The sequence below is a fragment of the Rahnella sp. EDr1-12 genome, assembly GCF_049206505.1.
GTDB lineage: Bacteria > Pseudomonadota > Gammaproteobacteria > Enterobacterales > Enterobacteriaceae > Rahnella > Rahnella rivi.
In genome coordinates, this window is the sequence record NZ_JBLZNY010000003.1 from 460,504 (window position 1) to 518,174 (window position 57,671).

Annotated in this window: 41 protein-coding genes (2 of these 41 only partly in view); 17 read left to right on the forward strand and 24 right to left on the reverse strand. The window is 54.4% G+C overall.

Annotated features, from left to right (window positions below):
• The 9 genes from ACO0U8_RS15865 to ACO0U8_RS15905 all read right to left on the reverse strand — a co-directional run.
• Positions 1-1,388 carry the 5' portion of a hypothetical protein gene (locus ACO0U8_RS15865; protein ID WP_421671198.1) on the reverse strand. 28 nt of this gene lie to the left of the window's left edge, so 1,388 of the gene's 1,416 nt are visible here — the first part of the coding sequence; its start codon is at positions 1,386-1,388; its stop codon lies off the left edge, out of view.
• A complete protein-coding gene (locus ACO0U8_RS15870) occupies positions 1,385-1,639 on the reverse strand; it encodes a PAAR domain-containing protein (protein ID WP_421671199.1) in 255 nt (84 codons plus the stop codon). Before ACO0U8_RS15870 ends, ACO0U8_RS15865 begins: the two co-directional genes overlap by 4 nt.
• Before the next feature lie 17 nt (positions 1,640-1,656).
• Positions 1,657-2,634: a YceK/YidQ family lipoprotein gene (locus tag ACO0U8_RS15875; protein WP_421671200.1), complete on the reverse strand. Its 978-nt coding sequence runs from the start codon at positions 2,632-2,634 to the stop codon at positions 1,657-1,659.
• Positions 2,634-3,122 carry a hypothetical protein gene (locus ACO0U8_RS15880; RefSeq protein ID WP_421671201.1) on the reverse strand — a complete coding sequence of 163 codons (489 nt, stop codon included), beginning with the start codon at positions 3,120-3,122 and terminating at the stop codon, positions 2,634-2,636. The genes ACO0U8_RS15875 and ACO0U8_RS15880 overlap by 1 nt, the downstream gene beginning before the upstream one ends.
• Before the next feature lie 133 nt (positions 3,123-3,255).
• On the reverse strand, positions 3,256-3,996 hold the full coding sequence (locus ACO0U8_RS15885) for a T6SS immunity protein Tli3 family protein (RefSeq protein WP_421671202.1): 741 nt from the start codon (positions 3,994-3,996) through the stop codon (positions 3,256-3,258).
• Positions 3,993-4,739 carry a T6SS immunity protein Tli3 family protein gene (locus ACO0U8_RS15890; RefSeq protein WP_421671203.1) on the reverse strand — a complete coding sequence of 249 codons (747 nt, stop codon included), beginning with the start codon at positions 4,737-4,739 and terminating at the stop codon, positions 3,993-3,995. The genes ACO0U8_RS15885 and ACO0U8_RS15890 overlap by 4 nt, the downstream gene beginning before the upstream one ends.
• A 12-nt stretch (positions 4,740-4,751) precedes the next feature.
• Complete coding sequence (locus ACO0U8_RS15895) at positions 4,752-6,860, reverse strand: T6SS effector phospholipase Tle3 domain-containing protein (protein ID WP_421671204.1); 2,109 nt, start codon at positions 6,858-6,860, stop codon at positions 4,752-4,754.
• On the reverse strand, positions 6,860-9,370 hold the full coding sequence (locus tag ACO0U8_RS15900; RefSeq protein ID WP_421671205.1) for a DUF2345 domain-containing protein: 2,511 nt from the start codon (positions 9,368-9,370) through the stop codon (positions 6,860-6,862). Before ACO0U8_RS15900 ends, ACO0U8_RS15895 begins: the two co-directional genes overlap by 1 nt.
• Positions 9,371-9,609: 239 nt before the next feature.
• A complete protein-coding gene (locus ACO0U8_RS15905) occupies positions 9,610-11,067 on the reverse strand; it encodes a sugar porter family MFS transporter (protein ID WP_421671206.1) in 1,458 nt (485 codons plus the stop codon).
• Positions 11,068-11,415: 348 nt separating this feature from the next.
• Here ACO0U8_RS15905 and ACO0U8_RS15910 point away from each other — a divergent pair, with 348 nt between their 5' ends.
• The 5 genes from ACO0U8_RS15910 (at position 11,416) to fabV (ending at position 17,531) form a co-directional block, all read left to right on the forward strand.
• Positions 11,416-13,797, forward strand: coding sequence for a DMSO/selenate family reductase complex A subunit (locus tag ACO0U8_RS15910; protein WP_217204397.1), 2,382 nt, complete (start codon positions 11,416-11,418; stop codon positions 13,795-13,797).
• Positions 13,794-14,414 (forward strand): DMSO/selenate family reductase complex B subunit, encoded by a 621-nt coding sequence (locus tag ACO0U8_RS15915; protein ID WP_421671207.1) that lies wholly within the window; start codon positions 13,794-13,796, stop codon positions 14,412-14,414. Before ACO0U8_RS15910 ends, ACO0U8_RS15915 begins: the two co-directional genes overlap by 4 nt.
• 2 nt (positions 14,415-14,416) lie before the next feature.
• On the forward strand, positions 14,417-15,262 hold the full coding sequence (locus ACO0U8_RS15920; protein ID WP_421671208.1) for a dimethyl sulfoxide reductase anchor subunit family protein: 846 nt from the start codon (positions 14,417-14,419) through the stop codon (positions 15,260-15,262).
• The gene (locus tag ACO0U8_RS15925; protein ID WP_421671209.1) at positions 15,262-16,137 is read left to right on the forward strand and encodes a 4Fe-4S binding protein; all 876 of its coding nucleotides are present in this window, start codon (positions 15,262-15,264) and stop codon (positions 16,135-16,137) included. Before ACO0U8_RS15920 ends, ACO0U8_RS15925 begins: the two co-directional genes overlap by 1 nt.
• Before the next feature lie 197 nt (positions 16,138-16,334).
• Positions 16,335-17,531 carry an enoyl-ACP reductase FabV gene (gene fabV / locus ACO0U8_RS15930; protein WP_056779756.1) on the forward strand — a complete coding sequence of 399 codons (1,197 nt, stop codon included), beginning with the start codon at positions 16,335-16,337 and terminating at the stop codon, positions 17,529-17,531.
• A 149-nt stretch (positions 17,532-17,680) separates the two neighbouring features.
• Here fabV and ACO0U8_RS15935 read toward each other — a convergent pair whose 3' ends face one another.
• The 3 genes from ACO0U8_RS15935 to ACO0U8_RS15945 all read right to left on the reverse strand — a co-directional run bounded on the left by ACO0U8_RS15935 (position 17,681) and on the right by ACO0U8_RS15945 (position 20,033).
• The gene (locus ACO0U8_RS15935) at positions 17,681-17,986 is read right to left on the reverse strand and encodes a DUF1471 domain-containing protein (protein WP_056779759.1); all 306 of its coding nucleotides are present in this window, start codon (positions 17,984-17,986) and stop codon (positions 17,681-17,683) included.
• Positions 17,987-18,332: 346 nt separating this feature from the next.
• Positions 18,333-19,253 (reverse strand): nucleotidyl transferase AbiEii/AbiGii toxin family protein, encoded by a 921-nt coding sequence (locus ACO0U8_RS15940; protein WP_421671210.1) that lies wholly within the window; start codon positions 19,251-19,253, stop codon positions 18,333-18,335.
• 6 nt (positions 19,254-19,259) lie between these two features.
• Positions 19,260-20,033, reverse strand: a complete 774-nt coding sequence (locus ACO0U8_RS15945) for a type IV toxin-antitoxin system AbiEi family antitoxin domain-containing protein (protein WP_421671211.1) — start codon at positions 20,031-20,033, stop codon at positions 19,260-19,262.
• Between the two features lie 565 nt (positions 20,034-20,598).
• Between ACO0U8_RS15945 and ACO0U8_RS15950 the strand changes: the two genes are divergently transcribed.
• Positions 20,599-21,876 carry a PTS ascorbate transporter subunit IIC gene (locus tag ACO0U8_RS15950; protein ID WP_056779768.1) on the forward strand — a complete coding sequence of 426 codons (1,278 nt, stop codon included), beginning with the start codon at positions 20,599-20,601 and terminating at the stop codon, positions 21,874-21,876.
• Between the two features lie 87 nt (positions 21,877-21,963).
• Here ACO0U8_RS15950 and ACO0U8_RS15955 read toward each other — a convergent pair whose 3' ends face one another.
• Both ACO0U8_RS15955 and ACO0U8_RS15960 read right to left on the reverse strand, forming a co-directional pair.
• A complete protein-coding gene (locus tag ACO0U8_RS15955; protein WP_421671287.1) occupies positions 21,964-23,229 on the reverse strand; it encodes a glycoside hydrolase family 10 protein in 1,266 nt (421 codons plus the stop codon).
• Between the two features lie 176 nt (positions 23,230-23,405).
• Positions 23,406-23,621: a hypothetical protein gene (locus tag ACO0U8_RS15960; protein WP_421671212.1), complete on the reverse strand. Its 216-nt coding sequence runs from the start codon at positions 23,619-23,621 to the stop codon at positions 23,406-23,408.
• A gap of 242 nt (positions 23,622-23,863) precedes the next feature.
• On the opposite strand from ACO0U8_RS15960, the gene ACO0U8_RS15965 reads away from it, so the two are divergent.
• Positions 23,864-24,199: a hypothetical protein gene (locus ACO0U8_RS15965; RefSeq protein WP_056779774.1), complete on the forward strand. Its 336-nt coding sequence runs from the start codon at positions 23,864-23,866 to the stop codon at positions 24,197-24,199.
• A 238-nt stretch (positions 24,200-24,437) separates the two neighbouring features.
• Here ACO0U8_RS15965 and ACO0U8_RS15970 read toward each other — a convergent pair whose 3' ends face one another.
• Positions 24,438-25,829, reverse strand: a complete 1,392-nt coding sequence (locus tag ACO0U8_RS15970; protein WP_421671213.1) for an aldehyde dehydrogenase family protein — start codon at positions 25,827-25,829, stop codon at positions 24,438-24,440.
• 101 nt (positions 25,830-25,930) lie between these two features.
• Between ACO0U8_RS15970 and ptrR the strand changes: the two genes are divergently transcribed.
• On the forward strand, positions 25,931-26,809 hold the full coding sequence (gene ptrR / locus ACO0U8_RS15975; protein WP_421671214.1) for a putrescine utilization regulator PtrR: 879 nt from the start codon (positions 25,931-25,933) through the stop codon (positions 26,807-26,809).
• A gap of 449 nt (positions 26,810-27,258) precedes the next feature.
• A complete protein-coding gene (locus tag ACO0U8_RS15980; protein WP_122096830.1) occupies positions 27,259-27,672 on the forward strand; it encodes an H-NS family nucleoid-associated regulatory protein in 414 nt (137 codons plus the stop codon).
• Between the two features lie 395 nt (positions 27,673-28,067).
• Here the strand turns inward: ACO0U8_RS15980 and panE are convergent, their stop codons facing one another.
• The 5 genes from panE to rhaS (ACO0U8_RS16005) form a co-directional block, all read right to left on the reverse strand.
• Positions 28,068-28,991 carry a 2-dehydropantoate 2-reductase gene (panE, locus tag ACO0U8_RS15985; protein ID WP_421671215.1) on the reverse strand — a complete coding sequence of 308 codons (924 nt, stop codon included), beginning with the start codon at positions 28,989-28,991 and terminating at the stop codon, positions 28,068-28,070.
• Positions 28,992-29,157: 166 nt separating this feature from the next.
• The gene (locus ACO0U8_RS15990; protein ID WP_421671216.1) at positions 29,158-30,180 is read right to left on the reverse strand and encodes an ABC transporter permease; all 1,023 of its coding nucleotides are present in this window, start codon (positions 30,178-30,180) and stop codon (positions 29,158-29,160) included.
• On the reverse strand, positions 30,177-31,190 hold the full coding sequence (locus tag ACO0U8_RS15995) for an ABC transporter permease (RefSeq protein ID WP_122096827.1): 1,014 nt from the start codon (positions 31,188-31,190) through the stop codon (positions 30,177-30,179). Before ACO0U8_RS15995 ends, ACO0U8_RS15990 begins: the two co-directional genes overlap by 4 nt.
• Entirely contained in the window at positions 31,187-32,698 is a 1,512-nt protein-coding gene (locus ACO0U8_RS16000) for a sugar ABC transporter ATP-binding protein (RefSeq protein ID WP_414072306.1), read from the reverse strand. The genes ACO0U8_RS15995 and ACO0U8_RS16000 overlap by 4 nt, the downstream gene beginning before the upstream one ends.
• 62 nt (positions 32,699-32,760) lie before the next feature.
• Positions 32,761-33,753 carry a rhamnose ABC transporter substrate-binding protein gene (gene rhaS / locus ACO0U8_RS16005; protein WP_056779797.1) on the reverse strand — a complete coding sequence of 331 codons (993 nt, stop codon included), beginning with the start codon at positions 33,751-33,753 and terminating at the stop codon, positions 32,761-32,763.
• 391 nt (positions 33,754-34,144) lie between these two features.
• On the opposite strand from rhaS (ACO0U8_RS16005), the gene rhaS (ACO0U8_RS16010) reads away from it, so the two are divergent.
• From rhaS (ACO0U8_RS16010) to ACO0U8_RS16025, 4 genes are all read left to right on the forward strand, one after another.
• On the forward strand, positions 34,145-34,963 hold the full coding sequence (gene rhaS / locus ACO0U8_RS16010; protein ID WP_056779799.1) for an HTH-type transcriptional activator RhaS: 819 nt from the start codon (positions 34,145-34,147) through the stop codon (positions 34,961-34,963).
• 202 nt (positions 34,964-35,165) lie between these two features.
• A complete protein-coding gene (aldA, locus tag ACO0U8_RS16015) occupies positions 35,166-36,605 on the forward strand; it encodes an aldehyde dehydrogenase (protein WP_421671217.1) in 1,440 nt (479 codons plus the stop codon).
• A 75-nt stretch (positions 36,606-36,680) separates the two neighbouring features.
• Positions 36,681-37,262 (forward strand): LUD domain-containing protein, encoded by a 582-nt coding sequence (locus ACO0U8_RS16020; protein WP_421671218.1) that lies wholly within the window; start codon positions 36,681-36,683, stop codon positions 37,260-37,262.
• Between the two features lie 140 nt (positions 37,263-37,402).
• Entirely contained in the window at positions 37,403-38,479 is a 1,077-nt protein-coding gene (locus ACO0U8_RS16025) for a hypothetical protein (RefSeq protein ID WP_421671219.1), read from the forward strand.
• A 13-nt stretch (positions 38,480-38,492) separates the two neighbouring features.
• Here ACO0U8_RS16025 and ACO0U8_RS16030 read toward each other — a convergent pair whose 3' ends face one another.
• Complete coding sequence (locus ACO0U8_RS16030; protein WP_421671220.1) at positions 38,493-39,248, reverse strand: alpha/beta hydrolase; 756 nt, start codon at positions 39,246-39,248, stop codon at positions 38,493-38,495.
• 373 nt (positions 39,249-39,621) lie between these two features.
• On the opposite strand from ACO0U8_RS16030, the gene pqqU reads away from it, so the two are divergent.
• From pqqU to ACO0U8_RS16045, 3 genes are all read left to right on the forward strand, one after another.
• Positions 39,622-41,775: a TonB-dependent receptor PqqU gene (gene pqqU / locus ACO0U8_RS16035; protein WP_421671221.1), complete on the forward strand. Its 2,154-nt coding sequence runs from the start codon at positions 39,622-39,624 to the stop codon at positions 41,773-41,775.
• A 157-nt stretch (positions 41,776-41,932) separates the two neighbouring features.
• Positions 41,933-44,332: a glucose/quinate/shikimate family membrane-bound PQQ-dependent dehydrogenase gene (locus ACO0U8_RS16040; protein WP_421671222.1), complete on the forward strand. Its 2,400-nt coding sequence runs from the start codon at positions 41,933-41,935 to the stop codon at positions 44,330-44,332.
• A 587-nt stretch (positions 44,333-44,919) separates the two neighbouring features.
• Positions 44,920-55,308, forward strand: a complete 10,389-nt coding sequence (locus ACO0U8_RS16045; protein ID WP_421671223.1) for an autotransporter outer membrane beta-barrel domain-containing protein — start codon at positions 44,920-44,922, stop codon at positions 55,306-55,308.
• A gap of 61 nt (positions 55,309-55,369) precedes the next feature.
• Here the strand turns inward: ACO0U8_RS16045 and ACO0U8_RS16050 are convergent, their stop codons facing one another.
• Positions 55,370-56,014: a hypothetical protein gene (locus ACO0U8_RS16050; RefSeq protein ID WP_421671224.1), complete on the reverse strand. Its 645-nt coding sequence runs from the start codon at positions 56,012-56,014 to the stop codon at positions 55,370-55,372.
• Between the two features lie 180 nt (positions 56,015-56,194).
• On the opposite strand from ACO0U8_RS16050, the gene ACO0U8_RS16055 reads away from it, so the two are divergent.
• Positions 56,195-56,380 (forward strand): hypothetical protein, encoded by a 186-nt coding sequence (locus tag ACO0U8_RS16055; RefSeq protein WP_056779822.1) that lies wholly within the window; start codon positions 56,195-56,197, stop codon positions 56,378-56,380.
• A gap of 75 nt (positions 56,381-56,455) precedes the next feature.
• Here the strand turns inward: ACO0U8_RS16055 and ACO0U8_RS16060 are convergent, their stop codons facing one another.
• Both ACO0U8_RS16060 and ACO0U8_RS16065 read right to left on the reverse strand, forming a co-directional pair.
• Entirely contained in the window at positions 56,456-56,695 is a 240-nt protein-coding gene (locus ACO0U8_RS16060; RefSeq protein ID WP_421671225.1) for a DUF1272 domain-containing protein, read from the reverse strand.
• Between the two features lie 29 nt (positions 56,696-56,724).
• Positions 56,725-57,671: the 3' portion of an MFS transporter gene (locus tag ACO0U8_RS16065; protein WP_421671226.1), read on the reverse strand. 475 nt of this gene lie beyond the right edge of the window; the window shows 947 of its 1,422 coding nt (coding positions 476-1,422); its start codon lies off the right edge, out of view — the gene reads right to left on this strand; it ends in the stop codon at positions 56,725-56,727.

Genomic DNA, 57,671 nt, shown 5'->3' on the forward strand with positions numbered 1-57,671 from the left:
TGCCATTCCACATCGAGCCGCTTACGCCATAAGCGCAGTGCCAGAGGGACAGAGAAACTCAGTAAGGCCGCAACCACCATCAGCCCGCCGCCCAGCCAGGGCAGCATGCCCATCTGCGTATCACGGTCGGCGGGGAGTAATATCAGGGCCAGCATCACAGCCACAATTCCCGCCAGATAGGCCAGCGGATAGCGTGAAATCGTATCGACAGGCATTTCCACGGGAGCAGCAGGCTGGGTGCTGAGCTGAACCAGGCTGATGGACTCCCCGGACTGTTCGGCGACCAGCTGGCCGCGCTGGCCTAAATCGCATCCCTGCGCCGCGAGGCACAGGGCAAGCCAGAAGGAGGCCGGGCTCGCAGGGCCTAGTAACAGGGACAGATCGTGACGCCCCTGGGCCGGCAGCATCACGTCGTGTTCATCCAGTAAGGCCAGCAGGGCGCCGCGCTCCCGGCTGTGCAACCCGGCATCCCACAAATGGCTCAGACGTTTGGCCTCGGTTTGACCGGCGGCAAGAAATCGCGGGAAGTCCGCATCGAGGTCGTGCGACTGTGTCACCAGCGGGCGGAACAGGTATACCGGGCGGAAAGGCGGGGCTTTTATCACCGGCCCGGAAGACCTCTGGAAGAGCAGGGCGGAGCTGCTGGCACTGGCCAGACTTTTGCCGTCAAGCAAATGCAGGGCAATCACCAGACGCGGGATGGAAATGTCTTCATCACACCAGTTGTCTAGCAAAGCGGCGTCCGGGGCAATGCTCTGCCAGTGGATGTTCTCAGTGGGCAGGCGTTTTTTTAATTTGGCAGACCAGTACTGTTCGACCGCGCTCCTGGCCTGTTCTTCCGGCGTATTTGCATACAACCATATTTCGATAGAGGACTGCGTGCGCAAAGTCTCTGACAGTGGTTCGAGCGTCTGGGAGAGAATATCTTTCAATGGGGATTCGCCCAACTGCAAGGGTTGAACGGGGATGATTTCTGCCGGTTTCGCCGGGGCCTGCGGCGGCTGACCCTCCAGACCCAGTTCCCGGCTGGCGATATCCGGTTCCGGCGTCAGGCAGTGAAATGCTACCAGCCGCAGACACCGGCGTCCCCAGTGCTGCCAGTGGGCATATTTGCGGTCAATAAACAGATGTCGCCAGTCAGTCTCACGCCGGACCTGTAAAGCCGCACTGAGCACAAAGGCCATCACTGCGCTGGAAACCAACACCGGCAACAGTAACAGCCAGAACCAGAACCGCAGGTTGGTAAATCCACGCTGAACCGGCCAGGTGAAAAACAACGCGATAGCAGCGAGTGCGACACATGCTGACGGTATCGCCAGCCACCACCACCAGGCAGGAAGTTTGGACAGGGTTTTGCGGTCCATATCCGGGAGGCTCCAGTTCATCATTGTGCTCCGGCGTTCGGCAGAGTTGTTTTGAGAATGCAACCACACTGCGCAACACAACCGTCAACAATCACAGCTTTGCCGTTCATTTTCCAGGTCGGATGCCCCTGATTCACAGGCACGGTGCCATGTTGAGAACAGCTGACGGTATCACCGGCTAACATCACCGGTTTACCCTCAAAGATGGCACCTGACGCTGAGCTGACTTTGCCACCGTGCGTATGGGGATCGCCTAAGCGAATGACACCTTTCATAAGACAGTCCTTTATCTTTAATAAAGATCGGATTCAATCTGGGAATCAGTAAATATGGAACCTAAGTAAGCCAGTCCATATTTAGCTGCTAATTTATTAGCCGTAAGTTTTGCCTCTATCAGATCGTCATGTGAAAGCTCTTTTCTGACTTTCTCTTTCTGAGGAACTCTTTTTACATTCAAGTAATTCGCCAAAGAATACCAGGCATACGCAGTTTTACTGTCCTTTGCCACTCCGGTACCATTGTAATAAATGTCACCTAAGGAAATTCTGGCCTGCAATGCACTATCACAATAGGTAAAGCTATGACCATCTTGATGACGACACTTTGAGGCTTTCAGATACCAATCTATGGCTTTTACGTCATCTTTCTTCACATACAAACCGTTGTAATACATATTTCCGAGATTTAGATTCGAGGGGGACGGGTCATCGTTGTCAATGGAGTTTGCTGATTTCAGATACCAGTTATAGGCAGCCTCATAATTGATTGGTGTGCCACGGCCAAGATAATTAGCATTCCCGAGATTAAATTGCGCAGCTGCGTCGTTAAACTTGGCCGCCTGCTCGTAAAGTTCGAATGCCTTTGCGTAATTGGGAGATGTGATGGTGTAAAAATCATTACCTTGTTTTACATGGGATGCACCATCCGATTTAAAATTTTGGCTCTCCATATTTGTTAAGTACATGTCGCCTGTTTTTGATTGTTTTTCTTTTAATACACTTTCCTGAGGCGCATTTGAACTGCGTTTAGCTGAATGGTAAATATCAACTGGAAGCATAAGAGTATCAGCGACAAAAGAAAGAGGCAGATCAATCAGCGCTAAAGGAAAAAGTGGGGAAGGTATGACAGCAATGTCGTAAGCAGCTCCAGGATAGACTGCAGGCGGCGTTGCTCCAAGGTTAGTATTGCGTGCGATAACAGATGCACAACCGTTTATTAGCAGTGAATTTAACGCTACAAAAATTAGTAATGCTAACTTAGAACGATTCATTAATATTTATCCCGGTTAGCGTAGGTGGTAGTTACCGTCTGCGGGAGATTATTGGATATTTTCTCTACACCAAAAACAGCGGACTGGAATCCTGCCATGTATAGAATGACCAATGGGGTATCAATTTTTTGTTCTGTCATATAATTTTGTGTGCCAGCACTGACACTGTACTTAGCATCTTTGTTTGAAGGCATAAGAAGTCCGAGGCCTTTTATCATGACTGTACACTCAGAATAATTCTCATCTTTAAGCGCTTGCCTGGACGGGACTACCACTGGCAAAAACTCAGGGGACTGCTGTTCTGACATCATTAACGCCAGATACTCGCCACTGGTCTGTTTCTGAATGTAGAAATCTGCCACATTTTCAAACTTATAACTCCCCTGAATATCAGGACAGGCTTGTATAGATTGCAAGGATGAGGCATTACAACCCGCCAAAAGTAATCCTATCAAAGGTAGCGCACACTTCCATTTTGCGAAATTCATTTAGTTCCCTCTTATACGACTCTAAAAATGTTATTTTTTGCCTAACGCTTCGATGACTTTCGCGGGAAGCGAGGTTCATGTTTTATTCACACCCATCACGTCATCTGGCGAATCTTGATTTCATTTATAGCTTTCATTCCGTTGTAATTCCTAAATTCGGGTCACAGCGCATATGATCCCAGCCGGTATAGTTTTTGACTTCGGGGACTTTATTAGGAATATTCTGCCAGTTAGGTTTAAAGGCATCGATAACCCAGGGTTTAGGGCTATTCACTGAATTCCAGGATAAATACTCTCTGCCCCAATCTAACCCAGAATTACCTGGCATTAACCGGTCTTGTTTTAAGTTCCCGCGGTGATCAAGAAAAGTATATGCAATCCCGCTTCCGCCAGGTGAGAGACGTGGGTCATCAAAGGGCTTAGAGCTCATGTAGATATCACCGGCTTTTGTGAGCATAAAGCCCTGATCGTTGACGACGGTGAATGATTCAACTTCGTCTTTAGTTGGACCGGAAGAACCGTATCTTTTCGCACCCCCGCCAGGAGAAAACCGGGCCCTGTCCCAAGTTTCCCCATAGTCTTTTGAGATTAAAAAACCCGAAATATCGTTGTAAGCTACAACTATGTAACGTTCGGAAGGATGAATATATGTTTTGGTAAAAAGTCTGTAAAACTGGGAAGTTATTTCAGTATGAATATTCCTACGAGTATCTTTGAACCAAAGAGCACCTTCACATTCGAAGCCTTTCAATTCAAGATAACGGTGATCATCAAATCGATAGACAACTTGCGTTGGAGGGGACTGAGGTGTGGCCTGACATGCACTGATTAAGCCCGCCATAAGGCCTATGCCAGTTCTTTGAATAAGCATCATTTTGAAGCCAATCCTAAATTCGGGTCACAGCGCATATGATCCCAGCCGGTATAGTTTTTGACTTCGGGGACTTTATTAGGAATATTCTGCCAGTTAGGTTTAAAGGCATCGATAACCCAGGGCTTAGGGCTATTGACTGAATTCCAGGATAAATACTCTCTGCCCCAATCTAACCCAGAATTACCTGGCATTAACCGGTCTTGTTTTAAGTTCCCGCGGTGATCAAGAAAAGTATATGCAATCCCGCTTCCGCCAGGTGAGAGACGTGGGTCATCAAAGGGCTTAGAGCTCATGTAGATATCACCGGCTTTTGTGAGCATAAAGCCCTGATCGTTGACGACGGTGAATGATTCGATATCTTCGCGTTGCGGACGATCGTCTTTGTATCTTACTGCTCCACCGCCAGGAGCAAAACTTGCTCCCCCCCATGTTTGCCCATAGTCTTTAGAAATTGCGAATCCTCCACCTTCATAAGAGGTAATTGCAATATAACGTTCAGACGGATGTACAAATTTCTTGGTGAAAATACGGTATCCGTCTGAAACATCATAAATCTGATAATGGATATTTCGCTGAGTATCGATATACCGTAGTCCTCCCTGACAGTTGAATCCTGTCAGTTCCAGATAACGATGATCATCAAATCGATAGACGACTTGCGTCGGTGGAGATTGAGGTGTTGCCTGGCATGCACCAACTGAACTGGCCAGAGTAAGCATTACTGCGATCTTTAACGTTTGCATATTTCTTCCCTGTCAAACCTGAGGTTTAGGCATATCCCACTGTAATATTTGAACGGGTGTAATTTCACTATCATGCTGATTATTAGGCTTAACCGTTAGTCGTCTTCCATAATCGTTTATTACACCAAACTCTTTTCCTATAGGCATACCCTTGTCGAGCTCTGGCTTATTCATGAATTGCTTTATATGTTCTAAAGGAAGAATACCTTCTTGATAATATTTTCTTTCGTCAGCAATAGGGTTTTCTGCTCTTCGCCAATCAGCACGTAATAGCAATCGATCCCAAAACTCCTGATCCTCAAACGCTTCACATTTCCCTATCGCCAAATCGTAGGCCATAGACAAGGCCGGAGCTTTTAAACTCGCAACAATGGATGAATGCTGGCTATACACCGAAGGAATCTCAGCTGCCGCCTTTAATTCTTTTTCTGTCATCCTGCGAGTTAATGTTATGTTTTGTCCTTCACCTCTCTTCCCAGATACCTCAGCGTGCAAAATTTCCCATTCCGGGTATTTTTCTTTTACTTCAATCATTTGTCCTGGCTTTAAATTGTCGCGGTCAAACAAATTCCAGAATTGCGGGCTGTTAGGTACTTCAATTGAGCTATGAACAAGCCTTTCAGCTTTCATCGCTGCTTTAGCGATATGTTTGTCGTTATCGCCTAACTTGTCTGTATATCCAGTATTGCTTTTACCCATAAGGTCAAAAATGAATGGCGTAGGCAGCAGGGGGGCATTAATAATCACATCTTTAAATGAGTAGCCTGTATTGGGCGAGTCTCCTGACTTACGTGCTGGCATTTCAAAGTGAAATCCGGTTTTATCTCCGACCCAATAATCTCTACAAAATACCCGCTGATAGAGGTTGTTACCCATTTGATTTTTAGCTTTCATTTCATCAGGGATACCTCGCCAGCCAAATCCCTGGATAGGGGTCATCGATACGACCTGATCGTTCGGGCAGAAATAGTTGTAGACCATGCCGAAGTTATTACGGCTGTATAGCGGATCGTTCCATAACGTCTTATGAGCATTTTTTGACAGGCAACCGCTGTCTGTGAGTTTTTGAGTGTAGTCGCCTGTATGGGGGACATTTCCCATCTGATAATGACTATTTTTTGCCATCAGTTGGCAAAAGTGTGCAAATGTTTTCTGGCGTGCGGCATCACTTTGCTGATGCCCCGGCAACATGTTCTCCATCCAACGGTTTTCCATTGAATAAGGCGAGTGATTGAGGATCACACAATCCGCAGGGTCGAAGCCTTCAGCATCCACCCACATGTTTGCCAACATGGTGATAATCGTCCCCTGACTGTGTGCCACAACATTTATAGTGTCATATCGGGTGTCTGGGTTACGCCTGATATCCAGGATCAAATCCGCCAGTCTCCGTGCGGCATAAGCCTGGTAAATACGGTGCGGGTTTTGATAAATAGGGTGACTCCAGTCCTCATCGCTCATGATACCCCCACGCGACTTGAGGCGGGCGACCATCTCAATGATCATGCCCTGGCCACCAGGGCCAAACATATCAGGAATATTGGTCGTGGCGTTGGCGAACGTACCGCCCCCTTTAGCAGAAGAAGGATCTAACCAGTTGTTTAGATTGTCAGTGTTTTCTCCATCATGGTTTTTAATTTTTGTTGCATCGAATTCGCGATAGGTATCATAGGGTAAATCGGCATCATTGCCTTTTTTGGCAAGTTCAGCTTTGTAGCGAGTCTGGTCGGCTTTCCAGGTATCATGATCAACGGGCTTGTATCCCCAATAAAAAGGAATAATGGGGGAGCGGTTGACTACCCCAATGCAGGTTTGCTCCTGCACGGCACAGGTTTTTGTTGTGATATTGCCGTCTGTATCCGAAATGCTGAACTCTTGTACTTTCCAGTCATGCGCGTGCATGTCCTGGCGACCGAGGCGAGTGTTTAAGCCCAAACAAAGCCCTTTATCCTGATTTTCATAAGCCTCACCTACATCATTGACGCCGTGTACCAGAATCACAATGCAGGGCAGCGGAGGTTGCACGCCACAAAGTTGCACACTCATTGGCCCGGAGCCTTTAGGACGCCCGGTATCACCTTCTGACAGGATTGTTGGAGTACGTATGTTGTTAGCCGCCATTATTTCACTCCCTTGATAATCTCAATTACTGCATTTTCCAGCTCATGCATCTGTAACAATGACGATTCACCCTGCTCATCAGTGACCCCTTCCGTGACAGAGCCGTCCTGACGACGGATACGGAATTTTTGATTTTTCATGACGTGCGTTGGGTCGCCATTAAAATGGAGCCGATATTTGAGTTCAAATGCACCGCTTTCAAATGACGGCATCGCCTGCTTCACGCTATCCCCGCCCTGATACTCCAGTACCGGCGATTTTTGGGTAATACGGGTAGGAGCAAGCTCTTCGATCGTTCCATCCTTAATGCGGATCCCAGCCCCGCCACACATCAGCAGCAGCTCTTTTTTGGCGTTAAGCACGATGCGGCCGTTGGTACTGGTGATCTGCATGTCTTCAAAAGAGGTCAGCTCCATCTGATCTTTCTGTGCCTGAAGCTGCACCTTTCCTGCAGCGGCAATGAGCTTGATGCCTAACTTATTCGCAAATACGGAGAACAGTTCACCGGCGGCAACTGAGAAGCGACGGAATACGCTGAAACTGGCATCCTGGCCTGCGGTGGCCACCAGATTCTTACCTGCAGTTTGTTGGATCGTTTTCGGCGTGGTGTGCGCAATTCCGGCATCGCCGTAAACGACGACGCCGGGTTGAGCGAGTTTGGTGAGGTCTGTCTTGAGCAGCTCCTGATCGGTGGTTTCTGCCGGAGACGCCTGAGCGATATCGGCGGTACTCTTCAGGGTTTTGGCCAGAGCCAGGGCTTTTTCAAGCTGCGCAATGGCGGCATCCATATCCAGCTGCTGCCCCTGAGCACTGTTCTTCGGCTCGGTAGAAAGCAGCACGCCTTTACCGCCGCGAACGGCAACATAGGCATCAGTTCGCAATTCTGCGCCTTCACCGCGCTGCTTTCTGGCACTGTCCACCAGGTGTCCCAGACTGAGCTGGCTCTTACCTGAATGTACCGTGCTGATTTTTATATGTTCTTTGCCGCGTTGATCCTCAAGTCGAATCTTATTTCCAGAAGGAGTGCGGATGACGTTCCGCTTGTAATTCGGTAACGCCACATGATCCGGGTGCGTTGAATCATGCAGTGCATAGGCAATATAAGGCCGGTCAACGTCGCCGTTCTCGAAGGCAATCGCCACGCCGGTGGAATCCAGCAGCGGCATATGGAAGCCGTAGGTGTCACCGGAATAGGGTTTAGCCAGGCGCAGCCAGCAGCTCTCAAAGCCTTTCTGCCATTCGGTGCGGTCGAAACCAAACTGGGCGCGGTACAAACCGTCGGCGTTGATGTGGGCGTAAGGTTCGTCCGGATGCGCGCTGGAGATGCGGGCAGGCAGCGTGCCGGTGACGGTCGGCCACGGCAGCAAGGCAGGGCGGTACGGATGCTGTGTATTGCGCGGAACCGCGGTAAAGGTGACGAAATACGCCGTATCGCGGGCGACGTTTGTAGAGGTCGTGGAAACTATCAGCAGGCCCTCCGGCGCTTCCGGCCAGTCTTTACCGGGCGTGGTGATGACCATCCCCGGACGCAGCGTCATGCAGTTGGACTTGCCCTCAAAGGTGATTTGCTCACTGAGGTAGCGCTCCTGACGGCGCTTCGCGTACCACATGCCCTGGCCGGGCTCGCTGCTGAATTCCTTGCCCGGCTCAGGATAATACTCACCCCAGCGGTAATCTTCGGCAACCAGCGCCGGATAGTCCGGATTGGTTTCCGTCGTGCCGGTCATATCGTTTTGTGCCGCGGGGTAATAGTCGTCGTTAACCGTCACAGATTTCGGGATAGATTTACGGCTGACCGACATCTCCCACACTGATTCCAGGCCGCCGTCGAACATGCCCGCCGGGTTGCGGAACGGGATGGCAACGGATTCAGGCCAGGCGTATGAATGGTCGGCCAGCACCATGACGTCGCAGTTGTTCTCTTCGTCATATTCGAAGAAGTAGGAGATACCGCTGTCTGCCAGGCGGCGCGCAATATGGGCGTATTCGCTTTCGCCGAACTGCATCATGAATTTTTTCAGCGGATACTGATCATTGAGCGCAAACCGAAAATCCAGCCGGTCCATGTTGTAACGCAGGAAGGTGTTTTCGGTCATGCTGATGACGCTGTCGTTCTGGTAAATCGCGTTATTGCTGCCCTGATTTAACCGGGTGACGCGGTGTTCAAGCGTGACGGTGTAGCGGGTTTCATCAGCAGAGGTTCCACACTGGCGGAACTGCGTTATAACGCCGGGGATAATACGCGGTTTAACCGATTCCCACGGCTTGCCGTCGGGGTACATCAGGAACAGCGCGGAATAGTTGATGATGTGCTGAGCGGGAATGTCTTTCACCGCGCTGGTGAACTCAATTTCATAGCGCAGAATATCGCTGATGGCCTCGCTGCCGCTGAACTTGAGCACCGAAATATCGATGCCGGGCTGCTGAGATTCCAGCCGTTTAAATCTTAACTGGTAATGGTTGTGGATCGGTAATTGAGTGCCTGCAAGAATGTAATCCTGAATGCTCATTGTTTTAAGTCCCTTTTGAACAACTCATGTTGAATCCGGCATAGACAAAAATCCTTGTCCCCCGAGAATGATATGCTTCATTAAGTGAAATTTATAGAAAGAAAAGTCGGAAAATCACGAGTGGCAAAGATTAGTTGGTTGCGGTGATCTCACTGATTAAGAGGGGATATAAATGGAGATGTTTACGTAATAAAAACTTTATAAATAGGAAGGCGCGTCCCTGCGCCGCTAAAAACGGATTAGCTGCCCGACGCCTCTGGTGCGGGTTCGTCCTGTAAGTTCTTTTTAAAATGTTTCTCTATCTGCTCCAGCGTTTTGCCCTGCGTTTCCGGGGCGAAAATAATCGCAAATATCCCGCCTGCGACGCCGATGGCGGCAAAGCAGAAGAAGGACATCGTCAGTCCGATGTATTCCAGCATGATCGGGAACATAAAGGCGATGGAGAAGTTGGTCATTTGCATGGCAAATACCGAAACTCCGTTAGCCATCCCGCGGATGCGCATCGGGAACATTTCTGACAGCAACAGCCAGGTCACCGGCGAAAGCGCGCCCTGCTGGAAGCACAGGAATACCAGCATGCCGCCCAGCACCAGATAACTGCGCAGGGTATCCGGATGACCATTTACCGTTTCCGGCATCAGCCAGGTGATAAGGCCGATCGCCAGCAGGGTACAGGTACAACCAATCTGACCGGTCAGCAGCAGCGGACGGCGGCCAAAACGGCTGAGCAGCATGATGCCGACAAACGTCATGATCACCGAGATTACACCGTTGGCGATGGTGGCGAGCAGCGAGGCGTTGGTGCTCAGCCCAGTGGCCTGCAACATGGTCGGCGCGTAGAACATGATGGTGTTCACGCCGGAAAGTTGTTGCAACATGGCGATACCAATCCCCAGAAACACCAGGCGCTTCATCCACACAGAAATGGTTTTCTGGCGGCGGGAATGCTTCTCGCTTTTGGAACTCATGGAGCTGCGGATTTCGCTCAGTTCTTTCTCCACTTTGCCCGCTTTACGGGTGCGTTCCAGCACGTCACGCGCTTCGCGATAGCGGCCATGCATGGCGTACCAGCGCGGTGTATCCGGCAGGAACAGCATCCCGACCCACAAAATGACCGCCGGGACGCAGGCGACACCCAGCATCCAGCGCCAGGTGGTTTCTCCGCCCCAGACTTCGTTAATCGCCGCATTACTGGTGTAAGCGATCAGCTGCCCGGAGACGATCATCAGTTCCTGCAAGGTCACAAACTGCCACCGGCGGTTTGAAGGTACGATTTCTGCGATATAAATCGGCACTATCGCCGCCGCACCGCCCACCGCCAGGCCCAGAATAAAGCGGAAGGTAATCATCAACACTACGTTCGGCGCCATGGCGCAACCCAGAGAGCCGAGCATGAAAATCAACGCCATCGCGAGGATGATTTTCTTGCGTCCAAACCGGTCAGCAACCCGTCCGGCACATACGGCTCCCACCGCCGAACCGAGGATCAGGAAACTGGTGACCATCCCGGTCGTTAACGATGTCAGATGCAGATCATGCTTCATGAACAACAAGGCACCGGCGATGACGCCGGTATCGTAGCCAAACAGTAACCCCCCTAATGTGGCAATAAAGGCAATCACTTTCACCAGTGGTTCAGTGGGTTGCGAGGCTTTCGCCGCCTCATTCCCGCTGCCGCTGTTTATTTTCTCAATCACAGACGCTCCCTAATCAATACTTTTATTATGGTTATTGTGTGACTTAGATCACACGCTATAAATCTAACTCAAAATCAGAATTTTGCAGGAAACCGGTGAAATGAATAAAAACGGGGAGTCGCTGGCGGTTTTTGGGCGGTCAAAGATGTCACTTTTTTGTGATGAAACATTCGTCAAAATTATGGGTTCAAATTAAAGAATCACCCTCGAAAATGTTCATCAGCAGGAAAAGATAATGGAACCAATATTCTTACTCAAAAGTGAGTATCAGTGTGCGTTAGCTTGACATCCCACAAGGATGAATTTGCGTTAAGTGTGGGATGATCTTTTCCTTTTTGAGCCAATGTTATGAAAAATAAAGATAGTTGTGACGTAGTGTCAAACGTTACCCGGCGCGACTTCGTCAAGATCAGCAGCATGGTGGCTGCGCTTCCTCTGGTCGGATTCAAATTCAGCCACGCAGCCGGTCAGGCTGCGGTTACTCCTTCTGAGTTATCCTCTCCGGCGGTCAACGTCGTCCCGACGTGCAGCACCTTCGACTGCGGCGGGAAGTGCGATATCCGCGCGCACGTGCAGGACGGTGCGGTCATTCAGATCACCACGCGGCCTGATGCCGAGCTGGACCCGGCCATGCCGGTGATGCGCGCCTGCGTCCGTGGCCGGAGTTATCGCAAATTCGTCTACCATCCTGATCGCTTAAAGTATCCGATGAAGCGGGTGGGCAAACGTGGCGAAGGCAAATTTGAGCGGATCAGCTGGGACGAGGCGACAACGCTTATTGCCGACAATCTGCAACGTATTACCGAAAAATACGGGCCGTCATCGCGCTACGTCCATGTCGGGACGGCGGTCAGCGGCGGTACCTTCTCCGGCGACACCATGGCCCGCCGCTTGCTGAATCTGACCGGCGGCCATCTCGGTTATTACCATTCTGTCAGTATGGGCAACACCGGTGCCGCGACGCCTTATACCTATGGCACGGCGGCGAGCGGTAACACGCTGGATACGCTGGCCGATACGCCGCTGGTGATCCTGTGGGGGCATAACCCGGCAGAAACCGTTTTCGGGCACACCAACCACTATTTTCAGCAGATGAAGCAGAAGGGCACGCGTTTTATCGTGGTCGATCCGCGCTATTCAGACACCGCGTCTTCGCTGGCGGATGAATGGATCCCGCTGCGTCCTTCTACCGATAACGCGCTGATGGACGCGATGATGTACGTCATCATCAGCGAAAATCTGCATGACAAAGCCTTCATTGAGCGCTACACGCTGGGCTTTGACGAAAGCACAATGCCTGAAGATGTGCCTGCCAACGAATCACTGGTGTCCTATCTGAACGGGGCAAAAGACGGCATCGTGAAAACCCCTGAATGGGCCGAAGTGATCACCCACGTTCCGGCGCAGACCATTCGCCAGCTGGCGCGGGATTACGCAACCACCAAACCGGCAGCGCTGATCCAGGGCTGGGGGCCGCAACGGCATAACTGCGGCGAACGCACCGCGCGCGGCTCCACGCTGCTGGCCACAATTACCGGCAATGTTGGGATCAAAGGCGGCTGGGCGGGCGGTTACGGCGGCATCGGCAACCGTAAATTCACCACAGGGCCGGAAATGCCCGACAATCCGGTAAAACAGAAAATCTCGGTGATGAACTGGGTGCAGGCAGCGGATGACGCGAGCCTTGTCACGCCCCAGGACGGGCTGACCGGCGGCGAAAAGCTCGACAGCAATATCCGCATACTTTTCTCGCTGGCGGGAAATTATCTGGCTAACCAGAACCCGGACATCCATCAGGCCGTGAAGGTACTGGAGGATGAATCCAAAATTGAATTTATTGTTGCCAGCGATCTGTACCTGACGCCAAGCGCTAAATATGTCGATCTGCTGCTGCCGGAAACCAGCTTTATGGAACGCTGGAATATCGGCGAAACCTGGGGCACCGGCAATTACCTGATGCTGTCTGAAAAACTGATTGAGCCGCCATTTGAAAGCCGGTCGGATTACGACTGGTTGCGCGAGGTGGCGGCGAAACTGGGGGTTGAAAAGGAATTCAGTCAGGGACGTAACGAGAAAGAGTGGATTGCGCATATCTGGGAAAATACCCGTCTGGCGATGCCACAGGAGGCACTGCCGACCTTTGAACAATTGCAGGTGACCCGCCGCCATCTGTTCAAAAGCGCGCCGTACGTGGCGTTTGAAGACAATATCCGCGATCCGAAAAATCATCCTTTCCAGACACCTTCCGGAAAAATCGAGATCTTCTCCCGCAGGCTTTATGACATGCATCATCCGGAAATCCCGGCGCTGTCGCACTATGTGCCCGCCCACGAAGGGCCGGAGGATGTGCTGGCGGCGCGATTCCCGTTGCAGCTGATCACCTGGAAAGGCAAAAACCGCGCCAACTCCACGCAATATGCCAACCCGTGGTTGCAGGAAGTGCAGACGCAAAAACTGTGGATCAATCCCGCGGATGCCCGGCGTCGCGGTATTGCGCAGGGCGACAGTGTGCGGATCCACAACGACCGTGGCGTGACGCAAATTCCGGCGGAAGTGACCCAGCGGATCATGCCCGGCGTGGTGGCGATGCAGGCCGGTGCCTGGTGGCAGCCGGATGCCAGCGGTGTCGATCACGGCGGTTGCGCCAACGTACTCAGTTCGGCGCGAATTACCGCGCTGGCGAAAGGGAATTCCCATCAAACCATGCTTGTGGAGGTTGTTAAGGCATGAGTCAGTTTATTGATTATCCACCGGTCAGTGACCGCCAACTCGGTTTCTTTATTGATTCCTCCCGTTGCTCCGGCTGCAAAGCCTGTCAGGTTGCCTGCAAAGATAAAAACAATCTTGACGTCGGCAGGCGCTTTCGCCGCGTTTATGAAGTGAAAGGCGGCGGTTTTATCCCCACAGGGCAGGGCGGAGTGACGAATAACGTGTACGCCTACACGCTGTCTATTTCCTGTAATCACTGCAAAGACCCGGTTTGCACCAAAAACTGTCCGACGACGGCCATGCACAAACGCCCAGGCGACGGCATTGTGCGGGTGAATACCGACAAATGCGTTGGCTGCGGATATTGCGCATGGTCGTGCCCTTACGGCGCGCCGCAGCTCAATGAGCAGACCGGGCAGATGTCGAAATGCGATTTCTGCGTCGATCTTCAGGCCGTCGGGCAACAACCGGTGTGTGTCGCAACCTGTCCGCTGGGGGCGATCAAGTTCGGCCCGATCGATGAATTACGGGCGAAATACGGCAGTCTTTGTGATGTGCAGGGGCTGCCAGATTCCGCACTGACTCACCCCAGTCTGGTCATCAAACCGCACCAGGGTGCAGAAAAAGGGAGTCTCTAATCATGCAGGAATGGCCACTGATCGTCTTTACGTTGCTGATCCAACTTTCCGTTGGCAGCACCGTTTTCACCACATTCACGCTGGTGTATGCCGCTGATCGTCTGCACGTGCAGGAAAAATGGCGCGTCGCCGCACCGGCTATGTTGCTGGCTTTCATCGCCGGTGCGCTGGGCCTTGTCGCGTCAACCGCGCATCTGGGCTATCCGCTCAATGCGTTTCACGCGCTGAGCCACATCGGCAGTTCCTGGCTGAGCAGGGAAATTGTCTTCGCCAGCCTTTATCTCGGCGTACTGGGGCTGACAACGCTGATTGCGCTGGTGTCAAAACGCGTGGTGACATCGCTTCTGCTGCTCGCTTCGCTGCTGGGTCTGATTGATCTCTTTTGCATGAGCGCGATTTACGTGCATGCGTCTGTCGCCACCTGGATGCACATCAATACGTACGTGATGTTTTACGGGAGCGCGCTGAGTCTGGGCGCGATCACCGCGCTGTGGCGGATTTCGCGCTGCCCATGGCTGCCCTGGCAACGGGCGCGGCGGATCGCGGTGTTCTGCGGTGGCATACTGATCGCGGTTACCCTGGCGCGCCTGCTGGAACAACCGGTGTATCTGGCGTATCTGAACGGGGTGAGCCGTGATGCGGTGACCTTCCCGCATCAGCCGCTGGTTGCCTTCGCGCAGTCCGGCACGTTGCGCCTGGTGGCGTGGGTGATACTGACCGCGGGCACGGTCATCACGGCGCGCAGCCTGCAAACCCACCGCATTGGCCGGTTGCAGCTGCTGACGGGTGGCGCGGCGGTGTTGCTGGCAGAAATCATGCTGCGTTTTAACTTCTTCAGCATTCACTGATGAGTGTGTTTTTGCCTGATGCCCGCCCGCACCAAATCAGCGCCGGGCGGGCCTGCGTGCGCAATACGGTGAAAAACAGCCGCTGCGTGGCCTGCGCCGACGTCTGCCCGACCGGTGCGGTTACGCTGAACGCAGAAGGCACGATGGCAATCAATCCGCAGGCCTGTATCGGCTGCGGATATTGTCTTTTCAACTGCCCGACCGGTTCTCCGGAGGGCATTACTCCGGCTACGCGGCATTATCGTGGTGACCGGCTGGTGATGCCGCTGAGTGCCGTCGCGCCATGCCCTGAAGAACTGCTGATCTGGCACAGTGAAATTGGCATCCGTTTTGTTGAGATGGACGCGAACAGCGCGGCTGGCTGGTTTCAGGCCGTCGCCGCACTGAACGTTCGTCTCAGACACATGCAGGAACCGCCGTGGAATGTTGTTCCGCCATCCCCGCAAACGCTGAACGGCGCACGCCGCCGCTGGCTGCATCTGAAAAATGAAGGCGTTTCAGCGGGCAGCGTACCCGTCGGACGCCGCGCCAGACGCGCCCGTTTTACACAATTCAGCGAGTTTCGCCCTGTTATCGCAACAGAACGCTGCTCGCTGTGCGGTGCCTGCAGCCGGGTGTGCGCTGAACAGGCCATCCGGCTGGATGCGCAGGCGTTGACGCTGGACCCGGTAAAATGCACCGGCTGCGGCAACTGTGAGGCGGTGTGTTTCGACGCTGCGTTATCCGTGCAGGAAAGCAGCGAAGGGACGTCAGAGGTTTACCCGCTTGAACACGCCGAATGCCGGGTGTGCCATCGCCAGTTTCCCGCCTGGACTGCGCAGGAAAAGGCATGCCCGGTTTGCCACCGTCATGCTTTTGGAATGCGTGAGGCGTGAAATGAAAATCCCGCCGGAACTGGGTTACACTTCAGGGATCACTTTTGGTTCACTTTTTAGGCTTTTGGCTGAAAACGAGCCTGTTTTCACTTCAGAGAAGTCTGTTTAGCGGGCGATGGAGCGTCAGGTTTTGCCTGAAACGGCGCAAACCTATATTCTATCGGCCAATTTACTGAGACAGTTGCAATGAGGTCTATATGATTATCAAACCACGCATCCGTGGCTTTATCTGTGTTACTGCCCATCCGGAAGGTTGCAAGGCGAACGTTAAAGAACAAATCGACTACGTTACCGCTCAGGGCAAAATTGCCGGCGGTCCGAAAAAAGTCCTGGTGATCGGCGCTTCTACCGGTTACGGCCTCGCTGCCCGCATCTCTGCTGCTTTCGGTTCTGACGCTGCCACGCTCGGCATTTTCTTCGAACGTGCTGGTGATGAATCCAAAACCGCAACCGCAGGCTGGTACAACTCCGCCGCCTTCGAAGAATTTGCGGATGCAAAAGGTCTGTATGCGAAAAGCATCAACGGCGACGCGTTCTCTGATGAAGTGAAGCAAAAGACCATTGAGCTGATCAAACAAGATCTCGGTCAGGTTGATCTGGTGGTTTACAGCCTGGCTGCGCCGCGCCGTACCCATCCGAAAACCGGTGAAGTTTTCAACTCCACTCTGAAACCAATCGGTAAGCAAGTCACCATTCGCGGTATCAATACCGACAAAGAAACCATCAACGAAACCACGCTGGAACCGGCAACGCCTGAAGAAATTGCAGGCACCGTGGCCGTTATGGGCGGTGAAGACTGGCAGATGTGGATCGACGACCTGAAAGCCGCCGGTGTGCTGGCTGAAGGCGCGAAAACCACTGCCTTCACCTATCTGGGTGAAGAAGTGACGCAGGACATCTACTGGAACGGTTCTATCGGTGAAGCGAAGAAGGATCTGGACAAACGTGTTCTGGATATCCGCAGCACACTGGCAGAGCAGGGCGGCGACGCGCGTGTTTCCGTACTGAAAGCCGTGGTGACTCAGGCGAGTTCTGCGATCCCTGTGATGCCGCTGTACCTTTCCTTGCTGTTCAAAGTGATGAAAGAGAAGGGCACTCACGAAGGTTGTATCGAGCAGGTTTACGGTCTGTACAAAGACAGCCTGTACGGCGCTGAGCCGCTGGTGGATAACGAAGGCCGTCTGCGCGCTGACCTGAAAGAGATCGCGCCAGAAGTACAGGACGAAGTGGGCAAACTGTGGAATGAAGTCACCAACGACAACATCCCGGAACTGACCGATTTCGTCGGCTACAAAAGCGAATTTATGCGTCTGTTCGGTTTCGGCCTGAACGGCGTGGATTACGCTGCAGACACCAATCCTGACGTGAAAATCAAACATCTGATCCAGATGTAATTTGGTTTTACGCTAAGCGATGCTGAAAGCCCATTCCCGCTGCAAAGTGGGGGTGGGTTTTTTTATGGCAGCATAAAAAAGGGCGCATCCTGCGCCTTTCCTTCATTTCTTACACATTTCCCGGCAAGCCGTGCAGCCATTCTCAAACATCAGTCATAAGCCAGTTTATGGTTAATATTGTAAACAGTGGCGGTAGCCGCCATGACGTGTTGCTGATCTTTACCCGGTTTGTGCGATTCCACATTGGTAATGTGATAGCCGACCGCACCCGCCGCTAACGCTTTTTTAACAAACGCGTTGTTGAGTTCTTCCATGGACGTTGCCCACGACACCGTTGTCACCCCTACAGCCTGCAGTGAGGAAATTTCACGATGCGATAATCCTGAGCGGATTAAGACAGGTTTGACATCCTTGGGAAAGAATATAGACAAGACATCATTTACTAAGCCTTTCATGATTTTATTCCTCATTAGTTCATCTTCAGGTTCGGGCGTATAGCCGTGCTACTCATTCATTTCGTAACTTGCGGGAATAAGAATTCGAGCGGGCACAACCCTAAGAAACACCTTTTCATGTAACGACGTTTAGCTTTAATTGCTAATTAGTTGTTAAGAAAACTTCCGTCACAATTAACGCGATGTCTAAAGAGGATGCTTTCACTTAGTTACAGGTTCGGTACTTTTGACATGAGCACTGCAAAAGGCAATTACGGTGGCCGGAATGATAATAACCAGACAGTTTCCGTTCTCTTGAAAATATGGACAGATTTTTGTCCGAAGATAATTCAGTTCATATCGAGGGTTACATGAATTTTTCAAGAACTGTCCTCAGTTGATTCAGTGCTTCTGCGTGTTTATTTGCTGGCATATTCGACAGATTTTGTTGTTTCCAGCGTACTGCGGGCAACTTATCTATGTTATCCAGGCCCAGCAAATTCCAGTCAGGATCTCTGTTTTTGAATGACAGTAAAAATGTTCTTTCATCTGTAGTCATTTCAGCATGGACTTGCTTAATCAATTGTTTGCGCACGGCGAGCAATTCATCCAGCGGAACATCTTTATCTGCCATGCTGCGAAATTCACCCTCATAGATCCCGGCGATGTCTTTTAAATGTGGCCGCAGTAACTCGGCGATAGGGCGTGAATGACTGATGATATAAACCATCAAAGCTTTACGCAGTAACGGAGTGAGGCCCTCATTGTCGAGTAAGAATTTGATGTCAAACAAATCTCTTGGATGTTGACGGTCGAGCGCCGCGCAAATTTTTCCGGCATAGAGATCAGCAAATGACACCACTGAAACCTCAGCAAAGCCAAACTCATTTTCCACCGTCTCACAGACAGGGAGAAGGGTCGGTTCAAATACGGATCCTCTTAATACCGGTGAGAGTTCAATCTTTATCATGACCCCGTTACGTATAACCGTCAGCCGCAATGCATCATCTTTATCTTCGTAGGACTTACGAACTTTGCTGCCCGGGAGGGTAACGAGTATAGAATAAGCAATATTATCTAATGCAGACTTGATACCCCTCAGGGAAGCATCCCGCTCCAGTACGGGCAAATACACGAGATCGATATCAACAGATAAGCGGGGAAAATCACGTATAAAAAGATTGATTGCCGTCCCCCCCTTAAGTGCAAAGCAATCGTGTTTGGCAATAAAAGGAAGCAGTTGTAACAGCAACTTCACCTGTTTGTAGTAAATACTTTCCCTGTCCATTCTTGATTACATATCCTTGGGTACGGTGATATTCCAGGTGGTGTCCAGTCTGCCGGAATGAGCAATCACCCGCTTTCCGCTGCCTAGCTCATACTGTTCAGGATTAAGGTATTTTAACCAGGCGTGGTTATGGCGCTCTGCCAGCCAAAGGAAGAGACGTTTTGATTTAATACTGCAGTTTGCCAGTAACAGCGGTTCAAGTTTGCGGGGAGAGAGGGTGAAAAGCCCCTGCATGATTTGGTCCACATGTTCAAAACTGATGTTTTTAGGTACCTCTGCGAGAAGTTCAATTATGGCTCTTTCTGGCCCGGAATAGTGCAGCGGCGGCAGTGATTGTCGCCATTGGCTTTCGCGGAGATATGCTGCATTTTCAATGATGCTGTCGGGCCATAAACGGCGTGTGCCGCGCCATTCAAAATTCGCGCAGGCAGTGATTTTGTTTAACCATGCCGGTGGCGAACCTGCAGAATAAAGGCTGACAGGTACGATCTGATTTTTAATCTGATAGTGTGCTAAACCTTCCAGATTCAACGCCGTAATTCCACCCACAGTGATGAACGCAGGTTGCATACGCTGAAGAGAAGATACGATGCCTTGCCAGCTTAGGGGTGTTTCATCACAAACATACACACCCGGAACGAGCATCCGCAATGTCCTGCTTTTAACCGCATTATCGATAAAATGCAGGTCTAATCCTTGCTGTTGAAGCCATGCTTTTGTAGCCACCAAGCCTGAGGGCAATAACGTTTTGAGTCGTTGTCTCGCATCGGTATTAAGCATACAACCTCTTTTGTTTATGAAATCCACAATTCACGGCGATTATTGCCGTAAATTTTATAATATGTAAACCGAATGCGATTCAATTTTGTTCTTTTTGGATATTGCGGGCGGACTGTAGCTCAGCTTAAGTCGCTAAACCAACTGGCTAATGATGGAAGTAAGAGATGCTTTCCAGAGAAATTTTGTGTGTTGCAGCGGATTACATCCGCCGTCGCCTCAGACAGCTTTAAGCAAAACGGCAGGTAATTTGACGACATCCGCTAACGATGGCCATAAAGGGACATATGACCAGTGAGCTTTCAGCAAAACCCTGTTAACTGCCTTCCAAAACGGATTCAAATATATTCCCTCCTGTACTAATTGCGACTCAGTTCACATCATCTCTTGTTAGTGATATATATAAAACATCAGTCCAAATAAAAAGAAACAGCGGTTCATTAATTTATCTTCACATTATACATGAGCAGTGATGAGTGCGAATGTTGATTTTATGTGAATTTAAAGTTTTTTAAAAATAACAAGTGCCGCAATTTTCAAACAATAAAATTCAATACAAGAGGGGAAGATGGATATATTTCTGAGTTTGGTTAGAACGCCTGCGGTGATAATTGCGATTATTGCTTTTCTGGGGTTGCTGTTTCAGAGAGCATCCGTATCCAGAATAATCACGGGGACGGCGCTTTCTTTCATCGGATTCACCATGATCAAAGTCGGTGGTTCAATCCTGATGAAAGTGTTAACGGCGTTTAGTACGTTGTTTTCCAGTGCTTTTGACATTGTCGGTGTGGTGCCCAGCAACGAAGCGATCATGGCCGCAACCATCGATCAGATTGGTTCCACCGCAGCGATAATTTTGCTTTTCTCCATGGTGATAAATATTCTTCTGGCCAGATTCACCCGCCTGAAATTTATCTATCTTTCGCTGCATCTGGTGCTGTTTATGTCCTTTGCATTAACCGCTGTACTGATGCAGTTGGGCTACAGCCATTATCCAATCATTATCATCTCGTCGATATTTATCGGCTTCTATATGGCAGCCTCACCGTTCTTTCTAAATAAATTTAGCCGTGAAATCATCGGCTCAGATGAATATGCGATTTCCCATGCCGCGATCTCTTCTTACATTATTGGTTCTTATATGGGGAAATGGTTCGGCAATAAGAAAACCGACACAGAACATCTCAAAATCAGTAATAAATTCGACTTCCTTCGTGAACCCAATATCGCCACACTGCTGACGATGTTAGTTCTGCTGTTGATCTCCTGCGTTTTCGCCACGCAACCGCAGATCAAAACGGCCATGACGCTGGTGTACGGGGCGGGCGCAGCAGATAAGAATATGGTTATTTTCATTCTTGAACAGTCAGCCGTGTTTGCCTGCGGACTTTATTTAGCGAAGGCGGGCGTTAACTTATTTACGGCGGAAATCGTACCGGCCTTTAAAGGATTTTCCCGAGTCTTCGCGCCCGGCGCTGTGCCGGCCGTTGATGTGATGGTGCTGTTTACCAAAGCGCCGAATGCCACGCTGATTGGTTTTCTGGTGAGTTTCTCAGTGGAACTGGTGTGTATCCTGATTTTTCCGTTTATCGGATTGCCGATTATTGTCCCCGGCATCATGGCGAGCTTTATTACCGGCGGCGCTGCGGCCATCTTCGGTAACGCGACCGGCGGGTTCCGCGGCGCGGTCATCGCCAGCGGCATCAACGGGCTGTTGTTGTGTGTTCTCCCTGCGCTGACCTTGCCGCTGTTTGCTCATCTCGGCGCTCAGGGTGTCACTTTTGCAGACCCGGATTTCACCCTGTCTTCACTGCTGTTAGATCATCTGCTGCGTCTGTTTAAATAACAGGATGTAAAGAAAAAGCCGCCTCAGGCACTGAAGACGGCTTTTTTGCTATGCGGAAAACCAATGAGGCGCTGATGAAAAAGCCGGTCAGCTCCCCCAGCGACTTTTCAGATAACGAACCGCTTCCTGCGTCTGCGGCTGGTTGAGATAGTTCTCTCTGAAGAGAATGGTGCCCTGAATTTGGGGTACAGCGTCGTTTAAATCCAGCTGTTTTTTCAGTTCCGGCACGCCGCCGTTAACCATCCAGTCGGGTTCATTTTTTGAAGGTTCCCCGATTTTGTACAGCGCGATGCCAATATACAGGCGCGTGTGTGTCGGTTTGACCACCTCAGCCCACCAGCTTGCCAGTACGTCATAACGCGCGGCTTTGCGCGAGAAAGGCCAGTACAGCTGCGGGGCAATGTAATCAAGTAATCCCTGCTGAACCCAAAGGCGGGTATCGGCATAAGCTTCGTCATAGGCCGCTGCGCCTTGCGTGCGGGAACCGGCCGGATCGTGCGACTGATTGCGCCATACGCCAGCCGGGCTGACGCCAAATTCGACGTCCGGTTTGAGCTGTTTAATGGTGCGGGAAACCTGCTCGATCAACTGCTGGGTATTGTGTCGCCGCCAGTCCGCTTTAGAGGCAAACCCTTTTCCATATTTTTGGAACGTCAGGTTGTCGTTGAGGCTGGAGCCAGGGGATTCCGTATAGAAATAATCATCAAACTGCACACCGTCGATGGGATAACGGGACACCACTTCAGCGACAATGCTGGTGATCCAGTCACGTGCATCGGGGATGCCCGGGTCGAGCACAAAGCGATCGCTGGCGGTGCGGATCCAGTCACGATGCAGAACAAAGACACTGGCCGGGTTCAGGGTCAGGGTATTATTGAGTTCCGCCACGGTGGAAGGTTTGGTGTTAACCGAAACCCGATACGGATTAAACCAGGCGTGGACTTTCATGCCACGCTTGTGCGCTTCATCAAGCATGAACTGCAACGGATCATAGCCAGGATCCTGACCAATTTTACCGGTCATCATGTCTGACCACGGCAAAATTCTGGACGCCCACAGCGCAGTACCATCAGGTTTTACCTGGAAAAATACGGTGTTGATACCCAGCGTTTTCAGTTTATCAAGCTTATCCGTCAGCGCTTTTTTCTGCAGGCTGATGCGCAGGGCGGGGCTGCTGACATTGACGGAGGCCACCGGTGGCCAGTCCAGGCGAGAAACTGTGGTCAGCCAGACGCCGCGTACCGGTTCCTTATCGTGGTTGGTTTTACCCGGCAGGGGCTTGGTACTGACCGGCGGAAGTGGCGTAACCAGAGACTTCGGCGGTTTGGAAGAACAACTGGCCAGCAAAAGCATGGCAGCCACCAGTGCAATGCCATGCTTCACTTGTTTGAGGGGTAGAGCGCTGAGAGAGCAGACGATGGTAGACTCCGATTCTGTAAGGTAGTCGCTCGAAAGGAGACATTGTCTGTTTATGCCGCGTAAAGTCAATATCTTAGACACAGGGGTCACGCCCCCGCCGTGCCACTCAGTTATCCGAATCTCTTTTTAAACCTTTCCTTGCTGATTTTTCTCTCCATTTTGCCATTACAGCCTGGGCAAAAATGCTGCTTTTTCCCTTCTAATTCCCATGTGTAATATTTGCGTTTAAACGCGATATTGCACACATCGCACCGTCTGGGTTTTAACGCCGCGATAATGAATGAAATCAGAATCACCGCTCCAACTATCCATACAGACGTTTCCATAATAATGTCGGTTCCTTAATCCATGATGAAAACAAGAGATAAAACTGCGCCATAAACCTTACAAGAAAAGGGGGTATCTGTAATTACTCATCTTACTCACCTCTTTTGACTTCATACCTCGCCTTTTACCTGGTCACCATTGCGCACCCTGAGAAAGAATCGCCTATGTTTAACGTTCTGTTATCAGTTTTACGCTGTCCCGCAGGAATAACGCTTAAGCGGAAACACAGGATGGAAAGGCTATGCTCAGAAAAAAAACCAATGCCAGGCTGGACGAAGATATTTCGGTGCACATATTTACCGCGTCGGCGGGAATGGTTGGCGTATGTATTACGGTCATCGGGATTTTTCAGGTTATTACCACTCTCAGACGAGAAGGGACGCTGGGCGATGATTTGCTGGCAATTAACGCTATTTTGTATCTGGCTACCACAATCATGTCTTACTGGGCGCTGAGAACCCGCGGGCAGCGTCGTAATGTGGTGCTGGAAAAAGTCATCGACATTCTTTTTCTGGTCGCGCTGACCTTCACTACGGTCGTCGCGGGTGTCATTACCTGGGCGATGACCTTTACATGAAGCTCTCTCCTCTGATCCTGTATCCGTATTAACATTACGGCTGGCATCAGAGGTAAAACGTTTTTTAGATAAATCATCAGAACAGAGTGGTGAAATATCTGACACGCTGATCAGGGATTTATCTGTTTCATTCAAACCGGTTATTGGCTGCTGATGCCCGCAAAACGGCAGAGAGCGAAAGGATATAATCACAGGATGCTTCCATCCTGTGATTATTGGTCAGGGCGGGGGATGACGATTACTTGCGGTCGGTCCAGACGGTTTGCACGTTACAGAATTCACGTAAACCAAAGTGTGAAAGCTCGCGGCCATAACCACTTTTCTTCACGCCGCCGAACGCGACACGCGGATCCGATGCGCTGTAACCGTTGATAAAGACTCCGCCGGTTTCCAGCTCGCCGGTCATCTCATTTGCCAGATCCAAATCCGACGTGAAGATCGTCGCACTCAAACCAAATTCGCTGTCGTTTGCCAGCTCCACGGCATGCCGCGCATCACGCGCCACGGTAATGGCGGCGACCGGACCAAACAGCTCCTGACGGAACGCCGTCATCTCCGGTGTCACGTCGCCGAGAACCGTAGGCGTATAGAAGTTACCTTTACCGGCCATCTTCTCTCCGCCGAGCAGCAAGGTTGCGCCCTGCGCCAGACTGTCCTGTACCTGTTGATCCAGCTCATCGCGCAGATCGTAACGGGCCATCGGGCCGATGTAGGTGGCCTCGTCCAGCGGATCACCTGTCACCAGCGCCTGCGTTGCGGCGACAAATTTCTTCGTAAAGGCATCGAGCACGCCCGCTTCGACAATCATGCGTTTTGCGGCGGCACACACCTGCCCGGTATTTTGATAACGGCCTGCGACCGCAGCCGCCACCGCCGCATCCAGATCTGCGTCGTTAAGCACGATAAACGGATCTGAACCGCCGAGTTCGAGCACACATTTCTTCACCGCTTTACCCGCCAGTTCTGCAATGGCAGCCCCGGCGCGCACGCTGCCGGTCACGGTGACGGCGGTAACGCGACGATCGGCTATCAGCCCCGCCACGGCGGGCGTATCAACATTAATGACACCAAACGCACCGGCAGGGAAACCGGCTTTCAGCATCGCCTGCTTCAACCTATAGGTAGTGCCCATAACGTTCGGCGCCGGTTTTAGCAGAAACGTATTTCCGGCGAGCAGCGCCGGCACTGCGCCGCGAAGAATCTGCCATACCGGAAAATTCCAAGGCATGATCGCCAGAATCATCCCCGAGGGGCGGTAATGGATGTGCGCTTCACCGTTATCGACCTGCGTGGGTTCCGGTGCCAGCATGGCCGGGCCATGTTTGGCATACCATTCACACAGGCTGGCTGACTTCTCGACTTCCGCGCGCGCCTGTTTTACCGGTTTACCCATTTCAAGGGCGATCATGCGGGCGATGTCTTCACTGGCAGCCCGCAATTCAGCGGCCAGTTGCAGCAGATGCGTGGCGCGATTGCTGATGTCGACATTACGCCAGTGTTTAAAGGCGTCGCTGCCCTGAGAAACGGCGGCTTCCAGCGCCTGGGGTGAATCATAGGCGTAGTCAGCAAGGCGTTCGCCGTTGAACGGATTCAGTGAAATAGCGTGAGTCTGGGGAGTGGCCTGGGTCATTGATTTTTCCTCATCAGGAGTGATGGAGAGAGAATAACGGCTTGCGCGTTTCATTAAAAATGAATAAAAATGAACTTTCCTTTCATTTTTTGAGAATGGCTATGAATCTGTCACAACTGGAGATGTTCCGCGCCGTGGCCCAAACCGGCAGTATCAGCGCCGCCGCGCAGATTGTGCACCGCGTACCCTCCAATCTCACCACCCGTATCCGGCAACTGGAAGCCGAACTGGGCGTGGAATTGTTTATCCGCGAGAACCAGCGGCTTCGTCTGTCACCGGCTGGCCGGAATTTTCTCAGCTACAACAATCGTATTCTGGATTTGGTGGAAGAGGCGCGGATGTCCGTATCCGGCAGCGAACCGCAGGGCGTATTCGCGCTCGGGGCGCTGGAAAGTACCGCAGCGGTGCGCATTCCGCCGCTGCTCACGCGTTATCACCAGAAATTCGGCAAGGTCGAGCTGGCGCTCAGCACCGGTCCTTCCGGGGAGTTGCTGGAGAAAGTGCTTGAAGGGGAGCTGGAAGCCACCTTTGTTGATGGCCCTGTGCTGCATCCGGTGCTCGACGGTGTGCCGGTCTATCAGGAAGAGATGGTGATCGTCGCGCCACACGACCATCCGCCAGTGACCCGCGGTCAGGAAGTGAACGGCGAGATTGTGTATGCCTTTCGCGCCAACTGTTCCTACCGGCGGCATTTCGAAAGCTGGTTCAGGGAAGATGACGCTGCGCCGGGCAAAATCTATGAAATGGAGTCTTACCACGGGATGCTGGCGTGCGTTATTGCCGGTGGCGGGCTGGCGCTGATGCCGCGCAGTATGCTGGAAAGTATGCCCGGCAGCAGCACGGTCAGTTGCTGGCCGCTGGCGGAGAATTACCGTTTTCTGACGACCTGGCTGATATGGCGGCGGGCAAGTCTGACGCGAAATCTCTCGGAATTCGTGACCATGGCGTCGGAGATCAGCCCTCTGCTACCTGCAAAATAATTTGCCAGTCCAGCGCGAGTTTGAACATCAGGCAGCCCGCAAAGACGTAAAACAGGGTTTTGTACATGGTGAAAGGAACGACTCTTATGTGATTTGCGTCACATTCTAAGTCGGGAGATGTGAACTCTTCCAGCGGATTTTTCGCACATTCTGTGTTTAACATCTGGAAAAGGGGACTTTTTCCGGAAGCGGGGTTAAAAAGATAAACTCTCTGCGGAGAATGGCGATATAAGCAACATTATATCGGGCGCATCATTCACTCTGCGACACTATTAAAACTAAGAGTAAAAATTTCACTTAATGGAAATGTCAGTTAATACAAAGAAACAAACAGACAGAATATTGCGTAACAAGCTGTAATATTACGCTGGCGCAATTGATATAGTTATTTGTTTGTGTAGAATCAGACGCACTTTCAAAAAATAAACTCTCATACTGGCAGGAACATCATGGACAACGCATTAAACGTTTTGAATAATATCCGTACACTTCGCGCACAGGCACGTGAAATGCCTTTAGAAACACTGGAAGAAATCCTCGAGAAGTTGACGGCCATTGTTGAAGAATCTCGCGAAAATGTAAAAGCAGTGAGCGCTCAACAGCAAGAACGTAACGAGAAATTATCTAAATATCGCAAAATGCTGGAAGAAGACGGCATTGATATCGATGATCTGGTCACGCATCAGGGCACGAAAGAAACCACTAAAACCAAGTCTAAACGCCAGCCACGCCCGGCCATTTATCAATACAAAGATACCAACGGCGAGCAAAAAACCTGGACCGGTCAGGGCCGTACGCCATCAGCAATTAAAATTGCTCTGGATGGCGGTGCGACGCTGGAAAGCTTCCTGATCGCGCGTTAATGATACGACCGTATTACTGATGTTTCTGGGATTTCCTGTTTTGTTAACGCGAAACAGGAAGTCACGGATAACAATATTGCTCTTTCCTTACCCGTTTTTATTTTCAAAAATCCCAGTCTATTGAGTCACCTGATAATACTTTTCCTCTGCGCGTTGCGATCTTTTAAGATCCTTTCCCGTCTCTGAACACATCTTCACCAGTAAAGTAAATGTAAGTTTTTCACTGCCGCTTCTGCGTTTGCCGGATATTGTTATATGTGAATGATGACGAACTGGCTGAAATTTTGCATCCCTGTAGCCAGTGGGGTTTATTCAGAGAATGTGCTTTATATTATTAGGGGATAAGATAAGGATCGAAAAAATAGCCCGCTACGGGAACGGGCATCAGGAAAGAATTAAGCGTTCTGGCGGTTGTTCTGGTACACACAAAGATGGGTATATGCCGCCTGTAAAAGCGGAACATTTATTCCCACACGAATTGCGCGTTCTACCAGATCGCCGACAATCTGGTCTGCTTCTACCGGGTTACCCTGCGTCATATCGCGGTACATGGAGGAGGTTTGTTCAGAGAGTTTGTCGGTGACGGCTTCTTTGACTTTCGCCACTGCCGCCGCGCGTTCTGCATAACCGAACGCTTTCATGGTGGTCAGCGCTTCATTAACGATGCCTGTCGCAAACTCCGTGCCGCCCGGCGCAGACGCTACCTGACCGATATTGCCGTGCATGGTGCAGGTGATCGCGCCAAAACTGCAAAGTAAAAGCCATTTCTCCCACAGATCGGTCATGATCGTTTCAGACAGGAATGCGTCGAAACCCGCCTCTTTGAACGCCTGATCGACACGCTGAATGCGCGCGGTTTTTTCACCGGAGAGTTCACCGTAATAAATCTGGTGCATAGGGGTCATCTGGTGGATATGGCCGTCGGCATCCAGGGTCGCGTTGATTTTGCATAAACCGCCGAGGAGGGCGTGTTCGCCAAAACGCTGGCTCAGCGTTTCTATATGCTTCATGCCGTTAAGCACCGGCAGGATCATCGTATCTTCACCTACCACCGGCGCGATGTCCTTAATCGCCGCTTCCAGCCCGAAGCTTTTCACTGTCAGCAGGATCAGGTCATAAGGTCCGGTGAGTTGCGATGCCTGTAATACTGACGGCTGGAAATGGAAATCACCGTGCGGGCTGTGCACGGTCAGCCCGTCGCGCTGAACCGCAAGCGCGCGCTTTTCACGTAAAAGAAATGTCACATCCTGCCCGGCCTGCGCCAACCGCGCACCGAAATATCCGCCGGTCGCGCCCGCGCCCACAACGAGAATCCGCATATATATTCCTCCTGTTATAAGTCATTCAGCAATAAACCTTTGGTTTTAAACTACGGGAGGACGGCAGCGGGAAGCAAGTATTGCAGGGAGAAATAAATAATGTGGGGGATTATGGTCGGAGGACAATCTGCATCCCCGCCCGCAGGCGGGGATAACACACCTGGCGCTATTTCCCCCGCGCCAGAACTTTGCGGTACAGCACCGGCAGCGAAATCACCACGATCAGCATCGCGCCGACAATCACCGACATCACAATTCCCGGCACATTCAGCAGGCTGAGGCCGAAGGTCAGCAGGCCCATCAGGAACGCGGCGATAATCACGCCGGTCATACTGCCGGAGCCACCGAGCACGCTGACACCGCCGAGCACCGCCATGGTGATCACGCTCAGTTCCCAGCCGAGCGCCAGCGTCGGACGCGTGCTGCCGAGGCGCGAGGTCAGCAGCACCGACGCCAGCCCGGACATCACGCCCACCAGCACGAACAGCGTCAGGTTATGGCGTTTGACGTTAATGCCTGAATACCACGCGGCGACCGGATTGTTGCCGATGGCGTAAGTGCGGCGGCCAAAATTCGTTTTGTGCAGCAGGAAATAAAACACCGCGCCGAGCACCAGGAACAGCGCGAATTCAAACGACAGCGGCCCCCAGACATAACCCTGACCAAACCATGCAAAACTGGCCGGATACTGGTTGAGCGACTGGTCACCGAGCAGTACATAAGTGATGCCACGGAACAGGCTCATGGTGCCGATGGTGATGACGATAGACGACAGATTCAGCCGCGTAACCAGCAGCCCGTTGACCAGCCCGCACAGCAATCCTACGCTCAGCCCGACGCCGACCAGCGCCGGCGTGGGTAAACCCGCCTGCGCGCAGAACCCCATCACCGTTGAGCTCAGCGCCATGGTTGAGGCGACTGACAAATCGATTTCGCGGGCGATGATCAGCATCGCCATCGGCAGCACAATGATGGCTTTTTCGGTGAAGTTAAAGGTCGCGTCCGACAGATTCCAGATATTGAGGAAGTAGGGCGAAGCGAGGGCATTCGCGCCAAATACCAGCAGCGTGACAACCAGCAAAAAACCTTCCCAGCACATCAGGCGGCGGAAAAACGGCGTGGCGGCCAGGGTGGTTTTTTCTCCGGCGGCGGAATGCGGCGCGGTGCGCGATGCTAAGGTCTTGTTCATGATCTTACCCCGGTTTCAGTTCGCACAGGCTGGACAGCAGGAGAGTGACGCAGGATCAGCCGTCCTTTACGTTTATTGGCGCGTTCATTGAGGATCACCGCGATCACAATCACGCCGCCGGAAATCGCCATCTGCCAGAACGGCGACACTTCAATCACCGGCAGGGCATTGTTGATAACGCCGAGGAACAGCGCACCGAGCAGGCAGCCGACCACTGAACCGATGCCGCCCATGGTGCTGATGCCGCCGATAACGCACGCCGCAACAATCTGCAATTCAAAGCCGTTGGCTACATCGACATAAGCCACCGCGAAGCGTGAAATCCACAGATAGCCGCAGAATCCGGCCAGCGCGCCGGAAAGACAGAAGCTGACGAACTGCATTTTGCCCGCATTGATGCCGGTGTAATACGCCGCCGTCGCGTTGCCGCCTGCGGTATATAACGCGCGACCGGTGCGGCTGTAACGCAGGAAGTACGCCACCAGAATCAGCGCGGCAATCGCGCACCAGCCGAGCAGCGGCAGGCCGATAAAGGTCGCACGTGGCAGGCTGAGAAAATCCGGGCTCATCTGATGGGCGTTGATCCAGCCACCGTTGGAGAGCAGAAAAATGATGCCGCGATAAATGCTCATGGTGCCGAGCGTGACCACAATCGGCGGAATACCGACTTTCCACACCAGCAGGCCGTTAACCGCGCCCATCACCAGCCCGAGCAGCGTCGCCAGCACCACCAGCGACCACACCGGAATATCCGGGTGATGGAAGTTAATCAGCGCGACGATCATCCCGGTCAGTGCCAGATTCGCCGCCATAGATAAATCGATGCCTTTGGTCAGTAAAACCATCATCTGCCCGAGGGCGAGGATGATCAGAATCGAGGTATCGTTAAACATCTCCAGCAGATTACCGATGCCGATAAACTCCGGCGAACGCGCGCCCACGGCGAGCACCATCAGGACAATCACCACCGCCAGCAGCAGCTCGCGGTATTTCAGCAGGTTTCTGATCATGCTGCCTCCTCGCCCGCGCCGCTGGCGGCGCTGACAATCATTTCTGCGCTGGCTTCACCGGCCCTGAATTCCGCCACCATCAGCCCTTCATGCATCACGATGATGCGATCTGCCATGCCCATCACTTCCGGTAATTCGGATGACACCATAATCACCGCCAGCCCGCGCCCGACCAGTTCAGACATAAACTGATGCACCGCCGCTTTGGAGCCGATATCAATGCCTTTTGTCGGCTCATCGAGAATGATGATGTCCGGTTTCGTGGCCAGCCATTTGGCAATGACCACTTTTTGCTGATTCCCGCCAGAAAGCGTGCCCACCGCCTGTTTCCAGCTCGATGCCTTGACCTGCAACCGCCGGGCGTAATCATCCGCCAGCGCCCACTCTTTTTTGTCATTGAGTACGCCACGCGGATTGAGCTGGCTGAGCTGCGGCAGGCTGATGTTCTGGCTTATGGGTAAATCAATGATCGCGCCCTGTTTCTGGCGCTCTTCCGGCACGTACACAATCCCCGCCCGGATGGCCTGAGAAGGGCGGGAGAAATGCTGTTCTTTACCGTTGATCAGGATCTTGCCGCCGCCCGGTTGCGTAACGCCAAACAGCGCCTGCATCAGCTCGGTACGGCCAGCGCCCACCAGCCCGTAAAAGCCGAGGATTTCGCCTTTGCGCAGCGAGAAATTAATGCCTGAAAATTCGGTCGGATGGCTGAGGTTTTGCACCTCAAGCACCGTTTCACCCGGCGCGCAGTTCACTTTCGGGTAAGCCTGACTGACTTCGCGGCCAACCATCATGGTGACCATTTGCTGCTCGCTGATGTCGCTGATTTTGCCGGAACCGACATAGCTGCCATCGCGCAATATGGTGTAGTAATCGGAAATAGAGAAGATCTCGTCGAACTTGTGCGAGATAAACAGGATGGCTTTGCCTTCGTGTTTCAGGCGTTCCACAATCTGATAAAACTCAACGATTTCATGCTGAGAAAGTGCGGCGGTCGGTTCATCGAGGATCACCACCTGCGCATCAAACGACAGTGCGCGGGCGATCGCCACCATATGGCGCTGCGCAATGCTCAGGTCTTTCAGCGTGGCGCGCGGATCGATGTTCACTTCCAGGCGGGTCAGAATGTCGCGCGCCTGCTGATGCATCGCCGGCCAGTTCAGGCGTTTGAACAGCCCGCCGTAAACGTAGTGGCCGACGAAGATATTTTCGGTAACGGAAAGCTCGTCAAACAATACGGTTTCCTGATGAATGGCGGTGATCCCGACTTTGTGCGCGGATTCCGGCGTCGGCAGTTTGATCGGAATGGCTTTGTAACGCAGTTCACCCTCTTCCGGCTGATAAATTCCGGTCATGACTTTCACCAGCGTCGATTTCCCCGCGCCGTTTTCGCCAATCAGGGCGGTGACTTTTCCCGGATATAAATCCACATGCACATTGTTCAGTGCCCTGACGCCCGGAAAGACTTTGCTGATGCCTTTAAGTGATAAAAGCGGTGTGGTATCGGTCATAGATGTCCCCTGACGAAGCACAACAAAACGGCTGACCGCAGACCGGCCAGCCGCATTCAGGATCAGAATATTTTAGAGAATTTGTCGATGTTGCTGGCGTCGTAAACGAACGGTTCTGCCATTGCGCCGCTGCCGTCAGCGTCCAGTTTGACTTTGCCTAAACGGCCCATGCTGGCTTCGGTTTTGGTGGCGGTGCCTTTGACTAAATCGTCAGCCAGATAGGTGGCGGCGTAACCCAGATCGATCGGATTCCAGATGGCGAAGCTTTTGGTCGCGCCGGATTTCACGGCACCGGCCATTTCAGACGGCAGCCCCAGGCCGGTCACGTACACCTTGCCGATTTTGCCCTGATCTTTCACTGCCTGCGCCGCCGCCACGATACCCACGGAAGACGGAGAAATAATCACTTTCAGATCCGGATAGGATTTCAGCAGGCCGATGGTTTCACGGTAACTTTTATCTGACAAATCATCGCCATACGCAACGGTCACCAGATTCACCGAAGGGTATTTCGGCAGCACCTTTTTCATCTCCGCAATCCACAGATTCTGGTTAGTGGAGGTTGGGGTGGCGCTCAGGATAGCCACGTCGCCTTTTTCGACGTTCAGGGCTTTCAGCGCGTCGGCGGCCAGTTTGACGTTGGTTTCGCCGATCAGCGCATTGTTAGACGGATTCAGGTGGATCTGACGGCCGTCTTTGGCGACACCGGAATCCCACGACACCACTTTAATGCCGCGCTGCATGGCTTTTTTCAGCACCGGCACTAACGCATCCGGGTCATTGGCGGAAACTGCGATGGCATCGACACCCTGCGCGATCAACCCGTTCAGCACTTCGATCTGCGCTTCGGCGGTGGTTGTCGTCGGGCCGGTATAAATCACTTTCACGTCGCCCAGTTCTTTCGCGGCCTGCTGTGCGCCCACGTTGGCCGCTTCAAAAAATCCGTTGCCCAGTGATTTCGCGACCAGTGCAATTTTCACTTCTGCCGATGCCGCGCCTGCCAGCAGGATACTGCTCGCCATCAGGGTAAGGCTCAGTACGTGTTTTAATTTCATTGTTTGTACTCCGCATAGAGTTTAACGACCAAAAGTTGCCGACGCGCCAGGCGCATGATCACGACTCTAGGAGGTTGCTGATAAACTGACCTTTCCGCGAGTGCCAGTTCTAAGCCAACTATGGCAAAGGTGCAAAGGTTTAAGAGAACAACCTCACAAATTGATAACAATGTTGTGGCGGGCAACGCAAACGGTCAGAAAAACACAGGTTTTGGATGCAGAAAACCCGCACTAAAATCAGGCGTAAACCTGCGTCGCACAGCGGATTTCGCAGGATCAGAGGCAGAAAGAAAGGTTTTGTTCAAAAGCGGCTGATGGGTCACAGTTTCAGCCTGATGCGAGGGGGCAGCGACGACTAAGATATTACGATAATGTTAATAAGGAGTCGCAAATGACCGTGTTACGCAGTAGCGAATATTTTGCCTCAGGAGATTTCCCGGTCGCCATTGAACCCCGTTATCCGCAGGAGACGTTTCCTGAACATCATCATCAGGATTTCAATGAAATAGTGCTGGTCGAACAGGGCACCGGCACCCACGTTTTTAACGATCAGCCGCTGCTGCTCAGCGCGGGCAGCGTCTGTTTTGTGCGCCACCGCGATCATCATCTCTACGAAGACACCGACAACCTGCACCTGACCAACGTGCTGTACCGCAGCCCCGAGGCTTTCCGCTTTCTGAATGGGCTTGGCGATCTGCTGCCGCAGGAAGTCGATGGCATTTATCCGGCGCACTGGCGTATCAATCCCGGCCAGATAGCGCAGGCAAAAACGCTGATCGACCTTCTGGCGCGCAAACCGGTCCGAACGTCACCCGAGTCTCAGGCGCAGCAGGAACTGTATTTTATGCAACTCTTACTGCTGCTGCGAAAAGGCAGCCGTGAGGTGGGATACAGCGGGCAGGGCGGTGACCTGAATAATTTACTCGACTGGATGAATGAGCATTACGACGAAGAGATCGACTGGCCGGTGCTGGCAGAAAAGTTTTCGATGTCGCTGCGCACCCTGCACCGGCAGATGAAGCAGCAAACCGGCTGCACGCCGCTCAACTATCTCAACCGACTGCGCCTGCTCAATGCCCGCAACCTGCTGCGATTCACCGACAGCTCGATCACTGACATTGCGCATCAGTGCGGCTTCTGCGACAGCAACTACTTCTCCACTCTCTTCAAACGTGAATTCGGCTACGCTCCCCGCAACGCGCGTTTATGATCCGCAGTCGTTATCTCCAATTTGCAAAAATGTTACGTCGGGCAGTCCGACCATGACATTTTTGCCATTTCCCACGCCGTACTGGCAGTGACGGAAAGGTAAAACCCGGTCGGATAGAACAGGCTGTTAAAACTTCACAAAAAAGAACTTATTTTTTAACAACTCGTTCATCACCTCTATCCGTACTTTGGAGACTCCAGCTATGGGCACAGTTCAGAAACGTATGTACATCAACGGCGAATTCGTTGAAAACACCGGCGGAAAGTGGATTGACGTAGTGAATCCGGCGACAGAACAGGTGATTTCGCAGATCCCTGAAGGCTCGGCAGAAGATGCCAAAAGAGCCATTGATGCCGCTGAAGCGGCGCAGCCGGGCTGGGAAGCGCTGCCTGCGGTGGAACGCGGCGTGTGGCTGCACAAAATCGCCGCCGGTATCCGCGAACGCGAAGCCGAGCTGACACAAACCATCATTGCCGAAGGCGGTAAAACCTACGGCCTGGCACAAACCGAAGTGTTGTTCACGGCGGATTATCTGGATTATATGGCGGAATGGGCGCGCCGCTATGAAGGCGAAATCATTCAGAGCGACCGGCCAAACGAAAACATCTTTGTGTTCCGCAAAGCCATCGGTGTGACCACCGGTATTTTGCCGTGGAACTTCCCGTTCTTCCTGATCGCCCGCAAAGCGGCACCGGCGCTGATCACCGGTAACACCATCGTGATTAAACCGAGTGAAATCACCCCGAACAATGCGGTGATCTTTGCTGAGATCATTCACCACATCGGCCTGCCAAAAGGCGTGCTGAACATTGTCACCGGCTACGGCCCGACCGTCGGGCAGGAACTGGCCGCCAACCCGAAAGTTGGCATGGTCAGCCTGACCGGCAGCGTGGCGGCGGGTATCGCCACCATGACCGCTGCGGCGCAAAACGTCACCAAAGTTTCGCTGGAGCTGGGCGGCAAAGCGCCCGCCATCGTGATGAACGACGCCGATTTAGATCTGGCGGTAAAAGCCATCGTCAGCTCGCGCGTCATCAATACCGGGCAGGTGTGTAACTGCGCCGAACGTGTCTATGTGCAGCAAGGCGTCTACGACGAGTTCATTTCGCGCCTCAGCGCTGCCATGAAAGAAGTGACCTTCGGCAACACTGCGGAGAAAAAAGAGCTGGATATGGGGCCGCTTATCAGCGCTGCAGCATTACAGCGCGTGGAAGACAAAGTGGCGAAAGCTGTCTCGCAGGGCGCGAAAGTGCTTCTGGGCGGTAAGCGTGAGGGCGGCACCGGCTTCTTCTACCCGCCAACGTTGCTGGTGGATGTGAAGCAGGAGATGCCGATCATGCACGAGGAAGTATTCGGCCCGGTGCTGCCGGTCGCGACGTTCAACACGCTGGAAGAAGCCATCACGATGGCGAACGACAGCGAATACGGCCTGACGTCGTCGATTTACACCAGCAATATCAATACGGCGATGAAAGCGCTGAAACAGCTGAAATTCGGTGAGACTTACATCAACCGTGAAAACTTTGAAGCGATGCAGGGCTTCCATGCGGGCTGGCGTAAATCGGGTGTCGGCGGCGCGGACGGTAAACACGGCTTGCAGGAATATCTGCAAACCCACGTAGCCTATCTGCAATTCCATTGATCATTTAACCCTCTCCGCCGGAACAGGATCGCCTGTTTCCGGCGTGAGGTGACTTCTACCAGACAAGGACACGCCATGCGCCGCAGCGATTTTCTGACCGCCATCCGCCAGCATAAATTCATTCACGCGCTGTTCCCGGCGGAAGATTCGCAGCCCGATCCTGTGCAGGCTTTTGCGCGCGCGCTGACCCTGAGCGGCGGCATCTGGGATGATCATTTTTTGCAGACACCGCTGACGGGCTATACTACGCTGAACGCTTACCTGCACGAACTGTACCCGGCAGATTCCCTGTTTTGTTCCGCGACACCGGAGATTATCGCGGACATCGATTTTGACGCCCGTACCCCGGCGGCCGCGTTGAAAGACGCGGATGTCGGCGTGGTGCGCGCCTGTTTTGGCGTCGCCGACACCGGTGCGATTTTTCTCAGCGACCCCGCGCTTGCGGTAAACACCCTCAGCGCAATGGCGAAAAACCTGGTGGTACTGCTCGACGTCAAACATATCGTCGCGCATCTGCACCTCGCCCACCGTCAGCCGCAGCCCTTTAATGCCCGCTACGCCATTATGATCACCGGCTCCGCCGCGACAGCCGACAGCGAAAGTGCGCTGATGCTGGGAGCAAAAGGGGTGACGAATCTGCGGGTGATCGGGATCTGACCTCAAAAAACCGCAACATCACCTGTCCTGCCCCGCTCAAAATAACTCCCCTAAATAAAAGAAATCCTATCTGATACAATCAGTAAATCGATGTACATCGGGCATGCCCTGAATATTTCCTGTGAGTGAGCGCGACAACCATGAGCGTGATACAAAGCCTTATCAAACAAGCCTTTGGCACCGGCAACGGTCACGAAGCGGCCACTTTCCTCGCCAGCGCCTGCAACCGCATGAAGGCGATGGATAAAATATCCATCGCCCGTGAAGTGGAAAGCGCGCTCAGAGGCGTCAGTTTCAGCCGTGCCGAGGCCGATAAAGCTAAAGTCAAAACCGTTTTTAAAGATACGGCTGTCACCGTCGAAAGGCTCGCCGCGCTGGAAAAACAGGTGCGCAGCCTGACGCATGAACTGGCGGTGGCGCGGAACAAAAGCGACGGTGGCAGCCCTGAAGAGCTGGCCCGGCTGCAAGGGGAGTTGTACCGCCTCAACACGCGGGTCAGTGAACTTCTTAACCAGTCTGAACGCCTCAAAAAACAGCACGCCGATGAACTGGCGCTCATGCGCTCACGCCAGCGCGCGGCGGGCAATTCCACCTCGGCAGAACTTGACGCCGCCAACAGCCTGATTGCCTATACCGGCAGCCAGATGTCCGCCATGGCGGCGGCACGCGACAGCCTGCAACAGCGGTTAACCGCGCTGGAAACGGAGTCTGAACGTCGCCTGCGTGACGAAGAAGATAAACGCCATGCCGCCAACCGTCGTGCAGACGGTAATTACGCACTGCTGGGCCAGCAAAAAGAGCTGACCGCCGAAGCCAACCGTAAAATCACCCAACTGCGGGTGAACCTGAAATCACAAGAGTACGAAGGGCAATCGGCGAAGAGCGAGGCGGCAAAACTCAATAAACAGATCGCCGAACTGATCAGCGAAAACAACCGCTTAGCGGCGCAATCTCAGCATCATGAAGCGCAGTGCGAAAGCCTGAACAACGCGCTCGGGCGAACTCAAAAAGAGCTCGCCGCCTGTAAAGCACAAAAAGGACGTTTCACCCGCTGGATCCACATTCCCAGCGCCATCATGGGCCTCGCCGTGGTCGGCCTGGTGATGTACACCGATGACCACACCGGGCATCTGTCAGACAGCCTCACCCCGGCTGCATTTTTGGGGTGTGTGGTGTATGCCCTTTCGCTCATGATTGCTTTCACCCGCAGGGCGTAGAGCGGGGGAAACCTTACTTCACCCCCATTGCCGCCTGCTCAATCAGGGCGGCCACTTCTTTCGGATGTGATTCATACACTGAATGGCTGGCACCGGCGATTTCGACGGTGTGGCTGTGTGCGCGTTTGGCGTACATCCGCTCTAAATCCGGGTTAATGATTTTGTCGGACATGGCCACCATGTACCAGCTGGGTTTCACTTTCCATGCCGGGTCAGAAATGTTGGCGGTGAAGACGCTGGCGGAGGTCAGCATCTGCGCCTTAGCTTCGAATTCCGCCTGTTTACGAGGCAGGTCGGCCGCAAAGTCGGACGGGAAAACCGCCGGGTTGATGTAGAGGAATCCGTCCGGCGTTTTGACAAACGGGTGCGCTGAGTTGGGGAATTTCTTACCGTTGGTCGCTTCCGTTTCACCATTATCCAGCGCGTGCGCCGCGATATACACCAGCCCCGCCACGTGCGGGTCATTTCCTGCTTCCGTAATGATCGCGCCGCCGTAGCTGTGGCCTACAAGGATCGCCGGGCCATTTTGCTGATCCAGAATGCGCCTGGTGGCCGCCACATCTTCCGGGAAGGAAGTCAGCGGTTCCTGCACCAGCGTCACCTTATAGCCATCGTGCGTCAGGATGTCATACACCGGACGCCATCCCGAGCCGCCCACAAATGCGCCGTGCACCAGCACGATATTTTTTACCGGAGCCGCCATCGCCGCCTGAGAAGCGAATGCCGCCGCAGCGGCTACTATTAATGTTGAAGCTAAACGAAAACGCATGGCAATACCTCATGGAGTTTCTGAAACCGGGGGTGAGGTGCCACTGTGGGCGTCTGGCTCTGTCAGGGGAGTGACGGGCGGATGACAAAAACGACATTGATTGCCGGTTGTTTCCATCTGCGCAGATAACAGGCTGCCGCGCGCGCAAAGATCGCCCGCCATGTACCTTGCGTGCGGAATTTTGTTAAAAAGTTATATTTGTAAAGTTGCGTATGTACTAACAGGAAGAAAATAACTATAGTTAGCGCCTTCCTGATTCTCCATCAGATTGATGGTTTTTTGTCTACTCCTAAAGTCTAAAAGTGAGATGTGCATCGTATTTTAACGCGGCTCTCCGCTCGCACTTTTAGCTAACAGAAAAAGAACGCCTAAAGTGAACGCCAAAACCTCTGCTTTTATCATCACCTTTTTGTCATTTTGTAGCCCGGTTTCAGTCAGTTACGCACTCTCTGCTACCGATACGCCGAAAAGTGACACTGACGACGCCTCCGACTCATCTTCACTGATGATCATCAAAAAACAGGGCACCGGTGGCCTGTCCGAGCTGGACACCCCGGCAGCGGTCAGCGTGATCGACGGCGACGATTTCAGAAACAGCAAAGCGCAGGTCAATCTCTCCGAAAGCCTCGGCAGCGTGCCGGGTTTACAGGTGCAGAACCGCCAGAACTATGCGCAGGACCTGCAACTTTCCGTGCGCGGGTTCGGCAGCCGTTCCATGTACGGCGTGCGCGGCGTGCGGATTTACGTTGATGGTATTCCGGCGACCATGCCGGACGGGCAGGGTCAGACGTCGAATATCGATCTCAATTCCGTTGAGCGCGTTGAAGTGCTGCGCGGGCCTTTCTCGGCGCTGTACGGCAATGCCTCCGGCGGCGTGGTGAATGTGGATACCCAGACCGGTTCACAGCCCGCGAAACTGGAAGCAGGCACGTATTTCGGCAGTTACGGATCTTTTCGTAACAGCGTGAAAGCCAGCGGAGCGACCGGCGACGGCACCCACGCAGGCGATGTGAATTACCTGATCTCCGGCTCCCGTTTTACCACTGACGGTTACCGCGACCACAGCGGTACACAGAAAAATCTCGGCAACGGCAAACTGGGCGTGCGCATTGATGATGACAGCACCCTGACGCTGATGTTTAACAGCGTCTCCGTCGATGCCAACGATCCGGGCGGCCTGACAGAATCTGAATGGCACGATGACCCGAAGCAGGCCAAGCGTGCCGATCAGTACAACGCACGTAAATCGCTGGATCAGACACAGGTCGGGTTGCGCTATCAGCGTCAGATGGGTGAGAACGACGAATTCAGCCTGATGACCTATCACGGCGAGCGCCACACCACGCAATACCAGACCATTCCGGCCGCCTCGCAGAAAAATCCGCTTAATGCGGGCGGGGTGATTGTCCTTGAGCGTAAATACTCCGGTGTGGATACCCGCTGGAAGCATGACGATCAAATCGGCTCGGTGCCGTTCTCGGTCACCGGCGGGCTTGATTATGAAACCATGACCGAGCGTCGCTTCGGTTATGAGAATTTCGACAGTCAGGGCGATCTGGGCGTGAAGGGCAACGAACGTCGTAATGAAAAGAACGTCATGTGGAACCTCGACCCGTATCTGCAAACGACGTGGAACCTGACGCCGCGCTGGACGCTGGACGTCGGCGCGCGTTACAGCACGGTCAGTTTTGATTCGCAGGATTACTACGTTACCGGCAGCAATCCGGATGACAGCGGTTCGCGCCGTTATCACAAACTGCTGCCGATGGCGTCCCTGAACTATGCCGTGACCCCTGCGCTGAACACCTATATTTCAGCCGGTCGTGGTTTTGAAACGCCGACCATCAACGAACTCTCCTACCGCACCGACGGCAACTCTGGCCTGAACCTGGGGCTGGAACCTTCCACCAGCAACACCGTGGAGCTGGGCAGCAAATGGCGCGTGGGCAACGGTTTAGTCACAGCGGCAGTCTTCCAGACGGATACTGATGATGAGCTGATCGTGGCGCAAAGCGTCGGGGGTCGTTCAAGTTATACCAATGCCGGTAAAACCCGCCGTCGCGGTCTGGAACTGTCTTTAGATCAGCAGTTTGAAGAAAACTGGCGCGTCAAGATGGCCTGGACGCTGCTCGATGCCACCTTCCGTAATGAAACCTGCGGATCCGGCGACTGTACGCCAGCGGGCAACCGACTTCCGGGTATTGCCCGCAACATGGGCTACGCTTCACTGGAGTGGGCACCGGTTGATGGCTGGCACGCCGGCGCCGATGTGCGCTACATGAGTGACATTGAAGTGAATGACGAAAACAGCGAGCAGGCACCGGCTTACACCGTCGCCAGCGTGAATGCGGGTTACCGCTTCAACTGGGACAAAGTGACCCTCGACCTGTTTACCCGCGTTGATAACCTGTTCGACAGAAACTATGTCGGTTCGGTGATCGTCAACGAGGGCAATGGCCGTTACTTCGAACCGGCACCTGGCCGTAATTACGGTGGCGGGGCGACGCTTTCTTACAGTTTCGAATAAATTCAGTTTGTAGAACCACGCAGTGCTGCCCGTGACCTGCACTTTTTGAAGTCGGGCAGCACACGCAAGGAATGACACCCGGTGAGAACCGGATGTTCTTGAAGATTCGGCTTACGCCTGAATCGACGATTATAAAAAATCAGTAAGGTCATCAACTATGGAAACGAAAGCCTCGTTATCACGCATCGTCGTCATAATTACCGCTTTGTTCGCCGCGTTAAGCGGGATTTATCTTCTTGTCGGCGGTATCTGGCTGGCAAAATTAGGTGGTTCTCTTTATTACATTATTGCCGGTGTTATCTCGCTGGTCACCGCGTGGCTGTTGTACCGCCGCCGCTCTTCCGCCTTATTGCTCTACGCGATTTTCCTGTTCGGCACCACGGTGTGGGCCGTATGGGAAGTGGGCACAGACTTCTGGGCACTGACGCCGCGTTTAGACGTCACCTTCTTCTTAGGTCTGTGGATCCTGCTGCCGGTGGTGTACAACCAGATGCTGGCGAAAAACGCTTTCGCACGCGGTGCGCTGGCGGTATCCCTGCTGTTCACCGTGATCGTGCTGGGTTACTCCATCTTCAACGACCCGCAGGTGATCAACGGCACCCTTAAAGCGGCGGATTCTGCGCCGGCAAAATCTGAATCCGACATTCCTGATGGTGACTGGCCTGCTTATGGCCGTACTCAGGGCGGTACCCGTTACTCGCCACTGAGCCAGATCAACGATAAAAACGTCAGCAAGCTCGACGTGGCCTGGACTTTCCGTACCGGTGACCTGAAGACCCCGAACGATCCGGGCGAAATCACTGACGAAGTCACGCCAATCAAAATCGGCGACATGCTGTACCTGTGTACGCCGCACCAGAAGCTGTTTGCTCTGGATGCCGCGACCGGTAAAGAGAAGTGGAAATTCGATCCGCAGCTCAACTCCAACCCGACGTTCCAGCACGTAACCTGCCGTGGTGTGTCTTATCATGAGACGACGCCAGCGGCGGAAGGTAACGCCGCGAATGGCGCAGCGCCTGCTGTCTGTTCACGTCGTATCATTCTGCCGGTCAACGATGGCCGTCTGTTTGCGCTGGACGCTGAAACCGGCGCACGTTGCCCGGCATTCGGTAACAACGGTGAGCTGAACCTGCAAGGCAACATGCCTTACGCGACACCGGGTCACTACGAGCCAACCTCACCGCCAATCATCACTAAATCAGTGATCATCGTGGCCGGTGCGGTTACCGATAACTACTCAAACCGCGAGCCTTCAGGCGTTATCCGTGGCTTTGATGTGGAAACCGGCAAACTGCTGTGGGCCTTCGATCCGGGTGCGGCTGAACCGAACAAAATCCCTGCGGATGGTCAGCACTTCACGCCGAACTCCCCGAACTCATGGGCGCCTGCGTCTTATGATGACAAACTGGATCTGGTTTACCTGCCTATCGGCGTGGCAACACCGGACATCTGGGGCGGCAACCGTACGCCGGAAATGGAACGTTACGCGAGTGGCCTGCTGGCGCTGAATGCGACCACCGGTAAACTGGCGTGGTTCTACCAGACTGTTCACCATGATCTGTGGGATATGGACGTGCCTGCACAGCCAACGCTGGCAGATATCACTGACAAGAGCGGCAACAAAGTTCCTGCGATTTATGTACCGACCAAAACCGGTAACATCTTCGTGCTGGATCGCCGTGACGGTAAGCTGATTGTTGAAGCCCCTGAAAAACCTGTTCCGCAAGGCGCAGCGAAAGGTGACCACGTTTCTCCGACTCAGCCGTTCTCCAAACTGACTTTCCGTCCGGAAGCGAAACTGACCGGTAAAGACATGTGGGGCGCAACGATCTACGACCAGCTGATGTGTCGTGTGATCTTCCACAAACTGCGTTATGAAGGCACCTTCACACCGCCATCCGAGCAGGGCACTCTGGTGTTCCCGGGTAACCTCGGTATGTTCGAGTGGGGCGGTATCTCTGTGGACACTGACCGTCAGGTGGCTATCGCTAACCCTATCGCACTGCCATTCGTGTCTAAACTGATCCCGCGCGGTCCGGGCAACCCTATCGAGCCAGATGCGAACGATAAGGGTGGTTCCGGTACTGAAACGGGCATTCAGCCACAGTACGGCGTGCCATTTGGCGTGACGCTGAACCCGTTCCTGTCTCCGCTGGGCTTCCCTTGTAAACAGCCTTCATGGGGTTACATCTCCGGCGTTGACCTGAAAACCAACGAAATCGTGTGGAAAAAACGTATCGGTACCGTGCGCGACAGCTCACCGTTACCGCTGCCGTTCAAAATGGGTATGCCGATGCTTGGCGCGCCGATTTCTACCGCCGGTAACGTGTTCTTCATCGCAGCGACCGCAGATAACTACCTGCGCGCATTCGATATGAGCAACGGTGACAAACTGTGGGAAGCCCGTCTGCCAGCAGGCGGCCAGGCGACGCCGATGACATATTCTGTGAACGGTAAACAGTACGTTGTTATCGCCGCAGGCGGTCACGGTTCGTTCGGCACCAAACTGGGCGATTACATCATCGCTTACGCACTGCCAGACGCTGACGCGAAATAATCAGCCGTCATACGCTTTGAAATGTGAAAGGCCGCGAAAGCGGCCTTTTTTTATGGGCGGTCAGGCATAAAATAAGGGATGATTCGCAGAGTATTCCTGAGTGAATCCCGTCAGCACCGCCGACTTTCTGAAAGAGTTACACCGCTTAACATTCACCCGGTCGCACTTTGCATGGAGACATTTTCGCTCTGCGCGCGCACTGCCGCTCACCATGAGGCGGCGGATGCGGGTTTGTGTCAGTTTTATATAAGTTTTTTATAAAGGTGATATTAATAAATTTAATCTATAAAAATCATTTCCCGCCTAATTATATTTTCCTGATATCAATTTATTCACGCCCACTGAACAGTATGCGTATTTTAGACTGGCAATCTTTCACGGTTTAGCTATAACTCTTAAGGCAAATTACTTAAGAATCTTCTTAGATGCTCATCATTTTTAGTGACATGTCCGCATGCCGTTCAGGCATCTGAATTGTTGCAGATCTATTTCGCGCCGGGCTGTGCAGGGTGCGGGGATATATTTTATTACGTGAAAAAATTAAAACCTCATGGATAACAACTGAACTTATACAGGGCGAGAGAATTATGCTAAGCACACAACATGCCGTTATATCCAACAAGAGAAAACGTGAGCTAAAAGATTATTCCTTAAACAAACTCTATATCGCCCTGAAGATCATCATCATCTCGTCCACGATAGGCATGCCAAACGCCTACGCTGTCGATTTGCCTTCGGCGGATGCAGGCTGCGACACCGGCACAGTCACCTGTACGGTGACCAGCGCATTGGGGACGGATTTTACGGTAACCAGCGATATCACCGCATCGGTGAATGCGATTGACGCTGATGCCACGGTGACGGGCAGTACGTTCACCGTCAATAACGGCATCAGTGTGATCGGGGGTGCAGGAGGTGCCGGGTTCAATTTTGCCACCGGCAGCAGCAACAACACGGTGACCAACAACGGTACAATTCAGGGCGATTTTGGTATTAATTTCAATGGTGGTAGCGATTTTACGGTTATTAATAATGGTCTGGTGAACAGTAACGGGGGCTTGTCATCTTACGGGCTGGGGAATTTCGGCAGCGGATTTACCCTCACCAACAACGAAGGCGCGACGATTTCGGCCGTTCATACCGTTATTCAGAGTTCGGAAGACAGTAATGGTGTCACCATCAATAATGCCGGGGCAATAACCCCCGATGATGGTACCGGTGGAGTGGCGATAAAATTATACGGCAGCAATAATATTCTTAATCTTAATACCAGCTCGGCCATTACCGGTGATATTCAGTTTGATGTGAATCAGGTCAATAACTCCATCAACCTGCTGGGCGGAAGCCTGGACACCGGTACCTTCAGTAATTACGTGAATAACAATACGGTTAATTTACTGAATATCAATGCGCCGGGTAAAACCTGGGATATCTCCGGGACCTTACCGGTCGCCGGTGCGATCCAGTTGCAAAGCGGCAATGTCGTGGTGACCGGCACCTTAAGCAACTCGGGGCAGGGCGGAACAACCATTGCCAACGGCGCCTCACTGCAGATCGGTAACGGTGGTCTGACGGGCAGCCTGAACGACGACGTCATCAACGACGGCACCCTGACGTTTAACCGCGCTATTGCCAGCACCTTCAGTGGAAATATCAACGGTAACGGTAGCGTGGTTCAGGCAGGCTCTGGCATAACAAATCTTGCCAGTCTCGGCACCTGGAGCGGCGGTACCCAGGTCACTTCCGGCACGCTCAACGGTATGGGCGCTACTGATGCGCTCGGCAGCGGCGCCATCAGCGTCACCAACGGCGCGATCCTCCAGCTGGGCGATACCTCGACGTTTACCAACTACAATTTCTCCGCCAGCGGGCTGTCGCTGGAAGCGTCGACCTTGCGCATGTACGGTTCGCAGGCCACGGCGCTGCCAGCGGAGGTGAGTTATCTCTTCGGCAACCTCACCGCGCCCATCGCTCTTTCAAACTCGACGTTGCAATTTGATCAGTTTGCTGCGGCGAACATTATTTTCGACGGCGACATCAACGCGTCTAACACCAGTTCGCTGAACTATGTCGCGGATAACGGTGCCCATACGCTGGCGATGAACGGCAACCTGACCGGTTCCGGTACTTTCAGTATCAACATGTCCGAGAACAACACGCCGGAGTCGCTCGGCCTCTCGTTTAATGGCACCGCAAATAATTACACCGGTACGATGAGCCTCAACGGTGATGCTTACATTGTGGACGTCAATACGCCACTGGGGCAGGCCTCCTGGTCGGTGACCGGGCCGCAAACGCTCAATTTCAACGGTGCCAATACCCATGTGGTCACGGCGCTCAGCTCCGCCGCCAACAGTATCGTCAATATCACCGACGCGGGCACCACGCTGCAAGTGGGCGCGGGGACGGTCAACGGCGCGATTGGCGGCTCGGGCAGCCTGCTGAAAACCAGTACCGGCATTCTGGCGCTTGATGGCGTAAACACATACCTAGGCAGTACAAAAATCTCCGGCGGGACGATCAACCTGGGCGTGGCCGACGCCATTGCCGCCAGCAAATCGGTCGAAGTTGACGTGAATACCACGCTCGGCATGAAGAGTTTCGATCAGGTCTTACAGGATCTGACCGGGGCAGGCACCATCACCATGGGGTCGGGTGACCTGACGGCGCAAAACACGGCGGACACCCTGTTCACCGGTAAAATCAGCGGCACCGGCGATCTCATCAAAACCGGTACCGGCGTGCTGACGCTGTCCGGCCTGACGAACTCGGTCGGCGCGACCTCGGTCAACGCGGGCACGCTGCACTTTGCCCAAATTGGTGATTTCGCCACGACCGGCCTGACGGTGAACACCGGCGCGACGGCGCAGCTTGCCAGCACGGCGCAGGTGGTTTCCACGGGCGCAACAGATATTGAAGGCACGCTGGATGTGACGCTCGGTGGCTCAACGGCCAAAATTAATTCGGATACCGCCACGCTGGGCAGCGGCTCGGCGCTCAGCGTCACCGGTTTTAACCCGGCCGCCGCCACCAAAGCCAGCGATCTGAGCACGGCGCGCACCGTGATCATCCAGACCACAAACGGCATTACCGGGGATTTCGCCACGGTCACCGGCCTGACGCCGAGCGGCGTAGATTATTACTTCAACGACGCCAAACTCTCAGCGGACAGCAAAACCTACAGCCTGGGCAGCGAGCTGGCCTGGACCTCCGGCACCGCACAGGCGACCGGCAATTTCACCCTGACCGATGCGGGCGATGCATTTAACGTTGACGTGGCGCTGGGCGATGAAACCGCCAACGGTGCAACCTGGGACGGCAAATCGCTGACCAAGCTGGGGGCGGGTAACCTGACCTTGTCGGCGGCGAATACCTACACCGGCAGCACTGACATTCAGGCGGGCACGCTGACCACCGGCACCGACAACGCCTTTGCCACCAGCAGTTCGGTGAATGTGGCCACCGGCGCCACGCTGGCTCTCAACAATTTTAACCAGACGGCACAGGATCTGACCGGCGCGGGCGCTGTCACGCTCGGCACCGGCACCCTGACCGCGCAAAACAACAACGACACCACGTTTGACGGCACTCTCACCGGCACCGGCGGCATCACCAAAACCGGCACCGGCACGCTGACGCTCAGCAACAGCGGCAACAGCGTGGGTGCGGCGGACATCGCCGCCGGTATTTTGCATCTGACGCAAACCGGTACGTTCAGTGCGGCCAGTTTGCTGGTCGATACCGGTGCCACGGCGCAGCTCGACAGCAATGCACTTATCGCCACCACCGGCACCTCGACCGTGAACGGGACGCTGGATGTCACCCTCGGCGGCAGCGCACCGATGCTCACCGCCGCAGACGCCACTCTGGGCAGCAACGCCGCGCTGACGGTCACCGGCTTTACGCCGGTGGCGGCCACCAAAGCCAGTGATCTGAACGGGGCGCGCACGGTGATCATTCAGACCACCGGCGGTATCACCGGCGACTTCGCCACGGTCAGCGGTATCACGGCGAGCGATGTCGACTACATCATCAACAGCGCGCGTAAATCCGCCGACGGCAACAGCTACAGCGTGGGCAGCGAGCTGACCTGGAATGCCGGGCCGACGCTCTCTTCCGGCAATTTTACGCTGACAGACGCCAGCGACACCTTTGACGCAGACGTCGTTCTGGCCGATCAGAGCGCCAGCAGCACCGGCTGGGACGGCACATCGCTGACCAAACTCGGCGCAGGCAACCTCACGCTGTCTGCCGCCAACACTTACACCGGCGGGACCACTGTGCAGGCCGGTACGCTGACCACGGGCATTGAGAACGCGATTGCCACCAGTGACACTGTCACCGTTGCTTCAGGTGCCACGCTGGCACTGAATAATTTCAATCAGCTGGTTCAGGATCTGAGCGGCGCGGGGATTATCACGCTGGGCACCGGCACGCTCTCTGCGCAAAACAATAACGATACGACGTTTGACGGGCAACTCACCGGCACCGGCGGACTGACCAAAACCGGTACCGGCGTACTGACGCTGTCCGGCCTGACCAACTCGGTCGGGGACACCAGCGTCAGCGCCGGCACGCTGCATCTGACCCAAAACGGCATGTTTAACGCGGCAGGTCTGAATATCGACAGCGGCGCAACCTTACAGCTGGATGCGAATGCCCAAACGACGGCCAGCGGCAGTGCGGTCATCGACGGCACGCTGGATGTGACGCTGGGCGGCACGGCACCGTTGCTGACTGCCACCGATGCCACGCTGAACGCCTCCAGTTCGGTGCTGAATATCTCCGGCTACACCAGCGGTCCGGTGGCGAAAGCCAGCGATCTGGACGGTGCGCGCACCGTGGTCATTCACACCACTGATGGCATCACCGGTGATTTCGGTTCGGTGGTCGGCGTGGGGGCGGGCAGCGCGGATTACATCATCAACGACGCTAAAAAATCCACCGACGGTCTGGATTACAGCATCGGCAGCTCGCTGGCATGGAATGCCGTCGCACCGCTTTCCTCCGGGACCTTTACCCTGACGGACGCCAATACCTTTGACGTTGACGTGGTGCTGGCCGATCAGGCGGCGAATGGCACGCTTTGGGACGGAAAATCGCTGACCAAAGCGGGCACCGGCACGCTGACGCTTTCCGCGGTGAATACCTACACCGGTGCCACGCATTTAACCGGCGGCACGTTACAAACCGGCATCGCCAACGCGCTGGCTGACAGCAGTGCGTTAGCGCTCAGCAGCGGAACGACGTTCGATCTCAATGATTTTGATCAGCAGGTGCAGAACATCGGCGGCAGCGGCGATATCACGCTCGGCAGCGCCACACTCACCATGCAGAACAATAGCGATTTCGGGCTGAGCGGGGTCATCAGCGGCACTGGCGGTCTGGTGAAAGAAGGCACCGGCACGCTGACGCTGGCCGGGGTGAATACCTATTCTGGCGGAACGGTGATCAATGCCGGGCGACTCAGTATCTTCAATGAAGGCGCACTCGGCGCGTCTTCCGGCGGTGTGACCATCAACAACAACGCAGCATTTGATATCGGTGTACCGGGGGAATTTGACCACAACATCACGCTGGGCACCGATGGCGGCACCATTATCGCTACCGCAGGGGCGAATCTCGCTGGCGTGATCGACGGCACCGGCCACCTGACCACGCAGGGCATTATCGACGTGACCGGCGAGAACACTTATACCGGCGGCACCACCATTAACACCGCGTCAACGCTCTCCCTGGGCCGTGGCACCACCACCGGCAGCATTGTGGGGGATATCACTAACAACGGCATCCTGGCACTGACCCGCAGCAATGATTTCACCGTCGCGGGTCTGATCAGCGGCAGCGGCAGGGTGGATGCGCTCGGCGCGGGCACCGCGACCTTAACCGGTGCGAATACCTACACCGGCGGTACCAACGTGTTCGGTGCGCTGCGTCTGACCGGTGACGGCGCGCTCGGCACCGGCGGGGTGTCTGTCGCCTCGCCAGGCTCTTTACATATTGATGCGCCGAACGGCGGCAGTTACACCTTCACTCAGGCGCTGACCGGTAACGGTACGCTGCTGGCGAATCTGGCTGCCACCACTGACACCTTCGCGTTCGGCGCAGCGACCGGCAGCGCCTTTACCGGCACGGTCGAATTAGGTCAGGGCCAGTTCTCACTCTCAGGTGATAACACCACGGCGCTGACACAGGCGACATTGCAGCTTGATGCGGGCAACGTCACCACCGTCGCCCCAGCAGATCAAACCATCGGTAATTTAACCCTTAACGGCGGCACCCTGGCCTGGAGCGGCCAGACACCGCCGGGATCGCCGCTCGGCATCGTGAATGTCACCGACCTGACGCTCACCAGCGGCAACGTGCAGGTGGATGTGCCGGTGACCAGCGGGCTGCCTAATCCGGTGCCTTCGCCGGGCGTCAACCTGCTGGCGCAGGATGACGGCGAGATCCAGTCTCAGCTGATCGCCGCCGGTGGCACCGTGACCGGCGATGCTTCCTCGCTGACGCTGACCGACAGCGCCGGGCAGGTGGTGAATAATCCGCAGACGCTGGCGATCACCGAAGGCGGCACCACGGTTGCCAACGGCAGCTATGATTTCATGCTTTCTACCGGGGCGAACAACGACGGTCTGTATCTCGGTTACGGCCTGAAAGGGCTGGATCTGCTGAGCGGCCAGACGTTGCATCTGGCAACGGACAGCGGCTCGGCGTCTACCGGCGCGGTGCTCAACGCACAGCTGACCGGCAGCGGTAATCTTGACGTCAACGGCAGTGCCTCTGCCGGCCAGACGCTGACCCTCAGCAACGCCGGCAACAGCTATACCGGCACCACCACGGTCAGCGGCGGTACGCTGGTGGCGGGCAGTGATAATGCCCTCGGCGCGACCTCTGAGCTGTTATTGCAGGATACTACCGGGTTCGATCTCAACGGCAAAACCCAGACAATCGGCAGCCTGAGCGGGGCGAGCGGCTCCACGCTGAACATTAATGGCGGCAACCTGACCCTAAGCCAGGGCGGCCAGAGCGACGGCACGCTGTCCGGCGCCGGTAATCTGACGGTCAACGACGGCACCCTGACCGTGAATGGCGCGAACAGTGGCCTGAGTGCGGCGGTGATCCTCAATAATACCGCACAGGCGCTGCTCAGCGACGTGGCGGCGCTCGGTACCGGCAGCATCAATCTCAACGGCACCACCACCGGCGTTCAGCTTGACGGCGCAACCGGCACGCTGGCGAATTCGCTCAGCGGTAACGGCGTGGTCGGGATTCAGGGCGCGTCGGCGGTGACGCTTTCCGGCGATAACAGCGGGTTTGGCGGCACCTTTACGACCGATATCAACAGCAGCCTGACGGCAGCCACGGCGCAACATCTGGGCACCGCCGCCATCAGCAACGACGGCGCGCTGGTGCTCGACACCGCTACCGACTGGACATTCAACAACGTGGTCAGCGGCGGCGGTACGCTCGAGAAATCGGGCACCGGCAATCTGTCCATTGGCAGCAGCAATACCTACACCGGCGGCACTACCGTCAGCGCGGGCACACTGACGCTGACCGACGCTCAGGGTGCAGGCACGGGCACGGCGACCATCGCTGCACCGGGCACGCTGGCAGTCAATCTGACCGGCGGTAATTTCAGCAATGCCATCGATAACAGCGGGTTACTGACCCTCAGCGGTGCAGGTAACACCCTGAGCAGCGCGATCACCGGCAGCGGCACCAACCAGATTTCAGCCACCGATCTCGTCATCAGCGGCGATAACAGCGGATTTACCGGCGTGTGGGATCTGGCCTCCGGCAGCACTTCCACCGTCGCGGCTGAACAAAATCTTGGTGCGGGCAGTGTGCTGCTCAACGGCACGCTTAACGTGGCACCGGCAAGTGGCGATTTTGTATTTGATAATGCGCTGACCGGGCAGGGCGCGATGAACGTTGCGATGGCGACAGCCGTTGACCGCTTCTCCTTCGGCGCGGACAGCGGCACGGCCTTCGCCGGGCTGGTGAATCTCGGGCAGGGCGCGTTTACCTTGTCCGGCACGGACACGCAGGCGCTGACCAGCGCCACGCTGCAAAACCAGTCGGCCAATATCGTGGTCGGCGCGGGGACGCAGGCCATCGGTAATCTGGCGCTGAACGGTGGTACTGCTGCGTTTGACGTGCTCACCAGCACGCTGATCACCACCAACCAGCTGGCGCTGAACGGCGGTGAAATTCGGGTTGCCGGGCTGGAAACGCAGCCCGATCCGGCCAACGCCATCGGCGAACCTCTGCTTCAGCAGGATGACATCATTGGCGATCCGCTGATCCTCTCGCAGGGCAATACCGGGTCTTCTGCCAACCTGACGCTGACCGATGCCCTGGGTAATGTGCTGGCACCGACCACCGCCGATGTGTCGCAGTTCGGCAACGTGGTGGGGATCGGTACCTACAACTACGGCCTCACCGGCAGCAATCTGCAAGGGCAGACCGGCCTGTTCCTTTACTCCGGCCTGGTGAAACTCGATTTGCTGGCAGGCCAGCAGGTTTCTCTGGTGCAGGATGCCAGCGCGCCGCTGGGCGGTAACGAGATGCACGCGCTGATCACCGGCGCGGGTGGGCTGAACGTGGACGTGGTGACAACCGCCACGCTCAACAACCCGCGTAACGATTACACCGGCAAGACCACGGTCACCAACGGCACCCTGCGTCTGGGCTTTGATCACACGCTGGGCAACACCTCTGCGGTGGATCTGCTGGGCACCAGTCAGCTGGATCTGAACGGCAGAACGCAGAGCATCGGCGCACTGAACAGCGCGGCCGGTACCACGGTGAATCTCAACGGCGGTACCCTGACCATCACGGACAGCCAGCGTACGGCGGGCGATACCAACGGCGGCACCGTCACCGGGCGTCTGACCGGCAGCGGCCAGCTGATCGTTGATCCGAGCGTGCTGACCGTTGATGGCGCGAACCCGAACCTGTCGGCGGCTACGCTTATCACCGGCGGCTCGGAAGTGCGCCTTAACAATGTGCAGGGTCTGGGCACCGGCAGCATCACCATGGATGCCGCCAATGACCTGCTGACGTTCGACACCTTCAACGGCCAGACCGCCAGCGGCTCGCTGGATAATGTGCTGACGGGTGCGGGTTCCGTACGGCTTCTCAGCAGTGAAGTGATCAGCCTCGGGGCGGATAACAGCGCCTTTAACGGTAATTTCACCGTCGGCAATGACGCCACGCTGGTCGCCTCGCAGGCGGCGAATCTCGGCACGGCGGGCATCACCGACAACGGTTTGTTGCAGATCGACAATGCCGCCGACATGACGCTTGCCAACAGCGTGACCGGCACCGGCGGTTTGCTGAAAACGGGCGCAGGCGCTCTGACGGTTTACCAGCCTGCCTATTCCGGCACCACGGCGATCAACAGCGGAGCGCTGATCGTCGGTAACGGCACGCAGGCCGGGGCAAAACTGGGGGCGGACGGGGCCGGTGAGGTCAGCGTGGCTTCGGGCGCAACGCTTTCCGGCGACGGCACCGTGAGCGGCAATGTCACCAACAGCGGAACCGTTGCAGCCCTTAACAGCCTTTCGGCTTACGGCTCGGCGGCAGCCAGCGTGCTGAACCTTAGCGGTAATCTGACCAACAGCGGGCTGCTGCAACTGGCAGGCGGCGCGGTCGGCAACACCTTAACGGTCGGCGGCAATTACATCGGGGGCGGCGTGCTGGCACTGCAAACCGTGCTCGGTGGCGATAACTCGGTGACGGATAAACTGGTGGTGGCGGGCGACACGTCCGGCACCACGCAGGTGACGGTGAAAAATGCCGGAGGCAGCGGCGCGCAGACCACTACCGGGATCCAGGTGGTGGATGTCGGCGGGCAATCGAACGGGGTGTTCAGCCTGAATGGCCGTGCGGTGGCGGGTGCGTATGAATATCAGCTGGTGAAAAACAGCGCCAACGGCGACTGGTATCTGCAATCCGGCACCACCGGACCGCAGCCGCCAGAGCCACCGACGCCGGAACCGCCAACACCGACGCCGTCTTCCAACACCTATCGTCCTGAGCCGGGGGCCTATCTGGCTAACCAGCGGGCGGCACAGAACATGTTCCTGCACACGCTCTATGACCGTTCGGGCGCGGCGCGCAGCAGTCAGGATACCGACACGGCCAAAGGCTGGGTCCGTCTGGGGGGCGATTACACCAAACAGAAGAGCAACGGCGGGTTGTACGATGAGAAAACCCACACCACGCTGGTGCAGCTCGGCAGCGATTTGTATCAGCTTGACGGTGTCAACGGCGACCAGATCAATGCCGGTCTGATGGCGGGATACGGGCATTCCAGCAGCAACGCCAGCGTGAAAAACAGCAACTACGAGGCCAAAGGGCAGGTTAACGGTTACAGCATCGGCGCTTACGGCACCTGGTACGCGCAGGCCGACCGCGTCAGCGGCGCGTATGTAGACAGCTGGATCCAGCACGCCTGGTACAAAAATGACGTCAACGGCGACAGCCTGCCGCAGGAGTCTTACGACAGTCAGGGGACGGATGTCTCGCTCGAAACCGGTTATGGCTTCGCGCTGAAACAATCCGATGAAGTCCGCTGGGTGGTCACGCCTCAGGCGCAGCTGGTCTACAGCCACTACGAAACCGACGGACATACTGAACAAAACGGCACCCGCATCAACGCCAACAGCGACGACGGCATCAGAACCCGTATGGGTGTGCGCCTGAGCCGCCAGAACACGGTGAAACTCAACAGCGCTCAACCGTTCGTCGAGGTGAACTGGTACAACGGCAAACCGGCATCAGACAGCGTGGACTTCAATCAGGTTCGCTTTGAAAATGCCACGTCGGTTAACCGCTACGAAGTGAAAGCCGGGGTGACCGGTTCCATCAGTCAGAAATGGCAGACCTGGGGACAAGTCAGCAGCACCTGGGGCGACAATAACTATCAGGGCTATCAGGGGATGGTGGGCGTGAAATACCAGTGGTAAACCGCTGAGCAGAAAAAAAGCCGGGAGCGAATGCCCCGGCTTTTTTATGTGTTGTGAACGGTTATTTGCTGCAACCGTCCAGTTGCGGGTAATTACGGCACACCAGCATGAGTTTCTTTTTCGGTTCGAAGCCATTTTTCAGCATGCATGCCTGCAGTTGTTTGGTGTGTCCGATGTCCGGCATCGCCAGCCGGGAACCCAGCGGTTTCGGATAGCCACACTGGTACATCACCGGTAACGCAATCGCATCATTTTCCGATGAATGGGAAAAATGCAGCGAGGCACCGGCTTTACGCCAGCTGATGAGCTCGTATTCCCTCGTGCCTGAATCGGGTTTGATCGGGTGTAATCCGCTGTCTGCGACAAAAGGCAGCGATTCGATTTCCTGGTTCGTCAAAGGGCGCCCAAGCTGTTTGGCCCGGCAGGCGGGTGTGTCCTGGTAGACATCACAAATGTGAAAACCATGTTTATAGGTAAATCCTTTGGCTTCCATGCACTGGTAATACAGCACTGATTCGTTATCGGTAAAATCAGGTTCCGGCCCCGGCAGCGGCACCCCGCATTGCCCCATCGCCACACGCGCATCATCTATCGTGGAGTGGGGGCGCTGCCACTGGGTTAAATCCGGTGGCGGCGGGCAGCCGGTAAGCATAAACACCGAGCCGACCAGTGCCGATCTGAAAAGCAGAGACGAGATGCGAGGCATAAAAAATCCCTTTTAATTATCATGTTATAGATTTCTCAGCCGCCCTTTGGCCGACGGGCGCGAGGTAAGAATACCGTTTATGACATGCTTTCTCAGGGATTGCGAACGTTCCGAACATTCCTATTTCAGGGTTATCATTAGCTTGCTAATATTAATGCTTGCTCAAATAGGGAGGTTGATATGGCAGAGAAAGACGCATATTCGATTTTACTGGAAGCTTCTCATGGAAAACTTTGCTCAGCAGACCTCTATAAAGGGAAACCGATCAGTTCGGTGATTAACGTGGCGCTGGATGCCATTATTGATTTAGAAACTGAAGTGAAGAGATTGAAATTTTTGCTCAGGCAGCGAAACATTGAATACTGATCGCTTCAGTCAACGCCGGGCGTCACGTGCCCGGCGTCATTCATCCCCTCATTCATCCCCTCATTCTTATTCTCCCTACGAAGCACACCCTGCCGGTTTATAAACCCGCGTGGTTGACGCCGGGTTATTTGCCAGTTTATTGGCGGGTCTGCGCGGACGGGCCACCAACTCTCCGCCACAGTTAGGGCAGACTCCGTGAAGTTTCTCTCCCGCGCAGGGCACGCAGAACGTGCATTCAAACGAACAAATTCTCGCATCAGCGGCAGGTGGCAGATCGGTATTGCAGCATTCACAGTTAGGTCTGAGTTCCAGCATAGAATTTATCCTTTAACGGGTGGCGGTTTTCAGCCATTTTGCAGGTGAGAAGCGGTCTTTCGCAAGCGAGTTACGCTTAACACCATCGCCAGCACCGTGGCGATCACCGCCACCCACAAACTTAGCTGTACCGCATGGGCTTCCTGGCTCAGGTTAGTGGCGGCATAGACTGACAGAATGACCCCGACGCAGGCGGCACCGAGACACTGACCGAAGGTCCGCATGATCGCCAGTACGCCGGAGGCATAACCGCTGTTTTCCCGCGAGGCATTAGAGAGCATTTCACGGTTGTTCGGGCTCTGGAAACAGCCGAAACCAATGCCGCAAACGAAGCTGCGCAGGCCGATATCCCACACCTCTGGTTGCGCAGGAAGCCGGGCCAGTAACAGTAATCCTGCGGCAAAGATGGCCAGCCCGACGGTTGAAATAATCGCGGCCGGATAGCGGTCGGCGAGGCGTCCGGCGTGCGGCGCGGCCAGAATAATCCCCAGCGGCCACGGCGTGAAAAGCAAGGCTGAAACAAACGCGCTGTAACCGTAAACGCTCTGAAACAGGAACGGCAGCGCGACAAAAGTGATCCCCTGGCTGATAAACGAGGCCAGCGACGTCAATGCCGCCAGCGTGAACGGGCTGGAAGCAAACATGCCAAGCGGCAGCAGCGGTTTTGGCGCACGGCGCTGACGCCAGATAAAAGCCACACCGGAAACGATGGCGGTCGCGCCATAGAGAAGGGCAATGATCAGGTCATCTTTATCCGGACGCGAGAAGACGTCTGCAGCCATGATAAGAGACCCCAGCGCAATGGCCGATAATATCGCGCCCGCCACATCAAAAGGCTGACGGGTTAACGCCGGGTTAGAGGGGACAACGCGCAGGGTCAGGATCACCGCAATAATGCCCAGCGGTATGTTGATCGCGAAAAGCCATTGCCAGCTCAGGGTAGACAAAATAGTGCCGCCAAGCACCGGTGCGACGG

What these genes read in the sequence shown, in the direction of transcription:
- rhaS (WP_056779799.1), top strand. Translation starts at nt 34,145, where the DNA reads ATGACCGTGTTACGCAGTAGCGAATATTTTGCCTCAGGAGATTTCCCG.
- aldA (WP_421671217.1), top strand. Translation starts at nt 35,166, where the DNA reads ATGGGCACAGTTCAGAAACGTATGTACATCAACGGCGAATTCGTTGAA.
- ACO0U8_RS15925 (WP_421671209.1), top strand. Translation starts at nt 15,262, where the DNA reads ATGAGTGTGTTTTTGCCTGATGCCCGCCCGCACCAAATCAGCGCCGGG.
- ACO0U8_RS15945 (WP_421671211.1), bottom strand. Translation starts at nt 20,033, where the DNA reads ATGCTTAATACCGATGCGAGACAACGACTCAAAACGTTATTGCCCTCA.
- ACO0U8_RS15910 (WP_217204397.1), top strand. Translation starts at nt 11,416, where the DNA reads ATGAAAAATAAAGATAGTTGTGACGTAGTGTCAAACGTTACCCGGCGC.
- ACO0U8_RS15935 (WP_056779759.1), bottom strand. Translation starts at nt 17,986, where the DNA reads ATGAAAGGCTTAGTAAATGATGTCTTGTCTATATTCTTTCCCAAGGAT.
- ACO0U8_RS15995 (WP_122096827.1), bottom strand. Translation starts at nt 31,190, where the DNA reads ATGATCAGAAACCTGCTGAAATACCGCGAGCTGCTGCTGGCGGTGGTG.
- ACO0U8_RS16045 (WP_421671223.1), top strand. Translation starts at nt 44,920, where the DNA reads ATGCTAAGCACACAACATGCCGTTATATCCAACAAGAGAAAACGTGAG.
- rhaS (WP_056779797.1), bottom strand. Translation starts at nt 33,753, where the DNA reads ATGAAATTAAAACACGTACTGAGCCTTACCCTGATGGCGAGCAGTATC.
- ACO0U8_RS15980 (WP_122096830.1), top strand. Translation starts at nt 27,259, where the DNA reads ATGGACAACGCATTAAACGTTTTGAATAATATCCGTACACTTCGCGCA.
- ACO0U8_RS16020 (WP_421671218.1), top strand. Translation starts at nt 36,681, where the DNA reads ATGCGCCGCAGCGATTTTCTGACCGCCATCCGCCAGCATAAATTCATT.
- ACO0U8_RS15915 (WP_421671207.1), top strand. Translation starts at nt 13,794, where the DNA reads ATGAGTCAGTTTATTGATTATCCACCGGTCAGTGACCGCCAACTCGGT.
- ACO0U8_RS15970 (WP_421671213.1), bottom strand. Translation starts at nt 25,829, where the DNA reads ATGACCCAGGCCACTCCCCAGACTCACGCTATTTCACTGAATCCGTTC.
- ptrR (WP_421671214.1), top strand. Translation starts at nt 25,931, where the DNA reads ATGAATCTGTCACAACTGGAGATGTTCCGCGCCGTGGCCCAAACCGGC.
- panE (WP_421671215.1), bottom strand. Translation starts at nt 28,991, where the DNA reads ATGCGGATTCTCGTTGTGGGCGCGGGCGCGACCGGCGGATATTTCGGT.
- ACO0U8_RS15880 (WP_421671201.1), bottom strand. Translation starts at nt 3,122, where the DNA reads ATGAATTTCGCAAAATGGAAGTGTGCGCTACCTTTGATAGGATTACTT.
- ACO0U8_RS15920 (WP_421671208.1), top strand. Translation starts at nt 14,417, where the DNA reads ATGCAGGAATGGCCACTGATCGTCTTTACGTTGCTGATCCAACTTTCC.
- ACO0U8_RS15900 (WP_421671205.1), bottom strand. Translation starts at nt 9,370, where the DNA reads ATGAGCATTCAGGATTACATTCTTGCAGGCACTCAATTACCGATCCAC.
- ACO0U8_RS15965 (WP_056779774.1), top strand. Translation starts at nt 23,864, where the DNA reads ATGCTCAGAAAAAAAACCAATGCCAGGCTGGACGAAGATATTTCGGTG.
- ACO0U8_RS16060 (WP_421671225.1), bottom strand. Translation starts at nt 56,695, where the DNA reads ATGCTGGAACTCAGACCTAACTGTGAATGCTGCAATACCGATCTGCCA.
- ACO0U8_RS16050 (WP_421671224.1), bottom strand. Translation starts at nt 56,014, where the DNA reads ATGCCTCGCATCTCGTCTCTGCTTTTCAGATCGGCACTGGTCGGCTCG.
- ACO0U8_RS15950 (WP_056779768.1), top strand. Translation starts at nt 20,599, where the DNA reads ATGGATATATTTCTGAGTTTGGTTAGAACGCCTGCGGTGATAATTGCG.
- ACO0U8_RS16030 (WP_421671220.1), bottom strand. Translation starts at nt 39,248, where the DNA reads ATGCGTTTTCGTTTAGCTTCAACATTAATAGTAGCCGCTGCGGCGGCA.
- ACO0U8_RS16000 (WP_414072306.1), bottom strand. Translation starts at nt 32,698, where the DNA reads ATGACCGATACCACACCGCTTTTATCACTTAAAGGCATCAGCAAAGTC.
- ACO0U8_RS15890 (WP_421671203.1), bottom strand. Translation starts at nt 4,739, where the DNA reads ATGCAAACGTTAAAGATCGCAGTAATGCTTACTCTGGCCAGTTCAGTT.
- ACO0U8_RS15940 (WP_421671210.1), bottom strand. Translation starts at nt 19,253, where the DNA reads ATGGACAGGGAAAGTATTTACTACAAACAGGTGAAGTTGCTGTTACAA.
- ACO0U8_RS15895 (WP_421671204.1), bottom strand. Translation starts at nt 6,860, where the DNA reads ATGGCGGCTAACAACATACGTACTCCAACAATCCTGTCAGAAGGTGAT.
- ACO0U8_RS15990 (WP_421671216.1), bottom strand. Translation starts at nt 30,180, where the DNA reads ATGAACAAGACCTTAGCATCGCGCACCGCGCCGCATTCCGCCGCCGGA.
- ACO0U8_RS16040 (WP_421671222.1), top strand. Translation starts at nt 41,933, where the DNA reads ATGGAAACGAAAGCCTCGTTATCACGCATCGTCGTCATAATTACCGCT.
- ACO0U8_RS15875 (WP_421671200.1), bottom strand. Translation starts at nt 2,634, where the DNA reads ATGAATCGTTCTAAGTTAGCATTACTAATTTTTGTAGCGTTAAATTCA.
- ACO0U8_RS16025 (WP_421671219.1), top strand. Translation starts at nt 37,403, where the DNA reads ATGAGCGTGATACAAAGCCTTATCAAACAAGCCTTTGGCACCGGCAAC.
- ACO0U8_RS15870 (WP_421671199.1), bottom strand. Translation starts at nt 1,639, where the DNA reads ATGAAAGGTGTCATTCGCTTAGGCGATCCCCATACGCACGGTGGCAAA.
- ACO0U8_RS16055 (WP_056779822.1), top strand. Translation starts at nt 56,195, where the DNA reads ATGGCAGAGAAAGACGCATATTCGATTTTACTGGAAGCTTCTCATGGA.
- ACO0U8_RS15960 (WP_421671212.1), bottom strand. Translation starts at nt 23,621, where the DNA reads ATGGAAACGTCTGTATGGATAGTTGGAGCGGTGATTCTGATTTCATTC.
- ACO0U8_RS15955 (WP_421671287.1), bottom strand. Translation starts at nt 23,229, where the DNA reads ATGCTTTTGCTGGCCAGTTGTTCTTCCAAACCGCCGAAGTCTCTGGTT.
- fabV (WP_056779756.1), top strand. Translation starts at nt 16,335, where the DNA reads ATGATTATCAAACCACGCATCCGTGGCTTTATCTGTGTTACTGCCCAT.
- ACO0U8_RS15885 (WP_421671202.1), bottom strand. Translation starts at nt 3,996, where the DNA reads ATGATGCTTATTCAAAGAACTGGCATAGGCCTTATGGCGGGCTTAATC.